The sequence below is a fragment of the Streptomyces sp. NBC_00028 genome (assembly GCF_045041065.1).
Lineage (GTDB): Bacteria > Actinomycetota > Actinomycetes > Streptomycetales > Streptomycetaceae > Streptomyces.
Genome location: NZ_CP108293.1, coordinates 2,639,398 through 2,695,645 on the forward strand (window position 1 = coordinate 2,639,398; position 56,248 = coordinate 2,695,645).

A 56,248-nucleotide genomic window follows, 5' to 3' on the forward strand; every position below is an offset into this window, starting at 1 on the left:
CTGCACGAGGCGGCGCAGATGGACGGCGCCGGCGCGGTCCGCCGCTTCTGGCACATCACGATCCCCGGGGTGCGCCAGGCCATGATGCTCGTCGGCACCCTCACCGGCATCGGCTCGCTCCGGGTCTTCACCGAGATCTACATGCTCGGCAGCTCCACCGGCGGCCCCGGCGGCGCGGACCGCACCCTGCCGTTCTACATCCGGGACGTCGGCCTGGACCCCATCACCGGCAACGCCGGTTACGGCTCGGCCGTCAGCGTGGCCCTGTTCGCGCTCACGCTGGGACTGACCCTGCTGGCGCAGCGCCTGACGAAGGAGGACGAGTCGTGACGACGGCCGTGGAGAAGCGCCGCCGGCTGCTGCCCCGCTGGGGCGACTACGGCAGACCGCGCGAACTCGTCGTCCGCTACCTGCTGTTGTTCCTCGTCCTCGGCCTCACGGTCGGCCCGCTGCTCTGGCAGCTCCTCGCCTCCCTGAAGAGCACGAGCGAGGACGTCTTCGGCGCGGACGCCACCCTGCTCCCGCACCATCCGACCCTGCGCGCCTACCGCACGGTCTTCGACCAGGTGCCGGTGTGGTCGTACATCAGGAACAGCCTGATCGTGGTCGCCCTGTCGATCACCAGCCAGCTCGTCTTCTCCACCACCGCCGGATACATGCTCTCCAAGCCCGGCTGGAAGGGCCGCAAGGCGGTCTGGGTGGTCCTCATCGCCTCGATGATGTTCCCCTTCGAGTCGATCATGGTGTCGCTGTTCATCAGCATCCGCGACCTGGGCCTGGTCGACAGCCTGGCGGGCGTGTGGCTGCCCGGTTTCGTCGGCGCCATCAACGTCCTCCTCATGCGCGGCGCGTTCCTCGCGGTCCCCCGCGAGATCGAGGACTCGGCGATGCTGGACGGTGCCAACGAATGGCAGCGCTTCCGCTACCTCTATCTGCCCTCGGCCTGGGGCGCGATCATGGTGGTGGTCATCAACACCTTCATCAGCGCCTGGGACGACTTCCTGTGGCCCCTGATCGTGCTGCGCTCGGAGAGCAACATGACGCTGACGCTGGGCCTTTCCCGCCTCCAGTCGTCGTCGTTCGGCTACGACCAGCGGATGGTGATGGCCGGCTCGGTGATCTCCGTGATCCCGGTGCTGATCCTGTTCGTGATCACGCAGCGGTGGTTCTACAAGGGCGTCTCGTCAGGAGCCGTCAAGATCTGATTCCGAGGGCTTCCGAGGTCGAGTCGGACGGGCACGGCGGTGAGCGCCGCCCGCGCCGACTCGGCGACCCGGACCTCCACCAGCCCGGTCACCTCGTCGTCGAGTGTCAGCGTGACCGTACGGCACTCGCCCGCCGCGAGACCGACACCCTCGAACGCACACAGTTCGAGGGTGCGCGGCCAGGTGGTGGCGATCAGCCGCCGCAGATAGACCTGAACGACCGAACGGCCGTACCGCTCCCCGGTGTTGGTGACATCGAGGGTGACGGTACGGCCGGACGCGCGTGGCGGTCCGTACGTGAAGGTCGTGTACGACAGCCCGTGTCCGAAGGCGTACTGCGGCTCGGCGTCGGCGTCCACGTAGCCGCCGTACTCGGTGTCCTTGTGGTTGTAGTAGACGGGGAGTTGGGCCGCCGAGCGCGGAACGGAGACGGGGAGCCGACCGCCCGGTTCGGCGAGTCCGAGGAGCACCTCGGCGATCGCCTCGCCGCCCCAGGGGCCCGGATACCAGGCGGCGAGGAGCGCGCCCGCCGTGTCGGGTACGACGTGCGGGCGGCCCTGGATCAGCACGACCGCCGTGGGTGTGCCGGTCGCTGCGACGGCGTCCAGGAGCGTGTACTGGGCCGCCCCCAGCCGCAGCCCCGCGAGGTCGACGCCCTCGCCGCAGGTCATCTCCGAAACGGCGTTCAGGGCGGCCCCGTTGGCGGCGAAGTCGGTGTCCGGCGTACGGGCGCTGCTGCCGCCCAGCACGAGCACGGCGAGGTCGGAGGCGGCGGCCGCGGCGACCGCCTCGGGGATGCCGGAGCGGTCGTCGCCGGTGAGCGCGCAGCCACGGGCGTGGCGGATGTCGACGCCGGGCGGGGCGAGGCGACGCAGGGCGTCGAGGACGCTGCTGCCGGTGCCGGGGCGTTGCGGTGCGGTGTAGTCGCCCGACTGGTGGGCCGCAGTGGCCGATTGGGGGCCGAGGACGGCGATACGGGAGACGTGGGCGCCGACGGGGAGGGTGCCGTCGTTGGCCAGGAGGGTGACGGCGGCGCGGGCGAGATCGACGCTGAGGGTCCTGCCGCCGGTGGGCGCAGGGGGCGTCGCCGCGAGCTGCCGGTCGAACAGGCCCAGGCGGAACTTGAGGCGCAGGACGCGGGCCACGGCGGCGTCGAGGGCCGCTTCCTCGACCAGCCCCCGTTCCACCGCCTCCTCCAGATGCGTGAACCCCTCGTCCCAAAGGCTCAGGTCCACACCGGAGTTGAGGGCCAGGGCGCCTGCGGAGACCTTGTCGCCGGTGATGCGAGCGAGCCTGTCGACGGCGAACCCGTCCGCCATGACGAGCCCTTCAAATCCCCACTCGTCCCTGAGGAGTTCGGTGAGCAGGGCGCGGTTGCCGGAGCAGGGCATGCCGTCGACCTCGTTGTAGGCGGCCATGACGGCGGCGGCACCGGCACGGACGCCTGCGCGGGCGGCGGGCAGGTGGATCTCGTGCAGTTCCCGGAGCCCGAGTTCGGACTCGGCGGAGTTGCGGCCGCCGACGGTGGCACCCTGTCCGGCGAAGTGCTTGAGGACGACGGGGGCCTTGTCGGGGGCGAACAGCTCGCCCGAGCCCTGCATCCCGCGCACCAGCGCCTCGGTCAGACGGGCGGCCAGGTACGGGTCCTCGCCGAAGCACTCCTCGGTACGGCCCCACCGCGGGTCCCGGGCGATGTCCAGGGCGGACACGAGGGCGACATGGCCGCCACGGGCGCGCAGTTCGGCGGCGGCGTGGGCGGCGGCGCGCTCGTACAGCGCCGGGTCCCAGGTGGCTCCGACGCCCAGGTTGACGGGGAGAACCGTGCCGTCGAGAGCCATGAGCCCGTGCGGTACCTCCTCGACGAACAGCGCGGGAATGCCGAGGCGGCTGCTCTCGACGACGTGGCGCTGGACGAGGTCGGCGAGGGCGGCGGCGTCCTCGGCGCCGGGTCCGCTGCCGTGGTCGACGCCGGACCAGGCGTCGGCGCGCTGAAGGCCGTACAGGGCGCCGAGGCCCGCGAAGCGGTCGGTCTCGGCGCGGAGGGCGTCGGTGAGTTCGAAACGGCCGTCGGGGGTGCGACGGTAGGCGTTCCAGCCGTACATGCGCTGGTTGAGCTGGCCGACCTTCTCGCGGGGGGTCATGCGGGCGAGGAGGTCGCGGACGCGGGCGTCGAGGGGGGCGGCGGGGTCGCGGTACGTGGCGGTCACAGGTGATGTCCGTGGTCGAGCCGGGCGAGGGCTACGGCTCCCTGGCAGCCGTCGGGGACCCAGTCGAGGGCCGGCACAAGGGTGTCGAGGCGGGAGGTGAGGGGGCCGTCGGGGCCGAGGAGGCCGCCGGTGGCGACGATCCGTTCGTCCGGTCGCGGCCGCAACGCCCGTACGGCGTCGGCGAGATGGGCCGCCGCCTCGTCGAGGAGCACCAGCGCGACGACGTCCTTCTCCCGCGCCGCCTCGGCCACCAGCGGGGCGAACCGGGCGAGCCGGATGGGGGGTTCGGCCATGACGGCGGGGAGCAGGTGCATACGGTAGGTCTCGCGCCGGGCCTGGCTCCAGGCGTCATCCGGCAGGCACTCCCCCGGCAGCCCCAGCGCCAGCCCGACCCTGTGCGCGAGCAGCGTCGCCGGGCCCCGGCCGTCCGCCATGCGCAACGCGGCCCGTACCGCGCGGCGTCCGATCCAGAAGCCGCTGCCCTCGTCGCCGAGGAGCCAGCCGTCGCCGTCGACGGTGGTGGTGGCACGGCGGCCGGTGACGCGCATCGCGACCGCGCCGGTGCCGGCGACCAGGGCGAGACCCTCGGCCGGGGTGCCGGGGGCGGAGGCGAAGGCGGCCTCGATGTCACTCCAGACGCCGAGGTGCCCGGCCGGGATGCCGAGGCGGTCCAGTGCGGCGGTGAGCGCTGTGCGGGCACGGACGGAGCCGGGGTCGTCGGGCGAGGCGGAGGTGGCGCCCGCGAAGCCGCCGGCGACCGCGACGACCCTGTCGCGGGCGGACGCGGGCACAGCGGCGGACAGCGCCTCGACGAAATGCTCGACGAGCTGCGCCGACGGCACGGTCAGGGCGTTGCCCGGACCACCGGCGCCCTCGCCCAGCACCCGCGGCCCCTGCTCCGCGGAGGCAGGCGCGAGCAGCGCGCGGGTGCGGGTGCCGCCGGCGTCGAGGCCGACGACCAGTCCCTGGCCCCGTACGTCCGATGCCATGTCTTGGTTCAAATCATTACCCATCGCCGACTATGGTGATTGATACATTCGCGCAGGACAAGGCCCCGGCCCGAGGAGGATCCCATCCGTACGCTCCGCTTCGGCGTCAACTACACGCCCCGCCACGGCTGGTTCCACTCGTGGTACGACTTCGATCCGGGCCGCGCCCGCGAGGACCTGGCGCAGATAGCCGGCCTAGGGCTCGACCATGTGCGGGTCTTCCATCTGTGGCCGCTGCTCCAGCCCAACCGCACCCATATCCGCACCTCCGCCGTCGACCAGCTCGTCCAGCTCGTCGACCTGGCCGGTGAGGCCGGGCTCGACGTCCTGGTGGACGGCGTGCAGGGCCATCTGTCGAGCTTCGACTTCTACCCGGAGTGGACCCGCAGCTGGCACCACCGCAACGTCTTCACCGACCCGGACGCCCTCACGGCCCAGGCGGACCTGCTGCGCACCCTCGGCCGCGCCCTCACCGGCCGCCCCCACCTCATCGGCCTCCAGCTCGGCAACGAGCTCAACAACCTGGTCGAGCACAACCCGGTGACACCCGCCGAGGTCGACCACTACCTGGACACGCTCCTCGCCGCCGCCCGCGACGGACTCGGCGCGCACGGACTGGTCACCCACTCCGCCTACGACGCCGCCTGGTACGGCGACGACCACCCCTTCACCCCCGAGGCCTCGGCCCGCAAGGGCGATCTGACCACCGTCCACCCCTGGGTGTTCTCCGGCGACTGCGCCCGCCGCTACGGCCCGCGCTCCCCGCAGGTGCGTCATCTCGCCGAGTACGGCACGGAGTTGGCGAAGGCCTACGCCACCGATCCGGCCCGCCCGGTGTGGGTCCAAGAGACGGGCGCGCCCGAACCGCACATCCCGGCGGCCGACGCCCCGGAGTTCGCGCGGGCGACCGTGCGCAACGCGGCCGAGTGCGCGGGGCTGTGGGGCGTGACCTGGTGGTGCTCCCACGACGTGGACCGCGCGCTCGCGGACTTCCCCGAACTCGAGTACACGCTGGGCCTGTTCGACGCGGCCGGCCGCCCGAAGCCGATCGCCGAGGCGCTGGCGGAGGCGATCGCCGAGCCGCGCACCGTCCAACCCCGTGACACGGCCCTGGTGTTGGACTGCACGCCGGGGACCCGGTCGGTGTCCGGGCCGGGCGGGGAGTACTTCGAGGCATGGATGCGGATGCGGGCGGAGGACGGGGTACGTCCGGCGGTCGTCCTGGCCGAACGGGCCGAGGACGAGGGGTACTTGGCCGCGCGGGGCATCAAGGAGGTCGTACGGCTGTCCTGATCGGTCAGGAGCCGGTGAGCGCCTCCGCGACCGCCCTCAGGTTCACCCGGCCCCGCCCGTACGAGCAGAGGTCGCCACCCTCCGGCAGCCCGGTGTCGATGCGGATCGCGTCGGGGCGCCGGGCCAGAAGGGCGTCGCGGAGCCGGGCCTGCCAGGGGTGCAGGCCCGCGTCGCAGGTGGCGAGGACGAGGGGCCGGTCGCCGCCCAGGATGCCGTCGGCCAGGGCGGCGGGGTCGGCCGGTTCGCCGGTGACGGCCGTACCGGCGGCCGTGGGGTCGAGGTCGAGGACCGGCGTCAACAGGTCCTCGCCGCCCCAGTTCAGGGCGGGGTGCGGCGGCGGGAACAGGTCGACGACATGGGCGCCGCGGACGGCGGACGGCACACCCCGGGCGCCCGCGGACCGCCGTACGGCACGGCGTGCGGCGTCCAGTCCGGCCTCCGCGTCCCAGGGAGCGACCGCACCGGCCGGGGTGGCGTACCGCTCGGCGAGCCGCCGCACCCGCTCCGCCGCCTCCCGCACCCGGTCCTCGGGCAGCACCCCGGAGCGCAGCGCGTCGAGGACCGCGTCCCGGCAGGCCAGGGTCACCTCCAGATCCGGTACGGCGACGATGACCTGGTCCGCTCCGGCGGCGAGCGCGATCCGCGCCCCGGCCGCCTCGCCGTACTGGTCGGCGATCGCCTTCATCTCCAACGCGTCGCTGACCAGGACGCCGTCGAAGCCGAGGTCGTGCCGGAGCAGGTCGCCGAGGATGCGACGGCTGAGGGTGGCGGGGCGGTTGGCGTCCAGGGCGGGGTAGACGACATGCGCGCTCATCAGCATGGGCACGCCCGCGGCGACGGCGGCGCGGAACGGTTCGAGGTCGACGAGGAGTTCGTCGTACGGCCGCGGGTCGACGGCCATGCCGTGGTGGCTGTCGGTCTCGGTGCCGCCGTGGCCGGGGAAGTGCTTGGCGCAGGAGGCGATGCCGCGCCCTTCGGTGGCGGTGATCCAGGCGCGCAGATGCCGGGCGGCGAGCTCGGGGGCGGCGCCGAAGGAGCGGGTGCGCACGATCGGGTTGTCCGGCCGGTGCTGGAGGTCGGCGACCGGGGCGTACGAGGCGGTGATGCCGAGGGTCGCCAGGTGGCCGGCGAGGGCGTCGGCGCAGCGGGCGGTGAGGTTGGGGTCGTCGGCGACGCCGAGGGCGTAGGAGCCGGGGGCCTCGGGCGCGCCCGCCGCCACCAGGTGTCCGATGCCGCCGCCCTCGTTGTCGATGGCGACCAGCAGATCGGGCCGGATCGCCCGCAGCGCGTCGGTGAGCTCACGGACCTGTTCCGCGTCGCGCACGTTGCGGGTGAACAGGATGACCCCGCCGAGACCCCGGTCTATCAGCCGTTTGAGGGTGTCGGGGAAGGTCGTGGTGCCGTCGAACCCGGCGACGAGACAGCGGTGGGCCGCCTCGTCCAGGTCGGACGGGAGGAGGGGGCCTTCGGGCGTGTGCGCTGCGTGGGTCACCCTCGCGATTCTTCTGGTTGGTTCAGCCGGAAGTCAACATGGGTATGGATTGTTTGATTCACCCCCGGTGATTCGGCTCTCGGACACCCGGGGGTCACACGGCCGGGGCACCTTTCGCTCGTCCCCGTACCGCGCCTCTGTACCTCCGCACCTCCGCACCTCCGCTCCACCCCGCTCCCTTCCCCCGCCTCCTCCCTGCCCGTTCCCCCGCGGGCGCGACGCGGAAGGACGACGTGTGCCGTGACCCTGCTCCCGCTCGAAGAGCTGCCCCGCCCCCTGCCCACCGCCGCCCCCGGGCCCGTTCCCGCCCGCCTCCTGCGCACCGCGCTCAGCCTGCTGCCGCTGCTGCTGATCGGCGCCTGGGCCGTGATCGACTGGCGTTCCCTGTCCGACGGCACCACCAGGCTGGCCTCGGCCGACCCCTGGTGGCTGCTGGCCGGGGTCGCCTTCACCCTCCTCACCTGGGTGTCCGCCGCCTGTGTACGGCAGGGCGCCCTGCCGGAACGGCTGCCGCCCGGGCTGCTGCTGGCGTCACAGTTCGCCGCCGGCGCCGCCAACCACGTCCTCCCGGCGAGCATCGGCGCCCACGCGGTCACCCTGCGCTTCCTGCAACGCCAGGGCGTCCCGCTGGCCCGCGCGACGGCTTCGCTCGCCCTGTACTCACTGGTCAGACCGGTGGCGAAGACCCTGGTGCTCATCACCTTCGTCGTCGTCTCCCCGGGCCTGCTGCGGCTGGGCGACCTGGTCCCCGACCGACGGACGCTGCTGGTGCCGGTGACGGCGGTAGGTCTCGTGGCGCTCACGGCGGCCCTGTCACTGGTCTTCGCCCGTCCGGTGCGCGGTCTCGTCCGCACCGCCCTGACCGACGTACGCCTGCTGCACACCCGTCCGTCCCGGGTCCTCGCCCTGTGGGGCGGGGCGGCCGCGGCCCCGCTGCTCCAGGCCGGGGTGATCTTCTCGGTCGGCGCGGCACTGGGCCTGCCCCTGACCTGGCCGCAGGTCGCCTTCGCGTTCCTCGCGGCGAGCACGGCGGTCGGGGCGGTACCGGCGCCGGGCGGCATCGGGCCGGTGGACGCGGCGCTGGTGTTCGCGCTGGTCGGGTACGGCACGCCGACGGGGCTGGCGACGGCGACGGTCGTGGGCTACCGGGTACTGACGGTGTGGGTGCCGTTGCTGCCGGGGGCGTTGGTGTTGTCGGCGCTGGTGCAGCGGAAGGTGTTGTAGGCGATGCCTTCGCCCGGGAGATCTTGAGGACCCCGCCCGCGGGCAGGTGATGGACAGCGGCATCCGCCCGCTGTGGGACGCGCCGGGTCGCGGGGCCCGCGTACACGGTGCGGTGCGTGCCCGGGAACACCCTGATGCCGCACGCCGCGATCCACCGCGCCGAGCCCGGGGCGGTGATCGTCGTGGAGTCCGACGACGTGGACCAAGCGCTGGCGGGCGGCGACGTGTGCGCCATGGCCCGGCGGCGGGGTGTGGCTGCCTTCGTGCTGGACGGTCTCATCCGCGACCTCGACGAGGTCCGCGAGGCCGGCTTCGCGGTTCTCGCACGCGGTGTCATCCCCGTCCCGGGCACCAAGAGCTGATCGACTACCGTCGCCTCACGCCGCCCGCTCCTTCTCCCGCCCCGCCTCCCGCATCCGCCCGTACGCGTACACGCACCCGGCGAGCGCCAGGTCGGACAGCAGCATGAAGCCGATCGAGTAGGAGTTCTTGGCGCTGTACACGGCGCCCATGACGAGCGGCGGTACGAATCCGCCGAGGCCGCCGACCGCGCCGACGATGCCGGTCACGCTGCCGACCTGCGGTTGCGGGGTGACCCGGGCGACCAGGGCGAACACCGCGCCGCTGGTCGCACCGAGGGCGGCGGCCATCACCAGCAGGCAGATCGTGGCGGCGGGCACGAGCGTCGGGTCGAAGGCCTGGACGACGGCGAGGAGGGCCACGACGCCCAGGGAGACCGAGGTGACGACGGCCGGGTGGATCCGGTCCGACAGCCAGCCGCCGATGGGCCGGAACACCACCGCGACCAGGGCGAAGCCGGCGGCCCTGGTGCCGGCGTCGGTGGCGTCGAGCTCGTACCAGGTCTTGAGGTAGGTCGGCAGATAGACGCCGAACGCGACGATGCCGCCGAACCCGATGGCGTACAGGGCGGACAGTTCCCAGGTCACCCGGAGCCGGCCGGCCTCACGGAGGCGGGTGGTGAGGGGCGTGCTGGGGACGGGCCGTCCGGGCCGGTCGTTGATGAACAGATAGGCGAGGACGGCGTACACGGCGAGGGCGATGGCCAGCACGAGGAAGGGCAGGTTCTCGCTGTGCTTGTACATCCGGGGCGTGAAGTACCCGGACAGCGCGACACCGCCCATGCCCATGCCGAAGATGCCGAGGGCCGCGCCCCGCTGCTTGGGCGGGAACCATGAGTTGACCAGCGGAACACCGATGGCGAAGGTCGTGCCGCCGAGACCGAGGACGAAGCCCACCAGCACCAGCGCCACATAGGACGTGTGGGCGGGGATGAGCAGTAGCACCGGAATGATCGTCAAGGCGCTGACCAGTGGAAACATCAGCCGGGCGCCGTAGCGGTCGGTGAGCGCGCCGACCGGGACCCGGCCGAGTGAGCCGACCAGCACGGGGACGGCGACCAGCTCCGACTGGGCGAAGGACGACATGTGCAGGTCGTCGTCGAACTGGCTGGCCAGCGGTGCGATCAGGTTCCACGCCCAGAAGGTGAGCGTGAACCCGATCGTGGCCACGACCAGGTTCCGCCAGGCCGCGGCGGAGGGCCGCTCACCGTCGCCCGGGCCGGAGGCCACCTTGCCCTTGCCGGCCGTCGACACACTGACCATGAACTCGCTCCCGGACTCCGCACACGGATCTTCACGGACATGCACCGAGGGCTCCGGCCACTCGGGTCAGCGGAGCCGACGCCTCTCCATGAGGTCACGGGGGCGACGGACCGGCAACTCAGGGGTCCGGTCGTGGTGGTGGTGGTCCTCGCGCGCGGGGGTATTCCTCGCCAGGGCGCCATGTGACATATTACTGCCGTGAGCATGCGACTGACCTGCGATGTCGTGGTCGTCGGGGCAGGGATGGTGGGCGCGGCCTGTGCCCTGTACGCGTCCCGGGCAGGCCTGGACGTCACGGTGGTCGACCGTGGCCCGGTGGCCGGCGGGACGACGGGGGCCGGGGAGGGCAATCTGCTCGTCTCCGACAAGGAGCCGGGGCCCGAGCTCGAACTCGCCTTGCTGTCGGGCCGGTTGTGGGCCGAGCTGGCGGCCGAGCCGGGCCTTGGAACGGCGTTCGAGTACGAGCCCAAGGGTGGCCTCGTCGTCGCCGCCGCCCCCGAAGGGCTCGCCGCGCTGGAGAAGTTCGCGGCCGGACAGCGGGCCGCCGGGGTGACTGCGGTGAGCGTGGCCACCGATCAACTCCGTTCCTACGAGCCACATTTGGCGCCTGCGATGGAAGGCGGCGTCTACTACCCCCAGGACGCCCAGGTCATGCCCACTCTGGCCGCCGCTCATCTCGTACGGGCCTCGGGCGCCCGCCTGTTGACCGGCCGCACGGTGACCGAGGTACTGCGCGGCGCCGACGGTGCCGTACGCGGTGTCCGTACCGACCGCGGCGACCTCCACGCCCCCGCCGTCGTCAACGCGGCCGGCACCTGGGGCGGTGAAGTGGCCGGGCTCGCGGGCGTCCCTCTCCCCGTCCTCCCCCGACGCGGCTTCGTCCTGGTCACCGAGCCGCTTCCGCGCAGGGTGCGGCACAAGGTGTACGCCGCCGACTATGTGGCCGACGTGGCCAGCGACTCGGCCGCGCTCCAGACGTCGCCGGTGGTGGAGGGGACGGCCGCGGGGCCGGTCCTGATCGGCGCGAGCCGGGAGCGGGTCGGCTTCGACCGCTCCTTCTCGCTGCCCGCCGTACGGGAGTTGGCGGCGGGCGCGACACGCCTGTTCCCGTTCCTGGCGGACGTCCGGGCGATGCGTACCTACCTGGGCTTCCGCCCGTACATGCCCGACCATCTGCCCGCGATCGGCCCCGACCCCCGGGTTCCCGGGCTCTTCCACGCCTGCGGACACGAGGGCGCGGGCATCGGACTGGCCACCGGTACCGGGCAGTTGATCGCGCAGACGCTCACCGCGAAGACGCCCGACCTGGATCTGACGCCGTTCCGACCCGACCGTTTCCGCCGCGCCGAGGAGGCGTCGTGAATGCACTGGAGCCGTCATGAATCTGCTGGAACTGTCGTGACTTCACTGGAGCCGTCGTGAATCCGCTGGAGCTGACGCGGGCCCGCCCCGGCCCCGCGTTCACCGTCACCCTCGACGGCCGCGCGATCGAGGCGCTGCCCGGCCAGACGGTCGCCGCCGCGCTGTGGGCGGCCGGGATCACCTCCTGGCGTACCACCCGCGGAGAGGGGCGGCCGCGAGGCGTCTTCTGCGGGATCGGCGTCTGCTTCGACTGCCTCGTCACCGTCAACGACCGCCCCGGTCAACGGGCTTGTCTGGTTCCCCTGCGGCCGGGCGACACGATCCGCACACAGGAGGGGACGGGCCACGATGACTGACGCGGGCCGAGAGACCTCACCGCTGCCGCATCTCGCCGTCATCGGCGCCGGCCCCGCCGGTCTCACCGCCGCGCTGACCGCCGCCCGGCACGGCGTGCGGGTCACCCTCGTCGACGCGGCGCCCGAGGCGGGCGGCCAGTTCTACCGGCAGCCCGCACGCGAACTCGGGGCCCGGCGCCCAGAGGCTCTGCACCACCAATGGCGCACCTGGGAGCGGCTGCGCGAGGGGCTGCGCAGACAGGAACAGGCGGGCTGGCTAAGGCACTTGACGGATCATCACGTATGGCTCGTGGAGCGGCGCCCCGACGGCTTCACCGTGCACGCCCTGCTGGGACCGGAGCAGGAGCAGCCCGTCGAGGTACGGGCGGACGCCGTCCTCCTCGCCACCGGCGGCTACGAGAAGGTGCTGCCCTTTCCCGGCTGGACCCTCCCCGGAGTGGTCACGGCGGGCGGCGCGCAGGCCATGCTCAAGGGCACCCTCGCCGTCAGCGGGCGCACCGCTGTGGTCGCCGGGACGGGGCCGCTGCTCCTGCCGGTCGCGACCGGGCTCGCGGCGGCGGGCGTCCGGGTGGCGGCACTGGTGGAGTCCGCCGATCCCAGGGGCTTCGTACGGCGGTCGCGCGCACTGTCCGCCCAGCCCGCCAAGCTGGCCGAGGCCGCAGAGTACGCGGCCCGGTTGCTGCGGCACCGGGTGCGCACCCTGGTCCATCACACCGTGGTCGAGGCGCACGGCACCGACCGGCTGGAGGCGGTCACGGTCGCCGCCCTCGACGGGGCCGGGCGGGTCAGGTCCGGCACCGAGCGTCGTATCGCCTGCGACACCCTCGCCGTCGGCCACGGCATGGTGCCGCACACCGATCTCGCCCAGGGCCTGGGCTGCCGGATCGACGGGGTCGCGGTGCATGTGGACGACGAGCAGCGCACGGACGTCCCGGGCGTGTGGGCGGCGGGCGAGGCCACCGGGGTCGGGGGCGCGACCCTGTCCCTCACCGAGGGACATATCGCGGGGCGGTCGGCCGCCGCCCGCCTGACCGGGGCGGTACCGGACCCGCGCGACTGGGCGGGGGCCGCCCGGGCCCGTGCGGCGCTGCGGAGGTTCTTCGCCGCGCTGGACGACGTGTACGCACCGCCCGTGCACTGGGCCGAGCAGGTCAGCGACGACACGGTGGTGTGCCGCTGCGAGGAGGTCACCGGCGGGGCGATCCGTGAGGCCGTCGCGGGGCTGGGCGCCGGGGATCTACGGACCGTGAAACTGCTGACGCGGGCGGGCATGGGCTGGTGCCAGGGGCGGATGTGCGAGTCCGGGGTCGCGGGTGTCGCCGGCTGCCCGGACACGCCCGCCCGTCGGCTGCTCGCCCGGCCGGTACCGCTCGGCGTGCTCGCGCGGGCCGGGGACACCGACGCCCCTCAGGGCACCTAGAGACCCTCGCCCCTCACCCTTCAGTGCTATGTCACACACCATCCCCATCCACACGGAGGAACCCACGATGACCACCACCCCCCACCCGCCCCGCCCCTGGCGCGGTGTCCTCGTCGCCACCGCTCTCCCCCTCCGCGACGACCTGTCCGTCGACTACGACGCCTACGCCGCCCACTGCGCCTGGCTGGTCGAGAACGGCTGTGACGGCGTCGTACCGAACGGCTCGCTCGGCGAGTACCAGGTGCTCACCCCCGAGGAGCGGGCCAGGGTCGTCGAGACGGCCGTGGCCGCCATCGGGGGCGAGCGGGTGATGCCCGGTGTCGCCGCCTACGGCTCGGCGGAGGCCCGCCGCTGGGCCGAGCAGGCACGCGACGCCGGATGTGCCTCGGTGATGCTGCTGCCGCCCAACGCCTACCGCGCCGACGGGCGTTCGGTGCTCGCGCACTACGCCGAGGTCGCGAAGGCGGGCGTACCGGTGGTGGCGTACAACAACCCCATCGACACCAAGGTCGATTTGGTGCCCGAACTCCTCGCCGAACTCCACGCCGAGGGGTACATCCACGCGGTGAAGGAGTTCTCCGGCGATGTCCGCCGCGCGTACCGGATCGCCGAACTCGCCCCGGACCTGGACCTGTTGATCGGTGCCGACGACGTCCTGCTGGAGCTGGCGATCGCGGGCGCCAAGGGCTGGGTGGCCGGCTACCCTAACGCGCTGCCGCGCGCGACCGTCGAGCTGTACCGGACGGCCGTCGCCGGTGACCTCGGCACCGCGAAGAAGCTGTACGAGCAGTTGCACCCGCTGCTGCGCTGGGACTCGAAGGTCGAGTTCGTGCAGGCCATCAAGTTGTCCATGGACATCGTCGGCCGGCCCGGCGGCGCCTGCCGTCCGCCGCGGCAGCCCCTGCTGCCGGAGCAGGAGGCCGCGGTCCGCTCCGCCACCGAGAAGGCCGTCGCCGCCGGACTCGCGTAACCCCCGCGTCTCACCGAGGAGTTCGGACCATGCGCAGCAAACTCGTCCTGCACGCCGTCGACTCGCACACCGAGGGCATGCCGACCCGGGTGATCACCGGCGGCATCGGCACCATCCCCGGCGCGACGATGAACGAGCGTCGGCTGTACTTCCGTGAACACCGCGACGACATCAAGCAGTTGCTGATGAACGAGCCGCGCGGGCACTCCGCGATGAGCGGCGCGATCCTCCAGCCGCCGACCCGCCCCGACTGTGACTGGGGTGTGGTCTACATCGAGGTGTCCGGATACCTCCCCATGTGCGGGCACGGCACGATCGGTGTGGCGACGGTGCTCGTGGAGACCGGCATGGTCGAGGTCGTCGAGCCGGTCACCACCATCCGGCTCGACACCCCGGCGGGTCTCGTCGTCGCCGAGGTCGAGGTGGCGGACGGGGCGGCGAAGTCGGTCACCCTGCGGAACGTGCCGTCCTTCTCCGTCGCCCTCGACCGCAAGGCCACGCTCGCCGACGGGCGGACGGTGACCTACGACCTGGCGTACGGCGGAAACTTCTACGCCATCCTGCCGCTGGACCAGTTCGGCCTGCCCTTCGACCGCGCCCGCAAGGACGACATCCTCGCCGCCGGGCTGTCCCTCATGGACGCGATCAACGCCGAGGAGGAGCCCGTGCACCCCGAGGACCCGTCCATCCGCGGCTGCCATCACGTCCACCTGGTCGCACCGGGCGCCACCGCCCGCCACTCCCGGCACGCGATGGCCATCCACCCCGGCTGGTTCGACCGCTCCCCCTGCGGTACCGGCACCAGCGCCCGCATGGCCCAGCTGCACGCGCGCGGTGAACTCCCGCTGCACACCGAGTTCGTGAACGAGTCCTTCATCGGGACGAGCTTCACCGGCCGTCTCCTCGGCACCACCGAGGTCGCCGGCCGCCCGGCCGTCCTGCCCAGCTTCACCGGCCGTGCGTGGATCACGGGCACGGCCCAGTACCTGCTCGACCCCAGCGATCCGTTCCCGGCCGGGTTCGTGCTCTAGAGCACTGGAGCTCCTTGTCCCCGGCCCCATAGATACTGGTGGTGCGTGACATTGCATACGCCGTACACCGGCTGCACCGCCGTACACGTCACGCACCCCGCCGTACGAGGAGACCCCGACCATGCCCACCGCCCGGCCCAGCAGCTCCCCCGCCTCCGCTCCCGCCCTGCCCTCCCTCGGCGGCAAGCGGAGCAGCTACCGCGAGCGGGTCGCCGACGCCCTGCGGGCCGCGCTGATCGCCGGTGAGCTGCTGCCCGGTGCGGTGTACTCCGCGCCGGCCCTCGCCGCCCGCTTCGGCGTCTCGGCGACCCCGGTGCGCGAGGCCATGCTGGACCTGGCCAAGGAGGGCCTGGTCGACACCGTCCCCAACAAGGGGTTCCGGGTCACCGAGGTGTCCGAGCGGCAGCTCGACGAGTACACCCACATCCGTGCCCTCATCGAGATCCCCACGGTGGTGGAGCTGGCCGCCACCGCCGCGCCGGTCTCCCTGGAGGCGCTGCGCCCGGCCGCCCGGGAGATCGTCCAGGCCGCCGCGGCCGGCGACCTCGTCGCGTACGTCGAGGCGGACACCCGCTTCCATCTCGGCCTGCTCGCCCTGGCGGGCAACGCCCACCTGGTCGAGGTCGTCGGCGACCTGCGTAAACGGTCCCGCCTCTACGGCCTGACCGCCCTCGTCGAGGCGGGCCGCCTGCTCGCCTCCGCCGAGGAGCACCTGGAACTCCTCGACGCGCTGATCGCCCGCGACGACAAGGCCGTACACGAGGTCATGACCCGCCACATCGGCCACGTCCGCGGCCTGTGGGCGGCCCGCAGGCCGGGCGAACCGCACGACACGGTCTGACCCACGCCCCGTAGGCCCCGACCCCTACCGCGTCTCCGGCGCCTCCGGCATCTCCGGGGCCTCGGTCGGCGACGGGGCCGGCGGCTGGAAGAGGACGGCGCGGGCCACGGGCGGGGCGAACAGGGCGGTGACGGGTGCGGCGAGGTGGAGAACGGCGCGGAACGCGTCCCCCACGACCGGGTCGCCCGGCGACCTCTCCTGGACCCGGCGCAGATACCAGTCGGTGACACCGTCCGTGGGTCGGCCGCCGAGCGCGTTCCCGACCGCGCCCGGCATCTTGCGGTCGGCCCCGGCGGAGATGTCCCAGGCCAGCCGGGACGCCCCGAGCAGCGCCCGCTGCACGCGCCGTGTCGTGGGCGTCCGGCGCCGGTCGGCCAGCGCGTCGCGCAGGGCTACGGCGCTCATCGCGGCGACGGCCATGCCCTGACCGTAGATCGGGTTGAAGGCACACAGGGCGTCGCCGGTGGCGAGGAACCCGGCGGGGTGGCCGGGCAGGTCGTAGCGGCGCCGGACGTTGGCGGTGCGCCGGTAGCCGAAGGGCGGGGAGAGCGGCTCGGCGTCCTCCAGCCAGCGGTCCAGGAGCGGATGCGCCAGCCGCTTGGTGTACGCCGTGAACTCCTCGTCGTCCGTGGGCGGTTCGTCGCCGCGCAGACCGGAGACGATCACCAGATGGGTGCCGTCCTCCAGCGGCAGCGCACCTCCGCCGTGGACCTGTTCGGTCCCGGGGTAGACGTAGTAGCCGACGGTGTCGCCGTCGAGGACGCCCGCCTTGCCGCGGTAGACGCGGGAGGCGTAGGCGAGTCCGGTGTCGATGGTCTCCTCGTACGGGCTCGTGGCACCGATCCCGGTGAGCCACTGGGCGGCCTTGGTGCCGCCGCCGGAGGCGTCGACGACCAGGTCGGCCGGCACGGCTCGGGGCTCGACGCGGGCCTCACCGGTTCGCTCGCGCACCAGCACCCCGCGCACGCGGGAGGCGTCACCGAGCAGTCCGACGACCTCGGACCCCTCCACCACGCTGATCGCGGGATTGGCGAGAACCCGCCGTCGGACCAGCGCTTCGAGCTGTGCGCGCGAGCCGGTGTAGATGTGCACGGACGCGGCCAGCCGCCGGAACCAACGGCCGCTCTGCCACAGCACCATGTCCGACGGCATGCCCACCAGCGGCGCCCCCGCCGCCCGCAACTCCGCGAGGAAGCCCGGCAGCAGCGACTCCATGGCGGTCTGTCCGCCCTGGAGCAGCACATGCGGATGCCGCCCCTGCGGTACCCCGGGACGCGCCGCTCCGTCGTCCGTGAACCGGTCCCGCTCGACGACGGTCACCCGGTCGGCATGCCCGGCGAGAACATGCGCCGCGAGCAGCCCCGCGAGACTCCCACCCACGACGACCGCATGCCGCCCGCCCAGGCCCTGACGCCCCATCGCTCCGACAGAGTTCACCGCTGCGCTCCCCTGGTCGCCCATGTCTGGAAAGACACAAGTATCCCGTCCCGCGCGGCGGGCCGACCGGGTTCCGGTCAGAGCGAGGATCAGTCCTCGTCCGCCGTCAGCCGCAGCGAAATGCTGTTGATGCAGTACCGCTGATCCGTCGGCGTCGCATACCCCTCGCCCTCGAACACATGCCCAAGATGCGATCCGCACCGCGCACAACGCACCTCCGTACGCAGCATCCCGTGCGACCGGTCCTCGATCAGTTCGACCGCGTCGGTGTCCTTCGGGTCGTAGAAGGAGGGCCAGCCGCAGTGGGACTCGAACTTCGTGGTGGAGGTGAAGAGTTCGGCGCCGCAGGCGCGGCAGGAGTAGACGCCCTGGGTCTTGGTGTTGGTGTACTCACCGGTGAAGGCGGGCTCCGTGCCGGCCTGGCGCAGCACGGCGTACTCGGCCGGGGTCAGCTCCGTGCGCCACTGCTCTTCCGGCTTTTCGACGTCGTACGACATGAAGCTCAGCCCCTCACTTCGACAGGCGGTCCAGGATCTGCGGGCCCAGGTCCGTCACGTCACCCGCGCCCATGGTGAGAACGAGATCACCCGGCTTCGCCATTCCCGCGACGAGTGCGGGAACGTCCGCCTTGTCGTGGACGGGCGTCACGTCCGCGTCCGCGGCACGGGCGGCGTCGATGATCAGGTCGCTGGTGATGCCGGGGATCGGGTCCTCGCGGGCCGGGTAGATGTCCAGGACCAGCGAGGCGTCCGCGAGGGACAGGGACTGGCCCATCTCCTTGCCCAGCTCCTGGGTGCGGGAGAAGAGGTGGGGCTGGAACACGACCAGGATGCGCGCGTCGCCGGCCGCCGCCCGCATCGCCTCCAGGTCCGCCGTCATCTCGGTCGGGTGGTGGGCGTAGGAGTCGATGACCTGGACGCCGGCGACCTCGCCCTTGAGCTGGAGGCGCCGCTTCACGCCCGTGTACGCCGCCAACGCCGGCGCCAGCCCGTCCGCCGGGATGCCGAGCGCCACGCCCGCCGCGAGGGCGGCGACCGCGTTGTGCGCGTAGTGGCGACCGGGGACGGAGACCGTGAAGACCAGTTCCGTCCCGTCCAGCAGGACCTTGACCTCGCTCTTCAGGCCCTGCGCCACGACCGACAGGACCCGTACGTCGGCGTCCTCGGCCTCGCCGTACGTCACCGTCCGCACCGAGCCCGCCAGGCGCCGGGTCAGCTCCCGCGCGCCCTCGTGGTCGGCGTTGATCACCAGCGTGCCGCCGGGGACGATCTTTCCGGCGAAGGTCTCGAAGGACTCGTAGATCTCCTCCATCGACGCGTAGTTCGCGTGGTGGTCGAGCTCCACGTTGAGGACGATCGCGACCTCGGGGGCGTACTTGTGGAAGCTGCGGTCCGATTCATCCGCCTCGGCGACGAAGATCTCGCCCTCGCCGTGCAGCGCGTTCGAGCCGGGGGCGTCGAGGTCGCCGCCGATGGCGTACGACGGGTTCAGGCCCAGCTCGCCCAGGGAGACCGCCAGCATCGACGTCGTGGTCGTCTTGCCGTGCGTGCCCGCGACCGCGATCGGACGCAGGCCCTCCATCAGGGCCGCGAGGGCGTCCGAACGGTGCACCACCGGGATGCCCAGCTCTGCCGCGCGGGCCAGCTCGGGGTTGTCCTGGCGGATCGCCGACGACACGACCACACAGCTCGCGTCGTCGGCGAGGTGCTCCGCCGCGTGCCCGATGTGCACGGTCGCGCCCAGCGCCCGCAGCGCCTCGGCGGTCGCGGACTCCTTGGCGTCGCTGCCCGCCACCTTCGCCCCGCGCTGCGCGAGGATCTTCGCGATCCCCGACATCCCGGCGCCGCCGATGCCGATGAAGTGCGGTCGGTCCATGGCGGTGGGAAGGGTGCCGGGTGCCACGTTGATGTCTCCCTGTGCGTACAGATACGGCGGACGTTCAGGCGCCCCAGCCTATCCATTGCGTCGCAATGCCCTACGCAGCACAGTGGGCGGCTCTCACGCCTTGCTGTGCGAGAACAGCTTCAACACCGGCACCCCCACCTTGTGCCGCGCCCGCGACGCCCAGTCCCGGTGGAAGAACTCCTCCACATAGTGCGGATCGGTCAGCACGATCACCTCGTCGGCCTTGATCTCGTCCACCACCGCCTTCAGCGCGTCCAGCGGGTGGTCCTCGATCAGCCGCCCCTCCGCCGCGTTCCCGGAGCCCCGCAGCGCCTGGAGGGACACCTCCAGCGCCCGCTCCCCGAAGTCCTTCGCCGCGGCGCCTTCGGGAACCTCCCGTTCCCGCGCCGCCTCGTCCAGTTCGCCCAGCGCCACGTCGTCGATGGCCCTCAGCAGCCGGTCTGCCTGGTCGCCACGCGGTTGGAGGAGCACATGGAACGCGACCTGCTCGTCCCCGTGCAAGGTCGTGACGAACTCCACGTCGGCGGAGGTCAGGGCCTTCTCGATCATCAAAACGCTTGTGAACACCGCGCGCGCCCCTTCTGCGGAAACCATCCTGCCCCGCGATCTCACGGGGACTGCGAGATTCAGTGTGCCCGTCGGAAGCTAAACGGAACGGTTGATTCCGCCGTTTTCGGGACCGGCGGTACCAGTGATCGAATTTCAAGTCCGCTGGTAGCGGCCGAAGAGAAACCCCTCCTCCTCCAGTAGGGACACCAGTGCGAACCGTTGCGGAACCGCGACGGAAGGACCGCCCGCGATCCGCTGGGCGTCGCCCACGGTGAGCATCGGGGCAACGGTCAGACAGAGCTCGTCCAGTACCCCGGCGGCCACGAACTGACCCAGGAGGCGTGGACCGCCCTCGGTCAGCAGACGGGTGAAGCCGAGGTCGGCCAGCGCCTGCACGGCCCGGGCGGGCTCCACCCCCATCCCGTCACCGGCGGTGATCACCCGGGCGCCGGCCTTCTCGGCGGCGGCCTTCCGGTCGGGCGCGGCGGCGGCGCCGGTCAGGATCAGGGTGGGGACGAGCGGGGAGGTGAAGAGCGGAAGCGAGAAGTCGAGGTCGAGGCTCGCGCTGACGATCGCGATCGCCGGTGCCGCCGACTGCCCGGCCGCCTCCCTGGCCTCCGCGAACTCCGCACGCACGCGTGCGGGGCGGTACCCCTCCTGGCGTACCGTTTCCGCACCTACGACGATCACGTCCGCCAGCCCCCGCAGCGTGCCGAAGATCCGCATGTCGGCCGCGTTGGAGATGGGCTGCGACTTGCCGTCGTGCTGGGCGGCCCCGTCGAGCGTGGACACCATGTTGGCCCGCAGCCAGGGCACCCTGGGGCCCTCGGCGGGGGCCGCGACCGAGTCGGGGTAGGCGTAGGCGGCGGCCAGCTCGGCGAGACTCCACTCACGGCCGGCGAAACCGCCCTCCCGAGCAGCCTCACCCGCCTCACCGGCACCCCCCGCCCCCACTTCCCCGGCCCCACCGCCGGAGGCCGTCGTCACTGTCTGGTCGGTCACAGGGAACAGGCGTCGCATGTCGTGCAGTCTGGCACGGCCCTTAGCATGGGGAACCGTGTCGTCCTCCACCGCCGCCTCCGGGATCAGCCCGATAGCAGACGCGGCCCCCGTGTCCCTGTGCGCTCGCGAGCCGCACGTCCCCGCCGACCGTCTGGTCGCCGAGATGGTGCCGCCGCCGCGCTTCGACTCGGTCCGCTTCAGCACGTACATACCGGACCCGAACCAGCCCAGCCAGTTCGAGGCCGTCAAGGTCCTCGAGGGCTTCGCGGGCGGGCTCGGCGGCGCGCACGCCGTCGCCGGCGGCAAGCGCGGCTTCTTCGGCTTCGGAAAGGGCAGGAGCAAGGAGAAGGGAGCATCCGCGGGCCCCCGCGGCGTCTACCTCGACGGCGGTTACGGCGTCGGCAAGACCCACCTGCTCGCATCCCTGTGGCACGCCACCCCGGCCGAGCCCTCCCTCAAGGCCTTCGGCACGTTCGTCGAGCTGACCAACCTGGTGGGCGCCCTCGGCTTCCAGCAGACCGTCCAGACGCTCTCGAACCACCGCCTCCTGTGCATCGACGAGTTCGAACTCGACGACCCGGGCGACACCGTCCTCGTCTCCAGCCTGCTCCGCAAGCTCGTGGACGCGGGTGTCGCCCTCGCCGCCACCTCCAACACCCTCCCCGGCAAGCTCGGCGAGGGCCGCTTCGCGGCGGTCGACTTCCTGCGCGAGATCCAGGGCCTGAGCGCCCACTTCCGCACCCTGCGCATCGACGGCGAGGACTACCGCCACCGCGGCCTGCCCGAGGCACCGGCGCCGTACTCCGAGGAACAGGTCACGAAGACGGCGTACGCCACCCCGGGCGCCTCGCTCGACGGCTTCCCGCAGCTCCTCGACCACCTCGCCCGGGTCCACCCCAGCCGTTACGGCGCGTTGACCGATGGCCTGAAGGCGGTGTGTCTGACCGAGGTGCAGCCGGTCCCGGACCAGTCGACCGCGCTGCGGCTCGTCGTCCTCGCGGACCGGCTCTACGACCGTGAGGTCCCGGTGCTGGCCTCCGGACGGCCGTTCGACCAGCTGTTCAGCGAGGAGATGCTCAACGGCGGGTACCGCAAGAAGTACTTCCGGGCGATCTCCCGGCTCACCGCGCTGGCCCGCGACGGCAAGCGGCTCGTCGAGTCCGCCTAGCCTCGCGAAACCCCCCAGGTCAAGGGCCAGTTCGCGCCACGCCACCTACGCTTTTCAGGCTCTCTTCAGCTCGAAACGCTAAGTTAACCCTGCAAACAACTTTGCAGGGTTAACGTGTTTCTTGACCAGCCATTGACCAAGGCTTGGTCTGCGCGTGAGCCATCAACCGTCGGAAGGGGGGCGCATGTTTCGAGGTACGCGAGCACCGACCGTGCTTCCGCCTCGCACCACCGCCCCGGTCACCCCTCCGCCGTTCACTCCCACGGCTCCGTTCGCAACCGCGCACACGATCCGTGAGGCTTCACCCAAAACTCGGTCCCATTCCCGGTCCCCATCTCAGCGGAAACCGAGAGTCTAGGCGGCCCGTTCCCGGCGACCCCGAGGTCTTCCGTCGCCGCGCAACCGGAACCGGCTGCCGTCCCCCCACCTGTCATGTACGTCCGACGCGCCGCCGTGGCGCGCCAGGAGGAGTCACCACATGCAGCCCCTCATCGACAACGCCCGCCTGTTCGGACAGCGCCCTGAGGAGTTCGCCAAGCTCGCCGAAGGCCAATCCCCGCAGGTCCTGTTCATCACCTGCTCCGACTCCAGGGTCGTCCCGGCCCTGATCACGGGCGCCCGTCCCGGCGAGCTCTTCGAGCTGCGCACCGCGGGCAACATCGTCCCCCCGTACGCCTCCGAGCACCCCACCAGCGAGGCGGCCACCATCGAGTACGCCGTCGAGGTCCTCGGCGTCAGCGACATCGTGGTCTGCGGCCACTCGCACTGCGGCGCCGTCGGTGCCCTGGTGCGCGGCGACGACCTCGACGCCGTACCCGCCGTACGCGACTGGCTCACCCGCGCCGAGCCGCGTCCGGCGGGGGCGGCCGAGGACCCCGCCGTCGCCGACGGGGTGCAGAGCCATGTCCTGGCCCAGGTCCTGCGCCTGCGCTCCTACCCGTTCATCGAGGAGAAGTTGGCAACCCGTCAACTCACCCTGCGGGCCTGGTACTACGAGGTCCACACCGGGGCTGTCCGTGAACACCGCGCGGACACCGACGCGTTCGAGGCCCTGTGACCGCCATGATGACCACCTACCCTCATCTGCGGCGGGACTTCGCCGCCTCCCTGGTCGTCTTCCTGGTCGCGCTGCCGCTGTGCGTCGGCGTGGCCGTCGCCTCCGGTGTCCCGGCCGAACTCGGTCTGGTCACCGGCATCGTGGGCGGCATCGTCACCGGTCTCATGCGCGGCAGCAGCCTTCAGGTCTCCGGCCCCGCGGCCGGTATGACCGTGCTGGTCTTCGAGGCGGTGCGGGAGTTCGGGCTGCCCGTCCTCGGCGTCATCGTGCTGGCCACCGGTCTCCTCCAGATCCTCATGGGCACCCTGAAGCTGGGCCGCTGGTTCCGGGCCATCTCGGTCTCCGTCGTCGAGGGCATGCTGGCCGGCATCGGGCTCGTCCTGATCGCCGGACAGCTGTACGCGATGGCGGATGCCAAGGCGCCCGCCTCGGGGCTCGGCAAGATAGCCGGGCTGCCCGGCGCGCTCGTGGACGCCCTCGGGAACACCGCGGCGCTGGCCTCGCTCGGCCTCGGCGCCGGCACGGTCGCGGTGCTGGTGCTGTGGAAGCGGATGCCGGCGGCGGTGCGTACCGTGCCCGGTCCGCTCGCCGCGGTCGGTCTGGCCACGCTGGCGGCGCTGGCGTTCTCGATGCCGGTGGCCACCGTCGAGGTGCAGGGGCTGCTGGGCTCCATCCAGCCGCCGTCGTTCACCGCCTTCGGCGAACTCGCGAACATCGGCGTCCTCGCCACGATCCTCGCGTTCACCCTGATCGCGTCCGCCGAGTCGCTGTTCAGCGCGGCGGCCGTGGACCGGCTGCACGACGGGCCGCGCACCGAGTACGACAAGGAGCTGGTCGCGCAGGGCGCGGGCAACGCGCTGTGCGGTGTGCTCGGCGCGCTGCCGATGACCGCGGTGATCGTGCGCAGCGCGGCCAACGTACAGGCGGGCGCCCGCACCAAGGCGTCCCGCGTGATGCACGGCGTATGGCTGCTGCTCTTCGCGGCGCTGCTGCCGGGCGTCCTCGCCTACATCCCGATCCCGGCGCTGGCGGGCATCCTCGTCTACTCCGGCGCCAAGCTGATCCCCGTACGGGAGATCGTGTCGCTGTGGCGCGAGCACCGCGGCGAGGCGCTGATCCTCATGGTCACGGCCGTGTCGATCGTCGCGGTCAGCATGTTCGAGGGCGTGCTCATCGGTCTCGCGCTGGCGGTGGCCAAGACCGCCTGGGAGGCCTCGCACCTCAAGCTGGAGGTCGTGGACAAGGGCGCGGGTCCGGTGCAGGCGTATCTGTCGGGCAACGCGACCTTCCTGCGGCTGCCGAAGATCCTCGACAGTCTGGAGGCGCTGCCCCAGGACCGCCCGGTGGAGCTGGACCTCTCCGGTCTGCACCACCTCGACCACGCCTGCCGTACGGCCCTGGAGAACTGGGCCGAGCGACACAGCGCGGTCGGCACGGAACCGGTGCGGGTCACCGCGCCGTAGCGCACCCCGTGCATGCCCGGTGCCTGGCCTCACGCCAGGCACCGGGCATATCGTTGCAGGAGCGGATGAAAGCCCTCCGGAAGAGGGGGTGGGTCATGCTCCAGGAACTGCTCACCGCGGCCGTGGCGGCCGGTGCCGCCGGGGCGGTCTACGTCGCCGCCGGGGCCCGGGTCGTCAAGCAGTACGAGCGCGGGGTGGTCTTCCGGCTCGGGCGGCTGGTGAGCGACGTACGGAATCCCGGGTTCGCGATGGTGGTCCCGTTCGTGGACCGGATGCACAAGGTCAACATGCAGATCGTCACGCTGCCGGTCCCCGCCCAGGAGGGCATCACCCGGGACAACGTGACGGTGCGCGTGGACGCGGTCGTCTACTTCCGGGTGATCGACGCGGCGAGCGCGCTGGTGAAGGTCGAGGACTACAAGTTCGCGGTCTCCCAGATGGCCCAGACCTCGCTCCGGTCCATCATCGGCAAGAGCGAGCTGGACGATCTGCTGTCCAACCGCGAGAAGCTGAACGAGGGCCTGGAACTGATGATCGACAGCCCGGCGGTCGGCTGGGGTGTGCAGGTCGACCGGGTCGAGATCAAGGACGTGTCCCTGCCCGAGACCATGAAGCGCTCCATGGCCCGGCAGGCGGAGGCGGACCGCGAGCGCCGCGCCCGCATCATCAACGCCGACGCCGAGCTCCAGGCGTCGAAGAAACTCGCCGAGGCGGCCGCGCAGATGTCCGAGCAGCCCGCCGCGCTCCAGTTGCGGCTGCTCCAGACGGTGGTGGCGGTGGCCGCCGAGAAGAACTCCACCCTTGTCCTGCCCTTCCCGGTGGAGCTGCTGCGCTTCCTGGAGAAGGCCCAGCAGGGGCCGGCCGACAAGTGACACGTGCTACGCGCGTGGTTCCCGCAGCCCGACCCAGGTGATAGACACAGCGGCGTCACATCCTGTCCGCCAGCAGGAAGGTTGCTGCTCCATGTCCGCAACACGACGTCAGATCCTTGCCCGCTCCGGTGCCTTGGGGGCGGGCATCGCCTTCACCGGCGCCCTCTCCGAGCTGTTCGCCGGCACCGCCGCCGCGAGCCAGAACCTCGGCCACACGGGCTACGGTCCGCTCGTCCCCGACCCGGACGGCCTGCTCGATCTGCCGGAAGGTTTCCGCTATCGGGTCCTCTCCCGCGAGGGCGACCAGCTCCGCTCCGGCGAGGGCAAGGTGCCCTCCAACCACGACGGCATGTCGGCCTTCACCGGCAGACACGGCCGCACCCACCTGGTCCGCAACCACGAGAACCGGGTCACCGCGGCCCTCGCGGTCCCGACGATCGACGGCCTCACCTACGACCCGATGGGCAAGGGCGGCTGTACGGCGCTGACCCTGGACTCCCGCAACAACGTCCTGTCGGAGCGGGTCGCCATCGCCGGTACGGCCGTCAACTGCGCGGGCGGACCCACCCCTTGGGGCACCTGGCTGACCTGCGAGGAGACCGAGGACAGGGCCGGTACCAACGGCTACACCAAGGACCACGGCTTCATCTTCGAGGTCGACGGCGCCGACCCGCGCCGCTCCGGCGCGGTACCGCTGACCGCGATGGGCCGCTTCCAGCACGAGGCGATCGCCGTCGACCCCAAACGCGGCATCGTCTACGAGACGGAGGACGCCTTCCTCAAGCCGTTCGGCCTCTTCTACCGCTTCCTGCCCGAGAAGCCGCTGGGCGGCCTGGGTTCCCTGCGCGCGGGCGGCCGGCTCCAGGCGATGCGCGTGCCCGGCGTACCCGACCTGTCCTCCATCCAGGAGACGGGCGCCTGCTTCGAGGGCGTCGAGTGGGTCGACGTACCGGACCCGCTCGCCGCCCAGACGCCCATCCGCCTCCAGGACTTCGGCCCGAAGGGCATCACGCACGCGCAGAAGCTGGAGGGCTGCTACTGGGGTGGCCGGTGCGTGTACTTCGTCTCCTCCTTCGCGCACAGCGCGGAGGGCTCGGCCGCCGACCACTACGGGCAGATCTGGCGGTACGACCCCTCGGCCCGCCGCCTCACCCTGGTGATCGTGTTCGGCCCGGACACCGACGTCCAGCTCCCCGGCGAGTCCCCCGACAACATCTGCCTCGCCCCCAGCGGCGGCCTCATGGTCTGCGAGGACGGCAACGGCGCCCAGCACGTGTTCGGCGTGACGCGCCGCGGCGAGGTGTACGCGATGGCCCGCAACGCCCAGAACATCGGGACGCCGGAAGCGCCCGAGTGGGGCGAGTTCGCGGGGGTCACGTTCTCCCCGGACGGCGAGACCATGTTCGTCAACTGCTATACGCCGGGCACCACGTTCGCCGTGACGGGCCCCTGGCGGAGGTAGGACGACGGCCTGCGGGGCACCCGGGGAGCCGGCCGTCCACGGCCCCCGGGCGCCCCGGATGGCGACAAGGGACCCGACCCCCGAGGAGCTCAGGCACGCGTTCTCCCGGACCTTCTGTGCGGCGGTCCGATAATCGACCGATTCACCCCGTTATGTTCATGCGGTGATCATTCGAGTACGACAAGTCGCCGCCGTCTGCGCACTCGGCGCCGCCCTCACCGCCTGCGCCGGCACCCCCGAGGCGCCCCGCACCAGGGCCGCCCACCCGGCCCCCTCCGCCGCCCCCTCGCGGCCCCCGACCCTCGCCCCCGGCCCCTCCGGTCTCACCCCCGTCTTCAAGCACGGCCCCCGCACCCCGGACAAGACCGTCGCCCTCACCTTCGACGCCGACATGACCGCCGACCAGGGGACGCGGGCGGCGGCGGGCGAGCACTTCGACAACCCGTCGCTGATCGCCGCGCTGCGGACGCTGAAGGTGCCGGCGACCGTGTTCATGACGGGCCGATGGGCCGAGGAGTACCCGGCCGAGGCCCGCTCGATCGGGCGGGACCCGCTCTTCGAGGTCGCGAACCACTCGTACAGCCACTACGCCTTCACCGACGACTGCTACGGGCTGCCGCGCGTGTCCGAGGACCGGATGCGCTCCGACGTCGAGCGCGCCTACACCGCCTTCCGCAAGGCGGGGGTGCCGGACGCCATGCCGTACTTCCGCTTCCCCGGCGGCTGCTACGACCGTACGGCCCTCAAGGCGCTCACCCCCGCCGGGGTCACCGCCGTGCAGTGGGACGTGGTGAGCGGGGACGCCTTCGCGACCGACGCCGACGCCGTGGCCCGGCAGGTCCTGGACGGTGTGCGGCCGGGTTCCGTCGTCGTCATGCACTGCACGCGCAGCGCGGCGCCGGCGACCGAGCGGGCGGTGCGGCACATCGTGCCGGAGCTGCGGGCCCAGGGGTACCGGTTCGTGAAGGTGTCCGAGCTGATCGGGGCGAAGGGCGGACCGACCTAGGCTGGAGGCATGAGCGAGGACTACTGCACGATCCGCGAGGTCCCGAAGCCGCCGCTCGCCGACGGGCCGCCGTACGCCGAGTGCGTGCTGTGCCGGAAGCCGACCGAGTACCCGGAGTCGTACAAGGGGATCACGCTGTGCCCTGTCTGCGAATGGCAGGAGGCACAGCGGACCGCTTGTTCGGGGTGACCGTCCGTTCAGGGTGAGCGGCGGGTGGTCAGCGCGCAGGCGACGGCCAGGGCCACGGCCGTGACCGCGGCCGCCGCCACGCACGGGAACACCGGCAGCGGGACCGTCCCCTTCTGCGAGCCCGTGACCAGACCGCTGACCGCCGCCTGGGCCGGGGAGCCGGTCACCACGACGGACAACAGGGCCGCGAGCAGCATCGTCGGCACCGCCCGGCCGGGCGAGCGCAGCAACGGCCAGGTCGTCAGCGCCCCGACGGCCGTGCCGAGCAGGGCGCAGGCGAGCACCGCGAGCAGCCCGGACCCACCGGCCGGAAGCCTCGGCACCCGGATCTGATGGTCGGAACTGACCGGATCGCTGATCAGCGTCACTAGGACGGTCGCGACCGTACCGACCGCCGCCGCGGCGCCCAACGCCACGAGCAGCGCGGCGAGATGCGCGCGGGCGGGCCCGACCGCGGCGGCGACACACGCCCGGGCGGCGGGCGGCTCACCGGAGACACAGATCCGCACCAGCCAGGCGGCGACCGGCAGCAGCGCGGCGGCGGCGTAGCCCAGCGAGTCGAGGATCGGCTGCCCGCTCTGCACACCGACGCCGAGGAACACGGCGTACAGGATGAACGGCGGCAGCCAGCGCTGCGAGCGCACGAGCAGGGCGGCCTGATAGCGGAGCAGCGCGGTCATCGGCCGCCTTCCTGTGTCGCGCGCCGCACGGTCACCACATGCCACGGCGGGCGGGCCGTGAGCAGGGTGCGCAGCAGCACGTCCGAGTGGGACGCGGGGACGGTGAGCCGGTAGGTGCCGGGGGCGGTCTCCTCGGCGGTGACGGCCGTGCGGTAGGCCCCTTCCGGCAGCCGTCCCCCCGCCGGGCCCTGGACCTCGACGACGGCCTGCGGGCCGGTGGGCGGCGCGGTGGCCGTCGTAGGGGCCGTACGCGCTTCCAGACCGCCTTCCCGTACGACGTACACGGCGTCGGTCGCCTCCGCGAGGCGCCTTGGGTCGTGGTCGACGAACACCACCGCTCCCCCGGCCGCGGTGCGCTCGGCGACGGCCCGTTCCAGCTCGGCGCGGGCGCCGGTGTCGAGGCCGGTCCACGCCTCGTCCAGCACGAGCAGCTCCGGTTCGGCGAGCAGCGCCTGCGCCACGGCGACCTTCTGGCTGCTGCCCTTGGAGAGCTGCGCCATGGGGGTACGGGCGTGCGCGGTGGCGCCGAAGCGGTCCAGCCAGTCGCCCGCGGCGCGCTTGGCGGACGGTTCGGTCAGGCCGTGGATCCTGCCGAGGTGGGTGAGGTAGCCGTGCGGGGTGAAGGGGAGGGCGGCGGGGAAGCGTTCGGGGACGTAGGCGGTGCGGAGGCGGCCCTTGACCTTGCCCTCGGAGGGCGTGTCGAGGCGGGCGAGGATGCGGAGGAGCGTGGACTTGCCGGTGCCGTTCTCTCCTTCCACGCGGGTCAGGGTGCCCGGGGCGAGGGTGAGGTGGATGCCTTGTAAGACCCAGGGGCCGCGCAGGCCGTAGCGGCGGCCCACGTTGTCCAGCTGTAGCGCGCGTTCCATGGGCAAATGATGTCCCCTTAGGGTGGCTGGGTGAACGCCAGTCCTTTCCAGTCAGAAGTCAATGTGCGCGACGAGGCCCCCCAGTTCGTCCTCCCTCTCGTCGTACGCATCGAGCGTGCCGCTCCCCCCGCCCGCACCGATGCCCTGGAGACCGCCGCCCGGGCCGTTCTGCTCATCCTCAGTGATGAGCGGGCCCTCGGGGACGGGGAGTGGGCTCAGGTCATGCGGGACTGGCAGGACGCCCGGATCCGCAAGGTCGTGCGGCGGGCGCGGGGGGCCGAGTGGCGGAAGGCCGGGGCGCTGCCCGGGATCACCGTCACGGGGAAGTCGGCCGAGGTGCGGGTCTTTCCACCGGTGCCGCTCGACGGGTGGCCGAAGGAGTTGGCCAAGCTCCAGGTGTCCGGTACCGATCTCGACGACCCGGAGGCTCCCGTGGACGCCGATCCGGGGGTGCCGGTGCTGTGGATGAATCCCGAGCTCGACATGTCGGCCGGCAAGGCGATGGCACAGGCGGGCCACGGGGCTCAACTCGCCTGGTGGGACCTGTCGGACGAGGAGCGTACGGCCTGGCGCGAGGCCGGTTTCCCCCTCGCCGTGCGAAACGCCGAGCCCGCGCGCTGGCGCGAACTCACCACCAGCGGGCTGCCGTTGGTCCGGGACGCGGGCTTCACGGAGATCGCCCCCGGATCATGCACGGTGGTGGCGGACCACCCTGCGCTGCGCCGACGGCACTGAACCACGCGTACGGGAGCATGACCGCATGACCTCCCCCATACGGCAGACGCCGCGTCGCGACAGCGGGCGGGCCGGGTTCGTCGTCCGGTCGGCCGGTTGTGTCGGCGTGGCCGTGCTGGTCGGCGTGCTGGTGGCCGCGGGCGTGCTCGTCCGGTTCTTCCAGGCCGTGCAGGACAGCGGGCGGGACCGGGAGCAGGACGCCCGGGCCGCCGTCACCGCCGCCGCCGAGCGGCTCAGGGTCCGGCTCCAGGAGGCCGACGTCGACGGCACCCTGACCGATCGGGAGATCACCGACGTACTGCGCCCCCGTAGCCCCCGTTCCGTCGCCCGAACCGCGACCGGTACCACCGTCGTGGTGCAGGTCGCGGTGTCCGGCTGGGCCCGGTGCTACACGTACAGCGCCACCCGCACCGGCGTCGGCACCGTCATCAGCCGGCCGCTGGACAGCTGTCCGTCGGCCTCGCCCGTACGGTAGGACGACACAGTCTTGAGCAGGGGCGGGGCACGGCATCCTGCCGAATGGAGGGCACGGTGACACGGGTCGACGGCAGGGTCGAACGGGGCAACCGCACCCGGCGGTCGGTGCTGGACCGGACCGTCGAGATCGCCTCCGTGGAGGGGCTGGAGGCCCTGTCCGTCGGGCGGTTGGCGACGGAGTTGCGGCTCAGCAAGAGCGGGGTGTTCGCGCTCTTCGGGTCGAAGGAGGAGTTGCAGCTCGCGACCGTGCGCGAGGCGGGCCGTGTGTTCGCCGAGCGGGTGACCCGGCCCGTCGAGGAGGAGCCGGCGGGGGTCGCCAGGGTGTGGCGGTTGTGCGAACTGTGGCTGGAGTACTCGCGCGGCCGGGTCTTCCCTGGCGGCTGCTTCTTCTGCGAGGTGATCGCCGAGTTCGACGCCCGCACCGGGCCCGTGCACGACGCCGTGGTCCGTGCCCAGCGGGACTGGACGGCCTACCTGGAGCGTACGATCGCCGCGGCCGGTGACGCGGGTGAGCTGCGTGCCGGCACGGACGTGCCCCAACTCGCTTTCGAGCTGCTGGCGTTGATGGAGACGGCCAACATGGTCTCCGTCCTGCACGACGAGGAGTCCTCCTACCGCCGGGCCCGGGTGGGGATCGCGACCCGGTTGAAGGCGGTCGCGGTCGATCCGGGCCGGGTGCCTGAAGTCCCTTGACACGGCTGCCTGTTGACGGAGCCCGCACCGAGCGGGCCGTCGCGGGAAAGTGGCGTCGTAAACAAGTAGCACGACCGTTCGCACAGTTTTAGTGTGGGCGCATGACTGTCACTGGAGCGGACATCGTCGAACTGGACCGGGTCGCCGTGCGGGAGGCGGTTCGGGTGGTGGATCTGGCGCGGGGTGCGGACTGGGAGCGGGACACCCCGTGTGCGGGGTGGACCCTGCGGCGGCTCGTGGCGCACATGGCCGCGCAGCATCGCGGATTCGCGGCGGCGGCGCGGGGCGTGGGCGCTGACCCGGCGCACTGGCGGGAGCCGGAGGACATGGGCGCGCCCGCCGAGGTGCATCGGGCAGCCGCGGCGGAACTGCTCGACGCCTTCGCCGAACCAGGCGCCGGAGGGCGGGAGTTCACCCTCCCGGAGCTCGGGCTGACCGTTCCGGGGCGGATGGCGATCGGCTTCCACCTCGTCGACTACGTCGTGCACGCCTGGGACGTGGCCGCCACGCTCGGCGTACGCCTGGAGCTGCCGGACGACGTCCTCGCCGCGGCCCTGGCCGTGGCCCGGCGTGTTCCGGCGGACCCGGGCAGCCGTGGGGAGGGGGCGGCGTTCGCGCCCGCGTTGCGGGTACCGGAGGGGGCCGGGGCCCTGGAGGAGACACTGCGGCTGCTGGGGCGGGAGCCGGAACCTCAAATGTTGCTCTGAAGACGCCCCCGAGGTGATTCGGTTCCGGGTACCGGGGCCATACCCCCGTCACACAGGAACAGCGGGCGTCGAAGGAGACGACACAGCGGGCACCTGAGCAAGCCACTCGACGGGGAAACGGGGACGGGGACATGGAGCGACTGGGCACGGGGATCGGCTGGCGGCCGGAGATCGCGGACGCCGTGGAGCGTATGCCGGGCATCGACTGGGTCGAGGTCGTGGCCGAGAACACCTGCCCCGGCCATCTGCCCGAGTCGCTGCGACGGCTGCGCGAGCGCGGGGTGACCGTGGTCCCGCACGGTGTCTCGCTCGGCCTCGGCGGCGCCGACCGCCCCGACGAGGGGCGCCTGACGGCCCTCGCCGAGCGCGCCGAGGCGCTGGGCTCGCCCCTGGTCACCGAGCACATCGCGTTCGTGCGGGCGGGCGGCCCCCTGACGGCCTCCCCGCGTCTGGAGGCCGGCCATCTGCTGCCGGTGCCGCGCACCCGCGACGCCCTCGACGTGCTGTGCGAGAACATCCGCGTCGCCCAGGCCGCGCTGCCCGTGCCGCTCGCCGTGGAGAACATCGCCGCGCTGATCTCCTGGCCGGGCGAGGAGCTGACCGAGGGGCAGTTCCTGTACGAGCTGGCCGACCGCACCGGCGTACGGCTGCTCATCGACGTCGCCAACCTCCACACCAACCACGTCAACCGTGGCGAGGACCCGGCCGAGGCCCTCGCCGACCTCCCGCTGGAGGCGATCGCCTACGTCCATGTCGCGGGCGGTTTCGAACGGGACGGCGTCTGGCACGACAGCCACGCCCACCCGGTCCCCCGCCCGGTCCTCGACATCCTCACCGACCTGGCCTCCCGGGTGACCCCGCCGGGCGTCCTGCTGGAGCGCGACGAGAACTTCCCGGAACCGGCCGAACTGGAGGGGGAGCTGACGGCGATCCGCGGGGCGCTGGAGAAGGGGCGGGAGCAGGGGCCGGGACAGGGGCAGGGGCAGGCTCCGGTCGTGGACGCCACCCGCGCCGTCACACCCGCTCCCGCCTCCGACCCCGCCCGCCAGCGCCTCGCCCTCGCGCAGACCGCGCTGCTCTCCGCCCTCGTCGCCGGGACCCCCGTGCCCGAGGGGTTCGACCGGGTGCGGCTCGGGGTGCAGGCGCGGGCGCTCGCCGGGAAGCGGGCGGACGTCGTGGCGAAGGTCGCGCCCGAGCTGCCGGGGATCCTGGGCGCGGAGTACCGGACCGCGTTCCTCGGGTACGCCCACGGGCACCCGATGACCGGCGGGTACCGCAGGGACGCGCTGGACTTTGCCGGGTACCTGCTGGCGGCGGAGGCGGTGCGGGACGAGCGGACGCTGGGTGAGCTGCGGGAGTGGTGGCTGGAGCGGTCGGGGTCACGACCGCGCTCGCACCGGCCGGGCGTGCGCCTCGCGCGGGCGACGCGGCGGGTGCTGCTGCGCCGCTGAGCGGACGGTCGCCGGCCGGCCCGGACCGCGCAGTAACATGCCAACTGCGCACCCGAAACGCACTGGCGTGCGGTGCCGCAAGCAGGAGGCACCATGCGACCCCGACCCCCCGTCCGAGGCCGAGGCATCTTCAGTGGCACCGGGCTCATCATCACCGGCCTGGCGGCGACCCTGGCTGCCCTGGTCTTCCCGGTCTGGTCGTACGCCGACCGGTCCGGGACCGGGGTCGACGTACTGAACGCCCAGACCGTGTCGACGCGGTACGGGCCGCTGTCCGCGCTCGACCGGGAGTTCGTCACCAAGGTCCGCCTCGCCGGGCTGTGGGAACTGCCGGCCGGGCAGCAGGCCCTGCAGAAGGGCACCACGCAGGCCGTCCGCACGGCGGGGCAGCATCTGGTCGAGGGGCACACGTTCCTGGACGAGCGGGTGCGCGACGTGGCCTCGCAGCTCGGCCTCGCGCTCCCCAACGAGCCGAGCGACCAGCAGAAGCAGTGGCTGGCCACCCTGAGCTCGGCCCAGGGGACGGAGTACGACCGGCAGTTCGCCAACATCCTGCGCCTCGCGCACGGCCGGGTCTTCTCGGTCGTCGCCCAGGTGCGGGCCACCACCCGCAACTCCCTGGTGCGCGCCCTCGCCGACGACGCGAACACCACCGTCCTCGACCACATCAAGGTCCTGGAGGCCACCGGGTACGTCGACTGGGACGCCCTGGCCCAGGACATGGCCGCCGGTAGTACTCCCCCGATCACCAACACCCCCGGCCCACCCGGTCCGACGACCGATCCGAGCCCGGCCGTCCCGGTCACACCGCCGGCCTCCCCGACGTACTCACTGCCTCCGCCGGCCAGCAGCCCGCCGCCGAACGAGGACTGAGCAAGGCAGAGCGAGAACTGAGCGAGCCAAACGGAACATCACGGCCCGGCATCGCTCCGTCCGGATCGTGAACAAGGCATGGCGCCCTCGCGACCGATTCGCATAGAACAGCGTCATGTTCTGGGTCCTTCTCCTCCTGCTGGCCTGGGCCGCCGCCGGTACCGCGTGTACCCGGCTGTGCCTGGCCGCCGTACGTGCTGCGGCCGTGGACACGGAAGAAGTGGCCGCGGGCCGTGGGCACGATCTGACGCTGTACGAGGCGGCGTTCCTGTCCGGCGGCCCCCGCCGGGTCGCCGACCTCACCATGGTCTCGATGGCGCGCCAGCGCCGACTGCTCCTCGCGCACACCGGCTGGGCGACGGTCGTCGACCCGCGCGGCCGGGACGAGATCGAGCGCTCCGTCATCGGGGCCATAGGTCCGCAGGGCCAGTCCCGCATCACCCCGGCGCGGGACGCCGCGGCCGGCGCGGCCCCGGTGCGCGGCCTCGCCGACCGGCTCGTCCGCGCGGGTCTCGCCGTGCCGGACGGGGCCCGTACGACGGTGGCGGCGGCGGTCCGTCAGGTGCAGCTCGCCTCACTCGTCGTCCTCGCGCTGGGTGCGACCGCGCTGCTCACGCCCGCCCCCTCGGAGATGCCGCGCCAGCTGATCGCCCTCTGGTTCGCGCTGCCCCTCGCCCTCACGCTGAGCTGCCTGGCCATCGCCCGGGTCGAGGTCCACCCGTACTCGCGCTGGGCCTCCCCCGCCGGCCAGCGCCTGCTCGGCGCCCTGGCCCGCCGCACCGGGGGCGGCGACGACCGCACCTACCTGACCACCGTCGCCGTACGGGGGATCCGCGCGGTCGGTGAACCGGATCTGCGCGCGGCCTTCGCCGACCGTGAGCAGCACTGGCGCGACGGGCACACCAGGGGCGCATAGGGGGCATTGGCGCCGACACCGGCCGGACGGTGCTTGCCTTCACCAACAACCGAACGAAACATCCCTTTTGTTGCTGCCGTGCACCGAAGGGATACGCGATGAGAGCCCCCGCCCTCTACTCGGCCGCCGGGACCTTGATCCTGACCACACTCGCGGCCGCCCCGGCCGGCAGCACCTCGCCCGGAGTTCCGGGCGGACTGCCGGGCGCGGTCGAGCTGCGGGGCACCGCGACGGCCGCCGCGCGGGCCCAGGCCGCCGGGATCGCTTTCGGCAAGTGCCCGGACGCTGAGGACCTGCCGGCCGCGATGCGGTGCGGCACGGTCACCGTCCCGCTCGACTACGCCCACCCCGACGGCAAACAGATCAAACTCACCGTCAGCCGGGTCCTGGCCACCCACAAGGACCCCCACAACAGCAAGCACAGGGTCCCCGGCCAGGGCTCCCTGGTCTACAACCCGGGCGGTCCCGGCGCCTCCGGCATGTACTTCCCGCTCATCGGCTACCTGCCCGAGTGGAAGCCGCTCGCGGCGGCGTACGACCTCGTCGGCTACGCCCCGCGCGGCGTCGGCCGCTCCGCCCCGCTGTCCTGCGAGGACCCCAAGCACTTCGTCAAGGCGCCCTCACCGGCGCCGGTGCACCCCTCGGAGTCGTACAAGCAGGAGCGCATCGCCGAGGCGAAGGCGTACGCGCGCGGCTGTGCCAAGCGGGCGGGCAGCGCGCTGCGGCACTACACCTCGCTCAACAACGCCCGTGACCTCGACGTCCTGCGCGCCGCGCTCGGCGAGGACCGTCTGACGTTCATGGGGGCGTCGTACGGCACCTACTTCGGGGCGCTGTACGCGACGCTGTTTCCCTCGCATGTGCGGCGGATGGTGTTCGACGCGGCGGTGAACCCGGACCCGGAGCAGGTCTGGTACCGCAACAACCTCGACCAGTCGGCCGCGTTCGAGGAGCGTTGGGCGGACTTCCGCGAGTGGGTCGCCAAGCACGACAAGGTGTACGGGCTCGGCGACACGGCCGAGAAGGTGCAGCACAGTTACGACAAGGCGGCGGCCCAGCTGGCGGCGGAGCCGGCCGGCGGGAAGGTCGGGCCCGGGCAGTTGCAGGGGGCGTTCCTGTCGGCCGGGTACTACGACGACTACTGGCCGCATCGCGCGGAGGCGCTGTCGTCGTATCTGAAGGGCGACCCGAAGCAGCTGATCGCGCAGGCGGGGCCGCATCCGGAGGCGGCGAAGGAGGCCGAGAACTCCAACGCGGTGTACACGGCTGTCGAGTGCAACGACGCTGCGTGGCCCACCCGGTGGGCGGTGTGGGACCGGGACAACACGCGGCTGGCGCGGGTGGCGCCGTTCGAGACGTGGGACAACGTGTGGATGAACCTGCCGTGCGCCTACTGGCAGGCGCCGCGCCAGGAGCCGCTGGATGTGCGCACGGGGCCCGGTGAGTTGCCGGCGACGTTGATCCTGGCCGCCGAGCGGGACGCGGCCGCGCCCTATGACGGGGCCATCGCGCTGCATCGGCGGCTGTCGGGGTCGGTGCTGGTGACCGAGCGGGACGCGGGGACGCACGGGATCGCGGGCGGACCGAACCAGTGCGTCAACGGGCACCTGAACGCGTACCTCTTGGAGGGCCGGCTCCCGGTGCGGCGCGCGGCCTGCGCACCGCACCCGGAGCCCAGGCCCCGGGGTTGATCAGGCCAGACCGGCGACCAGATCCCCGATGTCCTTGCGGCGGCCCGTGTAGAACGGGACCTCTTCGCGGACGTGCATACGGGCCTCCGACGCGCGCAGGTGGCGCATGAGGTCGACGATGCGGTACAGCTCGTCGGCCTCGAAGGCCAGCAGCCACTCGTAGTCGCCGAGGGAGAAGGAGGCGACCGTGTTGGCGCGGACGTCCGGGTAGCCGCGGGCCATCTTGCCGTGGTCGGCGAGCATACGGCGGCGGTCCTCGTCGGGCAGGAGGTACCAGTCGTAGGACCGCACGAAGGGGTAGACGCTCACGTAGTTGCGCGGCGTCTCGTCGGCGAGGAACGCCGGGATGTGCGAGCGGTTGAACTCGGCGGGGCGGTGCAGCGCCATGTTCGACCAGACCGGCTCCAGCGCGCGGCCCAGCCTGGTGCGGCGGAAGAGGTTGTACGCCTCCTGGAGCTGGTCGGCGGTCTCGGCGTGCCACCAGATCATGAGGTCGGCGTCGGCGCGCAGTCCCGACACGTCGTAGGTGCCGCGGATCGTGACGTCCTTGGCGGCGAGCTGGTCGAACAGCTCCTGGACCTCGTCGGCGTAGCCCGCGCGGTCCTCGGGGAGGACGTCCTTCAGTTTGAAGACGGACCAGAGCGTGTATCGGATGACCTCGTTGAGGTCCTTGGCCAGCTTGCCCTTGTTCGGGATCCGGCCGGCCTCGGGGGTGGTGGCATCGTTGGTCATGGTCCTTATTCTCCTGCTCCTCCGTGCAGACTCTGCACCGGGTGGGCGGTGAGCTCCTGCACACCGCGCTCGTCTCCGTGGATCCGGTCGACCGCCGCGTAGGCGCTCGCGACACAGGCCGGGATGCCCACTCCGTCGTACTGCGCTCCGCAGACGGCGAGGCCCGGGAGCTTCGCGAGGTGCTCGCGGACGCGGGCCACGCGCGCGTGATGGCCGACGGGGTACTGGGGCAGGCCGTCGGTCCAGCGGGTGACGCGGGTGTCGAGGGGGCTCGCGTCGAGGCCGGTGGCCTCGCGAAGGTCGTGGCGCGAGATGTCGACGAGGTCCGCGTCGTCGCGGTCCAGGATCGCCGTTTCGCCGTAGCGGCCGACCGAGGTGCGCAGGACCACGACGTCCGGGTTCTCGTCGGCGATCCAGCCCCACTTCTGGGAGGCGAACGTGGCCGCCTTGATCGTGCGGCCGTCGACGGGCGGGACGAGGAAGCCGCTGCCGGCCGGGAGGTCGGTGTCCGCGCGGCGGTAGGCGAGGGTGACCAGGGCCATGGAGGCGTACTCGACGGCGGCGAGTTCGGCGGCGGCCTCGGGGGCTTCCGCGCGCAGCAGGCGGGAGGCGGCGGGGGCGGGTACGGCGACGACCACGGATTCGGCGTGCAGGACGCGGTCCCCGGCCGTGATCCGCCAGCCCTCGGCGCCCTCGCGGCGCAGTTCGGTCACGGGCGCGCCGGTGACGATCTCGCCGCCCCGCGCGCGAACCGCGTCGGCGACGGCGAGCGGGAGGCTGCCGACGCCGCCCGCGAGGCCCATGAAGACCGGGCCGGTCTGCTGGTTGGCCGCCGCCTTGGCCTGGATCTCACGGACCGCCTCCGTCAGGGAGGTGTGGGTCTTCGCGGCCTGGTAGAGCTGCGGGACCGCGGAGCGCATCGAGAGGCGGTAGGCGTCGCCCGCGTAGACGCCGCCGAGCAGGGGCTCGATCAGGCGGTCGACGACCTCGCGGCCGAGCCGTGCGGCGACGTACTCGCCGACCGCCACGTCGTCGCCGACCTCGGTGCGCGGCAGGTCGGCGTCGCGCTCGATGCGGGCCAGGCCCTCGTCGGACAGGACGCCGGAGAGGGCGGACGCGGTGCCGGGGACGCCCATGACATGGCCCTTGGGCATCGGGCGCAGGGCGCCGCGGGTCCAGATCGAGGCGGTGGCGGTGGCGGGGGGCTGGAGGCGGTCGGTCAGGCCCACCTCGCGGGCCAGGGCGACGGCCTCAGGTCTGCGCGCCAGCATCGACTCCGCGCCGAGGTCCACGCGCGCGCCGGCGATCTCGCCGGGCAGCAGCTTGCCGCCGACGCGGCCGGACGCCTCCAGCACGGTCACCCGCGCCCCGCGCGCCAGCAGCCGGTGGGCCGCGGCCAGTCCCGCGATCCCGGCCCCGATGACGACGACGTGCCCCGTCGTACCTGATCCGCTCATGGCTCCACCTTCTCAGACGCCACCGACAGTGACGCCAGGGACCTTTGTCCCTTCCGAGTCCCGACCGTGACCCCTTCGGTACCGCCCCGCCCCAACGTTGCGGAGCGCCCGCGCGTCGAAGGAGCGTCAGTCGTCACAACCCGGGGGCACGCCCATGCGCACACGACGTTCGGTACGACCCGTCCAGGCCCTGGCGGGCCTCCTGCTGGCCACGGCACTGGCCCTGACCGGCTGTTCCGGCTCCGACTCCTCCGACGGCGGCTCCGGCAGCGACAGCGCCGCGCTGTCGGACGCCAAGGAGGCCGCCCCGGGCGGCGCCGCCGACAGCGGGGGCGGCAAGCAGGCGAGCACCGCCCCCACGCTCCCCACCAGCCACATCATCCGCACCGCCGAACTGACCGTGCAGGTCAAGGACGTACCGAAGGCGCTGGACGCGGCCCGCACCACCACCGAGAACGCGGGCGGGTATGTCGGCAAGGAGTCGACCTCCCGCGACGAGAAGGGCGCGGAGCAGACGCGGGTGACGCTGCGGGTGCCCGTCGACAGGTACGAGGAGGTGCTGGCCGAGCTGGAGGGCTCGGGCAAGCTCATCGACCGCACCGCCAAGGCGCAGGACGTCACCGACCAGGTCGTCGACGTGGAGAGCCGCATCAAGTCGCAGCGCGCGAGCGTGGCCCGCATCCGCGAGCTGATGGACCAGGCCACCAAGCTGAGCGACGTGGTGACCCTAGAGGGCGAACTGAGCAGCCGTCAGGCCGACCTGGAGGCGCTGCTCGCCCGGCAGGCCTCTCTGAAGGACCGCACGAGCCTGGCCACCATCACCCTGTCCCTGACCGAGAAGCCGGTCGCGAAGGCCACCGAGGACGACGACCCGGGGATCGTGGACGCGCTGGCGGGCGGCTGGGGCGCGTTCGTGACGATGCTGCGCTGGATCGTGGTGGCGCTGGCGGCGGTCCTGCCGTTCGCCGCGGTCCTGGCCCTGCTGGTGCTGGCGTGGCTGCGCCTGCTCCGCCCCCGGCGCTCGCGCCGCCCGGTCCCGGAGCACCTCCCGGTGGCCGCCGAGGAGCGGGGCGGTGGGCAGCACTGAAATGCCCGCCCCACGTAGCGTGTTCGCATGAACATGAGCGCTGCGAGGGAACGACTGGTCGTGATCGGCGGCGACGCCGCGGGGATGTCCGCGGCGTCGCAGGCCCGCCGGCTGAAGGGGCCCGACGAACTGGAGATCGTGGCGTTCGAGCGGGGCCGCTTCACCTCCTACTCGGCCTGCGGCATCCCGTACTGGGTGGGCGGCGACGTCGGGGAGCGGGACGAGCTGATCGCCCGCACGCCCGAGGAGCACCGGGCCCGTGACATCGACCTGCGCATGCGCACGGAGGCCACGGAGATCGACGTCGAGCGGCGGCGGGTCCGCGCGCGTGACCTCGATTCCGGGGCCGAGTCCTGGACGTCGTACGACAAACTCGTGATCGCGACCGGCGCCCGCCCGGTCCGCCCGGACCTGCCGGGCGTCGACGCGCCGGGTGTCCACGGGGTGCAGACCCTCGGCGACGGGCAGGCGCTGATCGACACGCTGGCACGCACGCGTGGGCGGCGGGCGGTGGTGGTCGGCGCGGGGTACATCGGCGTCGAGATGGCCGAGGCGCTCATCCACCGCGGCTACGAGGTGACGGTCGTCAATCGCGGCAGCGAGCCCATGTCGACGCTCGACCCGGACATGGGGCGCCTGGTGCACGAGGCGATGGAGGGTCTGGGCATCACCATGGTGAACGACGCCGCGGTCACCAAGATCCTGACCGGTGAGGACGGGCGGGTGCGGGCGGTGGCCACGGAGGACGCCGAGTACCCGGCGGACGTCGTGGTGCTGGGCATCGGGGTGCGCCCGGAGACGGAGCTGGCCAGGGCGGCGGGGCTGCCTGTGGGCCGGCATGGCGGGCTGCTGACCGATCTCGGCATGCGGGTGCGCGGCCACGAGGACATCTGGGCGGGCGGCGACTGTGTGGAGGTCCTGGACCTCGTCTCCGGCCAGGAACGCCACATCGCGCTCGGTACCCACGCCAACAAGCACGGCCAGGTCATCGGCGCCAATGTCGGCGGCGGTTACGCGACCTTCCCGGGTGTGGTCGGTACGGCGGTCAGCAAGGTCTGCGACCTGGAGATCGCGCGGACGGGACTGCGCGAGAAGGACGCGCACCGGGTGGGCCTGCGGTTCGTGTCCGTCACCATCGAGTCGACGTCCCGCGCGGGCTACTACCCCGGCGCCTCCCCCATGACGGTCAAGATGCTCGCCGAGCGCCGCACGGGACGGCTGCTCGGCGTGCAGATCGTCGGCAGGGAGGGCGCCGGGAAGCGCGTGGACATCGCGGCGGTGGCGCTGACGGCCGGGATGACGGTGGAGCAGATGACGGCCCTGGACCTGGGCTACGCACCGCCGTTCAGCCCGGTGTGGGACCCGGTCCTGGTCGCGGCCAGGAAGGCGGCGAAGGCGGTGACGGCCTAGGTCGTGTCCGCAAAGTCCCGTCGTCCGCCCGGAGGGCGGGCCGGGCGGCGTCAGGTGCGTGCTCTCGGCGTGCCGGGCACGAACCCGCGTACTGGTTGTACGTGGGTTTGTGCCCGGTGCGGCGAGAGGGCGTGCATGGCGGCTCCCGGCAGGCGGGACTTTGCGGACACGACCTAGGGCCTGTCCGGCGCATCATGCCGCAGACGCGGGGTCTGGCACGCCGGCCTGCGGCGTTGTCGTCGGTTGACGACTCCCCCACTCTCGGCTTCGCTCGAGCGGGAGGGGCCCCCATCGCGTCGCCGCCCTCCTCCGCCTTGCATTCCGACGCTCCCCCACGCTCGAACAACCTCGCGCGGGGGCACCCCCATCGCCCCCGCTCACCTGCGTCGATGAGGCCCCGCTGTTTTCCTGCGACCTGATCCGCCGGACAGGCCCTAGGCGGTCGTCCCGTTGATCCGTTCTATGGCCTGCCGCGCCTGCTCGGCCGGGGGGCGGGGCAGCGACGACACGGACGCGCTCGGGGGGACGGCGGCCGGCATGGCGGCGGGCTGCTCGCCCGCGGGCTTGGCGTGGGCGGCGGAGGCCCGGGACGACCGCAGCCGGTGGCTCACCGCCTCGTCCAGCGTCACCGGCCGCTGCATCTGGGAGGCCAGCCGCCCCGCCTCCTGGCCCAGTCGGGCGACGTCCTCCCAGGGCAGTCGCAGCACGACGGCGAGCTCGGCCTCACCGTCGGGCAGCGCGTGGATCGGAGGAGTAACTCGGTCGTTCATCGCCTGTTCCTCACGTCGGTTGAGAACACATACGCACGCGCGCGTGCGGGTGTTCACCGATTCACGCCCCGTATTGCGGGCACATTTCCCTTGTGGTCATCCCCGTCCATGACGTGAACCCGGTGCGCCGCACCCCTGTGGTGACGTATGCGCTCATCGCCGCGAACGTGCTGGTCTTCCTGTACACGCCCGGCCTCGCCGGCTCCGTGGCGAGCGACAGCGGCCTGTCCCAGCTGTGTCATCTACAAGCGTTCCTGGACCACTACGCGGCCGTGCCGCAGGAGCTGATCCACCATCAGCTGCCGCGGCTGGTCCCCACCGGTGAGGTGGGGCCGGGCGGCCAGGGCTGTGTGGTCGGCCCGCCGACCTACGACAAGTCCCCCGCACTGTCCGTGTTCTCCGCGATGTTCCTGCACGGCGGCTGGCTGCATCTGCTGGGCAACATGCTGTTCCTGCTGATCTTCGGCAACAACGTCGAGGACCGCATGGGCCATGTGCGCTTCGCGCTGTTCTACGTCGTCTGCGGCTACGCGGCGTCGTACGGCTTCGCGCTTCTCAACGACGACTCCGGCGACCCGCTGATCGGCGCGTCCGGGGCCATCGCGGGGGTGCTGGGCGCCTATCTGGTGCTGTATCCGAAGGCCAGGGTGTGGGTCCTGGTGCCGTTCCTGGTCTTCCTGCCACTCAGACTGCCGGCCTGGCTGGTTCTGGGGTTCTGGTTCGTGCTCCAGGCGTTCTACTCGTCCGGCGAGGGCGTCTCCGACGCGGGCACGGTGGCGTACGCGGCGCACGTCGTGGGCTTCCTCGCCGGCATGCTGCTGGCCTGGCCGCTCAAGGCGGGCACGACCCCGCCGCCGGAACCGCGCGGCCTGCTGTTCGGCAGGAAGGCGCGGCCCCGGCACACCTGGTAGGTCAGCGGGCGGTCCGCGTGTGGACGTACTCCACGAGCCGGGTCAGCGCGTCCGGGTCGGTGGAGGGCATGACGCCGTGGCCGAGGTTGAACACGTGGCCCTCCAGGTCCTTCGCCGCCTCAAGGACCTCGCGGGTCTTGGCCTCGACGGCCTCGGTGCCGGCGAACAGGACGGTCGGGTCGAGGTTGCCCTGGAGCGCCTTGCCGGGGCCGACGCGGCGGGCGGCCTCGTCGAGCGACACCCGGTAGTCGACGCCGACGACATCCGCGCCGGCCTCGCCCATGAGGCCCAGCAGCTCGCCGGTGCCGACGCCGAAGTGGATGCGCGGGACTCCGTACCCGGCGACGGCGTCGAGCACCTTCGCGGAGGCGGCCATCACCGAGCGGCGGTAGTCGACGGGGGCGAGCGCGCCGGCCCAGGAGTCGAAGAGCTGGACGGCGGAGGCACCGGCCTCGATCTGCACCTTCAGGAACGCGGCCGTGATGTCGGCGAGCCGGTCCAGCAGGTCGGCCCAGAGCTCCGGGTCGCCGTACATCATCGCCTTGGCGTTCTCGTACGTGCGCGAGGGACCGCCCTCGACGAGGTAGCTCGCGAGGGTGAAAGGCGCGCCGGCGAAACCGATGAGCGGGGTGGCGCCGAGCTCGGCGGTCAGCAGGCCGATGGCCTCGGTGACGTAGGAGACGTCCTCGGGGGTGAGGTCGCGCAGCTGGGCCAGGTCCGCGCGGGTGCGGATCGGCTTCTCGACGACCGGGCCGACGCCGGGCTTGATGTCGAGGTCGATACCGATGGCCTTGAGCGGGACCACGATGTCGCTGAAGTAGATCGCCGCGTCCACGTCGTGCCGGCGCACCGGCTGGAGGGTGATCTCGGTGACCAGCTCGGGCCGCATGCACGACTCGAGCATCGGGACGCCCTCGCGGACCTTGCGGTACTCCGGCAGTGAGCGCCCGGCCTGCCGCATGAACCACACCGGGGTGTGCGGCACGGGCTCGCGCCGGCAGGCCTTGAGGAAGGCGGATTCGTACGTGGCGGACGGCGGCGTCTGATTAGCACTCACGTCGGCAAGTCTCGCACGGCGTCCCGGGTGCCGAGTGCCCGGCGTCGGTACCGGGTCGCCGGTGACCTGGCGCCCGTTGTCCGGGTGTCTAGGGCGGCACCGGGCCCCGCTTCCCTTTAATCTTCCCGCATGGCTGCGGCTCAAGGACGACTGTCGGACGGCACTGGCGGAATGGACGACGCGAAGGAGGGGGACCGGGATACGAGCAGCGACGCTCCGTTGCCCTTCCGGGCCGCCGTCGACGCGCTGAGGGCCGCGCGGCTCAGGCCGCAGATCGAGGTGGAGCCGACCCGCGCCCCGCAGCGGCTGGCGCCGTTCGCGTACGCGCTGGAGGCGACGGTCGTCGACGGCGACCAGGACCTGGCCGACGGCCGGCTGGTGCTGCTGCACGACCCGGACGGGCACGACGCCTGGCGGGGGGCGTTCCGGCTGGTCACGCTGGTGCGCGCGGAGCTGGAGCCGGAGATGGCGGCCGACCCGCTGCTGCCCGACGTCTGCTGGTCGTGGCTGACCGGGGCGCTCCAGGCCCGTGGTCTGGCGTGCGGGGAGCCGAGCGGCACGGTCACCCGGGCCAGCTCCCACTACTTCGGCGGTCTCGCAGAGCGCCCTTCGGCCTCGCAGATCGAGATCCGCGCCTCCTGGACGCCTCGCGAGGGTCTGGGCGGGGTGCCGGACACGGCGGCTCATCTGGCGGCCTGGTGCGATCTGCTGGCGCAGGTCGCGGGGCTGCCGCCGGCCGGGCCGGGCGATGCGTCGGTGGTGACGCTGCCGCAGCGGCGCGGTCCTCAGTCACGCTGACGTCCTCCCCCGGTGTCACCTTTTCGGGCGCAGGAATTTTGTCGTCACTTTGTCGATACGGCCACTTTCAGTCGAGAGTGATCCGTCGAACGGACTGAATCGTTCACCGAACGATCGACCACACGTCCGAATTGCACCAATTGTTACTCACTAGATCGTGATCATTTCCTAAAGGACTCGTGGTTCGGTGCCGAAGACGACTGTGACCTTCCAAGTCGTCCCCGCACCCCAGGAGGCCTGGTGTCCGTTCTCCTCGAGCAGCCCGCAAGCCTGGTCGCCTACCGCCCGAACAAGCCCACCGCGATGGTGGTCGTGGCCGACCCGCGCGTCCGCTCCACCGTCACCCGCCACCTGTGGGCGCTCGGTGTGCGCGATGTCATCGAGGCCTCGTCCGTCGCGGAGGCTCGTCCCCGCATCGGCAACCCCCGCGACATCTGCGTCGCCGACGTCCACCTGCCCGACGGCTCCGGCCTGACGCTTCTGTCGGAGACCCGCGCGGCAGGCTGGCCCAACGGCCTCGCTCTTTCCGCCGCCGATGACATCGGCGCCGTTCGCAACGCCCTCGCGGGCGGAGTGAAGGGCTACGTGGTCACCGGCACCCGCACCAACATCGGGCTCCCCACCCGACCCGGCGCCGCCCCCATCGGCTCCCGCGCCGCCGGAATGCACCGCCGCCCCCCGGGTGCCCCGAGCCACCCGGGCGGCTACCGCGAACTGTCCGGCCGTGAGGTCGAGGTACTGCGACTGGTGGCGGAGGGCCAGTCGAACAAGGCCATCGGCGTCTCGATGGGCCTGTCCGCACTGACCGTCAAGAGCCACCTCGCCCGTATCGCCCGCAAGCTCGGCACGGGCGACCGTGCCGGAATGGTGGCGGTGGCCCTGCGCACCGGCATCATCCACTGAGGTCCCGCCGAGGGTTCCCCGCCCTCATCGTTCACGGACGTGAACCAGACCTTTCGCGGTACTGACTGGTTTACGACCCTCAGGCGCCCGTCGACGGAACGTTCCGTCGGCGGGCGCTGTCCATACACGGATACCCTTGACAGGTGACCGACGCCCAAGACACCGCAGCAGACAGCTCACTGCGAACCACCGGAGGCGCCCCTCCGGACGACGGCGGATCTTCTGTTACGGGGGCGCCGAACCCTGAACCGGGACCCGAAGCCGGTCCCGAACCCGGCCCTGAGCCGATTCCGCTCCTGGAACCGCGCGAGGGCATCCCGCCCGTCGTCGCGGACGAGACCGCGCTCGCCGAGGTCATCGCCGCGTTCGCCGCCGGGACCGGCCCCGTCGCCGTCGACGCCGAGCGCGCCTCCGGCTACCGCTACGGACAGCGCGCCTACCTCGTCCAGCTGCGCCGTGAAGGCGCCGGGAGCGCGCTGATCGACCCTGTGGCCTGCCCCGACCTGTCGGGACTCGGCGAGGCCCTCTCCGGCGTCGAGTGGGTGCTGCACGCCGCCACCCAGGACCTTCCCTGCCTCCGCGAGATAGGTATGGTGCCGACCTCGCTGTTCGACACCGAGCTGGCCGGGCGCCTCGCCGGGTTCCCCCGCGTCGGGCTCGGCGCGATGGTCGAGGGCGTCCTGGGCTTCGTACTGGAGAAGGGCCACTCCGCCGTCGACTGGTCGACCCGGCCGCTGCCCGAGCCGTGGCTGCGCTACGCCGCGCTGGACGTGGAACTCCTGGTCGATCTGCGGGACGCCCTGGAGAAGGAGCTGGACCGGCAGGGGAAGCTGGAGTGGGCGCGCCAGGAGTTCGACGCGATCGCGGCGGCGCCGCCCGCCGAGCCGCGCAAGGATCCCTGGCGGCGGACGTCCGGGATGCACAAGGTGCGCCGACGCCGGCAGCTGGCCGTCGTACGGGAGCTGTGGCAGACGCGGGACCGGATCGCCCAGCGGCGGGACGTGTCCCCGGGCAAGGTGCTGTCGGACGCGGCGATCGTGGAGGCCGCGCTGTCCCTGCCGACCGGTGTGCAGGTGCTGGCCGGGCTGAACGGGTTCGGGCAGCGGATGGGGCGACGGCAGCTGGAGCAGTGGCAGGCGGCCGTGGACCGGGCCAAGGCGCTGCCCGAGGCGCAGTTGCCTGCGCCTGGGCAGCCGGTGACGGGGCCGCCGCCGCCGCGGGCGTGGGCCGACAAGGATCCTGCGGCCGCTGCTCGGTTGTCTGCGGCTCGGGCCGGGGTTTCCGCCTTGGCCGAGCGGCTCAACATGCCTCAGGAGAACCTGATCACTCCGGATACCGTTCGGCGGGTTTGTTGGGAGCCGCCGAAGGTGGTCGATGCGGGGTCGGTCGGGGACGCGCTGGCTGGGCATGGGGCTCGGGCTTGGCAGGTTGAGCTTGTGGCGCCGGTTCTGGTGAGTGCGTTGTCCGCCTAGACGCCGTAGGCGTTCGGTCGCGGGGCGGCTGCGGGTCCGTTGTGGTTGATCGCGCAGTTCCCCGCGCCCCTAAAAGCCTTTACCTGGTCGCGCCCTTCGTAAAGCCGTTGTAGATGTAGCGCTGTAGCGCCAGGAAGACGATCAGGGTGGGCAGGATGACGACGATCGCTCCTGCCGAGATCGTTTCCCAATGGGCGCCGAAGGGGCCCTTGAAGCGGAACAGGGACGTCGAGATCACGCCAAGATCCTGGGACGGCATGTAGAGGAACGGGATGTAGAAGTCGTTGTAGACGGTGATCCCCTTCACGATCACGACCGTGGCGATGGCCGGTTTCAGGAGGGGGAAGATGATCTTTCGGTAGATCGTGAAGGCGTTGGCGCCGTCCAGGCGGGCCGACTCGTCCAGGGAGACCGGGATCGAGCGCACGAACTGCAGGAAGATGTAGATCGAGACGATGTCGGTGCCCATGTAGAGGGTGATGGGCGCCCAGAGCGTGTCGAACATGCCGAAGCCGTTGACGATCTGGAAGGTCGCGACCTGGGTCGTGACGCCGGGGACCAGGGCCGCCAGCAGGAACAGGGCCACGACCAGTTTCTTGAAGCGGAATGTGAAGCGGTCGATCGCGTACGCCGTCATCGAACCGATCAGGACCGTGCCGGCGATGGCGAACACCAGGATGAAGGCCGTGTGGCCGAAGGCCGAGAGCATCCGGCCGTCCTGGAACGCGGTCACGTAGTTGTGGAAGTTCAACGGGTCGTCGGGGAGGGTCAGGGCCCCGCTGCCGCCCGTCATCTCCTCGTCCGTCTTCAGGGACGTCAGGAAGACCACGCCCAGCGGGAGCAGGACGACGAGCGTCGCGAGGACGAGCGACGCGTAGACGAACGTGCGGGCCACGGCTCGGCGGGTCATACCAGGTCCACCTTGTCGTCGGGGACGAGCCTGCGCTGGAGCCAGGTCACCAGCAGGATGATCAGCAGCAGGACCAGGGCGGCGGCCGAGGCCAGGCCCGTCTTGTTGAACTGGAAGGCCAGCTTCACCGTCTGGATCACAAAGGTCTCCGTGCCGGTCGCGCCGCCCGTCATGATGTACGGGATCTCGAAGGCGGACAGCGAGCCCGAGACCGAGAGGATGACGGTCAGGGTCAGGACCGGCTTGATGCCCGGCGCGATGATGTGGCGGAACTGGTGCCAGCGGTTGGCGCCGTCCAGTTCCGCCGCCTCGTACAACTCCCCCGGGATCGACTGGATCGCGCCGAGGAACAGGACGAAGTTCAGGCCCAGATAGCGCCAGACGGAGACCGCGGCCAGCGAGGAGTTGGCGGAGAACGGCGTGCCCAGCCAGGCGTGGTCGGAGTGGTAGCCGAACAGGGCGAGGACCGAGTCGAGGGTGCCGCCGTCCTGGAAGAAGTAGAGGAAGACGAAGCCGATCGCCACCCCGTTGACCAGGTACGGGAAGAAGAGCACGCCCTTGAAGAAGTTCCGGAAGCGGACGTTGAAGCTCAGGACCGTCGCGAAGTACAGCGCCGCGACGATCTGGATCGCCGAGGCGACCAGGTAGTAGCCGCTGACGAAGAAGACCTCGAACAGCTCGGAGCGGGTGAACAGTTCGGTGTAGTTCTCCAGCCCCGTGTAGTGCAGCTCGGGGCTCACACCGTCCCAGTCGGTGAAGCTGTACGCGACCATGTTGACGATCGGCGCGTAGGTGAAGGTGATCAGGAGGGCGAGGGGGACGACCAGGAAGATCCAGGGCGTCAGCCGGCGCCACACGCGGGCCCGGCGGGGGGCCGGAGCCGGTACCGGGGTGTCCCGTACCGGCTCCTTCGTGACGGACACCCGTGCGGTGGTGTCCGTCATCAGGACCCCAGGTTCTTCTGGGTCTCGGTCCACTTCTGGCCCAGGCTCTTCAGATAGTCGCCGAGCGTGCCCTTCTTCGCGCCACGGGCCAGGTCGACCAACTCCTGCCGGTAGTCAGGGGTGTTGATGCCGACCTCGGACTCGGTGTCGATCGCCTTGACCTCGGCGCCCTTGCTGTCGTCCAGCTCGATGAGCTTGACGCCCTGCTCCTCGTACGGCTTCAGGACGGTCGGCATGGGCGCGTCCTTGAGCGGCGAGATGGCCAGGTTGTCGTCGGCGTAGCCGGACTTGTCGGTGAACCAGTCGAGCCAGGCGCGGGCGGCTTCCTTGTGCTTCGAGTGGACGTTGATGCCCTGGTTGTAGTCCGGGCCCACGGTGGCGCAGAACGTGCCGTCGGTCTGGGCCGGGAAGGGCATGAAGCCGATGTCGTCCGGGTTCACGCCGGCCTTCTTCGCGGCGTCCTGGAACTGGATGATCGCCCAGGTGCCGAGCCACTGCGTGGCGATCTGGCCCTTGGCCAACTGGCCCTTGGACGCTTCCCAGTTGGAGGTGGTCGGGTCCTTCTCGGCGAGACCCTCGTGGACGATGTCGTACAGGAGCGTGTCGCCGACGCGCAGGTCGGCGCCCTCGGCCCAGGGGTTGCCCTCGGCGATCCTGGTGGTGGCCTGGGGGTCGCAGTGGACCGTGCCGTTGACGAAGGTCCAGGAGGTCAGGGTCCAGCCGGCGGCGAAGTTGGTGTAGTACGGGGTCGCGTCGGTCTTGGCCTTGATGGCCTTGAGGGCGGTCACGAACTCGTCCGGGGTGGTGGGCCAGTCGGTGACGCCGGCCTCCTGCCAGATCCGCTTGTTGTAGAGGAAGCCCGGCATCACGCCGTCGGCGGTCTGGCCGTAGACCTTGCCGTCCACCGCGGTGTAGTCGGTGAACCGGTACTTCTTGCTGCGCTCCGCGACCGTGCCCAGCGAGGCGAAGAACTTGGGGTAGTCGCTCTTCTTGATCACCCCGGGGATCATCAGGACGTCGCCGTAGTTCTCCGTGTTCATACGGATCTTGACCTCGGCCTCGTAGTTCGTGAGGGCCTCGAACTTGACCTTGACCTTCGGGTAGATCTTGTTGAACTCGGCGGCGTACTTGTCCATCGTGCCGTCCTGCACCAGGTCGGTGCGCACGGTGAGGACCTTGATGGTGCCGGTGACCTTGGCCGGGTCGTCGGGCGCCTTGGCGTCGGCGCCTTTCGAGGTGCCTCCGGTACCGGTGCAGCCGGCGGCCAGGACGGCGGATCCCACGGCCAGGGCCAGGATGTGACGGCGGTTCATGTGCATCAGCTCCGTTCTCGGGACGTTCACGGGACGGACGAGCACTTGCGGGTTGGCTGGTTCGGTACTCTGACAACGTTTTCTTAACCGGTAAAGTCCGTATCTCGCCAACGATGCCAAAAAGTGTTCCCAGTACTGGACTTGATCGGTTTAGGGAGTGCGTACATGCTTCAGGCCACACCGCTCACCGACGGATGGATCCTGCGAACCTTCGACGGCACGGCGGACGCCCTCCCCGCCTCCGTGCCGGGCTGCGTCCACACCGACCTGCTGGCGGCCGGGGTGATCCCGGACCCCTTTCTCGGGCGGAACGAGACCGCGGTGGCGTGGGTGGGGCGGCGGGACTGGACTTACGAGACCGATCTGCGCGCCGGATCGGGGCACGAGCAGACCGACCTGGTCTTCGAGGGGCTCGACACGGTCGCCGAAGTCGTCCTGGACGGGCGGCTGTTGGGGCGCACCAGGAACATGCACCGTTCTTACCGCTTCGACGTGACCGGCCTGTCGGGGCGGCTGTCGGTGCGGTTCGGGTCGGCGTACGCCGAGGCCGAGGCGGTGCGCGGCGCGCTCGGTGAGCGGCCGGCCGCCTATGCCGAACCCTTCCAGTACGTGCGCAAGATGGCCTGCTCGTTCGGCTGGGACTGGGGGCCGACCCTGGTGACGGCCGGGATGTGGCGGCCGGTGCGCGTCGAGCAGTGGTCGACGGCCCGGATCTCCCGGGTGCGACCGCTGGTGACGGTCGAAGAGGGCGTGGGAGTCGTCGAGTTGGCGGTCGAGGTCGAGCGGACCCGGGTCGAGGCTCCGCTGGCCGTCGAGGCGACGGTCGCCGGGCAGCGGGTGCGCGCCTCGCTCGACGGCGCACAGGGGGTCGTACGGCTCGAAGTGCTCGACCCGCTGCTGTGGTGGCCGCGCGGGTACGGCGAACAGCCGCTGTATGACGTCGAGTTGACGCTGCTGCACGGGGACTCGCCGTTGGACGTGTGGCGGCGGCGCATCGGGTTCCGCAGCATCGAGCTGGACCGGTCCGCGGACGAGCACGGCACCGGGTTCACGTTCGTCGTGAACGGGGAGCGGCTCTTCGCGCGGGGCGTCAACTGGATCCCGGACGACGTCTTCCCGTCCCGGATCACCCGCTCGCGCTACCGGGAACGGCTCACTCAGGCCGCCGACGCGGGCGTGGACCTCGTGCGGATCTGGGGCGGTGGTATCTACGAGAGCGCCGACTTCTACGACGTCTGCGACGAGTTGGGGCTGCTGGTCTGGCAGGACTTCCCGTTCGCGTGCGCCGCCTATCCGGAGGAGCAGCCGCTGCGGGGCGAGGTGGAGGCCGAGGCGCGGGAGAACGTCGTACGGCTGATGCCGCATCCTTCGCTCGTGCTGTGGAACGGCAACAACGAGAACCTGTGGGGGTTCAGGGACTGGCAGTGGGAGGAGCGACTGGCCGGGGAGTCGTGGGGCGAGGGGTACTACCTGGGCGTACTGCCGCGCGTGGTGGCCGAGTTGGATCCCACGCGGCCCTATACGGCGGGCAGTCCGTGGTCCGGTTCGTGGGATTACCATCCGAACGATCCGGCGCACGGGACGCATCACTCCTGGGAGGTGTGGAACCGGGAGGACTACGCGGAGTACCGGCGTGAAGTACCCCGGTTCATGGCCGAGTTCGGCTGGCAGGCGCCGCCCGCCCACGCGACGCTGCGGCGGGCGCTGCCGGGGGAGGAACTCGCGGCGGACTCCCCAGGGATGCTGCACCACCAGAAGGCGGAGGACGGGAACGGGAAGCTGCGGCGGGGCCTTGAGCGCCATTTCACCTGGCCCGAGGGCGACTTCGACCGGTGGCACTACCTCACCCAGGTCAACCAGGCGCGGGCCGTGGCCACCGGGATCGAGCACTGGCGGTCGAACTGGCCGGTGTGTGCGGGCACGGTCGTCTGGCAGCTCAACGACTGCTGGCCGGTGACGAGTTGGGCCGCGATCGACGGGGACGGACGGGAGAAGCCGCTCTATCACGAGCTGCGGCGGCTCTACGCCGATCGGCTGCTGACGGTTCAGGGCCGGGAGCTGGCCGTCGTCAACCAGGCGGCGGAGGCTTGGGCCGGGGCGGTGCGGTTGCGGCGGATGACCGTCGAGGGGGCGGTGATCGGCGAGGCGGAGGTGGAGTTCACCGCCGGGGCGCGGGCGGTGGCGCGGGTCGGCGTGCCGCAGGAGCTGGTGCCCGGCGGGCCCAAGGAGTTCCTCGTCGCGGACGCCGAGGGGTCGCGGGCGTTCCACTTCCCCGCGGCTGATCGGGACATCCCCTATCCGCGGCCCGAGTTCGACGTCTCGGTCGCGCCGGACGGCTCGGTGACGGTCGTGGCGCGTAGCCTCGTACGGGATCTGCTGCTGCAAGCCGACCGGCTCGACCCGGAGGCGCGGGCCGACCGGGGGCTCGTGACCCTGCTGCCCGGCGAACGGGTGACCATCGGGGTCAGTGGCTGGAAGACTCCCGACGCGGACGCCGCCCGCTCCGCCCTGTACTGCATGGAGCCCTCTCGATGACAGCCCAGCCGGCCTCCCGCGTCACCATCAAGGACGTCGCCGCGCGCGCCGGGGTGTCCAAGGGTGCCGTGTCGCTCGCCTTCAACCACAAACCGGGGTTGTCGGAGACGACCCGGGACCGTATCTTCCGGGCCGCGCGGGAGCTGGGCTGGGCGCCGAACCTCACCGCGCGCACGCTCGCCGGGTCGCGGGTGGACGTGGTGGGCCTCGCCATCTGCCGGCCGGCCCGGCTGCTGGGGCTGGAGCCCTTCTACATGGAGTTCATCTCCGGCGTGGAGAGCGTGCTGACCGAGCACTCGTGCTCGCTGCTGCTGCGGCTCGTGCGCAACGTCGAGGAGGAGGTGGGCCTCCAGGAGACGTGGTGGCGGGGGCGGCAGATCGGCGGCGCGATCCTCGTCGACTTCCGGCCCGACGACCCCCGGGTGGCGGCTGCCGAACGGCTCGGGATGCCCGTGGTCGCCGTAGGACATCCCTCGCTCACGGGGGGACTGACGTCCGTGTGGACCGATGACGCGACGGCTGTCACCGAGGCGGTGCGGTATCTGGCGGCGCTGGGGCATCGGCGGATCGCTCGGGTGGGCGGGGCGGCGGCGCTGGGGCACACGGCGGCGCGGGGCACTGCGTTTGCTGAGGCGGCGAGGGTGTTGGGGCTGGCCGGGGCGTGGCAGGTGACGACCGACTACTCGGGGGAGGCGGGGGCGCGGGCGACTCGGTCTCTGCTGACGGCAGCGCCGGCTGATCGGCCTACGGCGATCGTGTACGACAACGACATCATGGCGGTGGCGGGGCTTTCGGTGGCGGCGGAGATGGGGTTGTCGGTGCCGGGGGATGTTTCGTTGCTGGCTTGGGATGACTCGCAGTTGTGCCGGCTGACGCATCCGACGTTGTCCGCGATGAGTCATGACGTGCATGGGTTTGGGGTGGATGCGGCTCGGACGCTGTTTGGGGTGATCATGGGGGATGGAGTGGAGTCGCATCCTGTGCCTACTCCGGTGCTGACTCCTCGGGGGTCCACCGCGCCGCCGTCCCGGTGAGCGCCGTATGTGGCTGCGGGTGCGCTGTGGCTGGTCGCGCAGTTCCCCGCGCCCCTAACGGCCCTCGTCGCCGCCCCCTCCATCAATGTGACCTTCGCCGCTCCCGGCTCCAGGACTGGGCAGCTACGTTACCCATAAGTAGCATGGGGCTGAGCGCGCGCTCAGTGGTTGTGCTTGGGCCGTGCAGCAGTGCCATCCCGCATCTGGAGGAGAGCCATCGTGCCTCGTACCGTCAGGGACGTCGTCTTCGTCGACGGCGTCCGCACCCCGTTCGGCAAGGCGGGCCCGAAGGGCATCTACCACGAGACCCGCGCCGACGACCTGGTCGTGAAGGCGATCCGGGAGCTGCTGCGCCGCAACCCGGGTCTGGACCCGAAGAAGATCGACGAGGTCGCCATCGCCGCGACCACGCAGATCGGTGACCAGGGTCTGACCATCGGCCGTACCGCGGGCATCCTCGCCGGTCTGCCGCAGTCCGTTCCCGGCTACTCCGTCGACCGCATGTGCGCCGGCGCGCTGACCGCCGTCACCTCGGTCGCCGGTTCGGTCGCCTTCGGGGCGTACGACATCGCCATCGCCGGCGGTGTCGAGCACATGGGCCGCCACCCCATGGGTGAGGGCGTGGACCCGAACCCGCGGTTCGTGAGCGAGAAGCTCGTCGACGAGTCGGCGCTGTTCATGGGCATGACCGCCGAGAACCTGCACGACCGCTACCCGACGATCACCAAGCAGCGCGCCGACGAGTACGCCGTGCGCTCGCAGGAGAAGGCCGCCAAGGCGTACGCCAACGGCAAGATCCAGGCCGACCTGGTGCCGATCTCGGTGCGCCGCACCAACCCGGAGGCCGGTGAGACCGGCTGGGGTCTGGTCACCGCCGACGAGCCGATGCGCCCGGGCACGACCCTCGAGAACCTGACCGGTCTGAAGACGCCGTTCCGCGTCCACGGCCGGGTCACCGCCGGTAACGCGGCCGGTCTGAACGACGGCGCCACCGCCTCCCTCATCGCCTCCGAGGACTTCGCCCGCGAGAACAACCTCCCGGTGAAGATGCGTCTGGTCTCCTACTCCTTCGCGGGTGTGGAGCCGGAGGTCATGGGCTACGGCCCGATCCCGGCCACCGAGAAGGCGCTCGCCCAGGCGGGGCTGTCGATCTCCGACATCGGTCTCTTCGAGGTCAACGAGGCCTTCGCCGTCCAGGTCCTGGCCTTCCTGGAGCACTACGGCATCGCCGACGACGACGCGCGCGTCAACCAGTACGGCGGCGCCATCGCCTTCGGTCACCCGCTGGCCTCCTCGGGCGTGCGTCTGATGACGCAGCTCGCCCGTCAGTTCGAGGAGCAGCCGGAGGTCCGCTACGGCCTGACCACCATGTGCGTCGGCTTCGGCATGGGCGCGACGGTCATCTGGGAGAACCCGCACCACAAGGACGCCGGAGGCGACAAGTGAGCACCACCGCTGAGCTTCTGAAGGGCGCGGCCGAGCTGTTCCCCGACGAGGTCGTGACGTCCGCGCACGTACGCCACCTCGACCTGCCGTTCGGTGCCGGGCGCTTCGCGCTCATCACCCTCGACAACGGCTTCGACCACACCAAGCCGACCACCTTCGGCCCGCAGTCGCTGGCGAACCTCGACGCGGCCATCGACCAGGTCGAGGCGGAGGCCGCGGCCGGCGACATCGTCGGCGTCGGCATCACCGGCAAGCCGT

The 56,248-nt window shown here is 71.8% G+C and carries 53 protein-coding genes and 1 pseudogene (2 of these 54 running past the window's edge); 36 read left to right on the plus strand and 18 right to left on the minus strand.

All coding sequences use genetic code 11. The features are described 5' to 3' along the window. Together OG885_RS11610 and OG885_RS11615 are read left to right on the plus strand one after the other, a co-directional pair. A protein-coding gene (locus OG885_RS11610; RefSeq protein WP_405730077.1) for a carbohydrate ABC transporter permease crosses the window boundary here: on the plus strand, positions 1–330 show its end. Its footprint begins 672 nt before the window's first position; only the last 330 of its 1,002 coding nucleotides appear in the window; the start codon falls outside the window, past its left edge; it ends in the stop codon at positions 328–330. Beyond that, positions 327–1,205, plus strand: a complete 879-nt coding sequence (locus OG885_RS11615) for a carbohydrate ABC transporter permease (protein WP_405730079.1) — start codon at positions 327–329, stop codon at positions 1,203–1,205. Before OG885_RS11610 ends, OG885_RS11615 begins: the two co-directional genes overlap by 4 nt. On the opposite strand, the gene OG885_RS11620 is transcribed toward OG885_RS11615, so the two are convergent. Next, on the minus strand, positions 1,169–3,346 hold the full coding sequence (locus OG885_RS11620; RefSeq protein WP_405742696.1) for a glycoside hydrolase family 3 N-terminal domain-containing protein: 2,178 nt from the start codon (positions 3,344–3,346) through the stop codon (positions 1,169–1,171). The two genes, OG885_RS11615 and OG885_RS11620, sit on opposite strands and share 37 nt — an antisense overlap. A gap of 62 nt (positions 3,347–3,408) precedes the next feature. Beyond that, the gene (locus tag OG885_RS11625) at positions 3,409–4,401 is read right to left on the minus strand and encodes an N-acetylglucosamine kinase (protein WP_405730081.1); all 993 of its coding nucleotides are present in this window, start codon (positions 4,399–4,401) and stop codon (positions 3,409–3,411) included. A 39-nt stretch (positions 4,402–4,440) separates the two neighbouring features. Here OG885_RS11625 and OG885_RS11630 point away from each other — a divergent pair, with 39 nt between their 5' ends. Continuing rightward, positions 4,441–5,694 (plus strand): glycosyl hydrolase, encoded by a 1,254-nt coding sequence (locus OG885_RS11630; RefSeq protein ID WP_405730083.1) that lies wholly within the window; start codon positions 4,441–4,443, stop codon positions 5,692–5,694. 4 nt (positions 5,695–5,698) lie between these two features. On the opposite strand, the gene OG885_RS11635 is transcribed toward OG885_RS11630, so the two are convergent. Next, positions 5,699–7,186, minus strand: coding sequence for a glycoside hydrolase family 3 N-terminal domain-containing protein (locus OG885_RS11635; RefSeq protein ID WP_405730085.1), 1,488 nt, complete (start codon positions 7,184–7,186; stop codon positions 5,699–5,701). A gap of 240 nt (positions 7,187–7,426) precedes the next feature. On the opposite strand from OG885_RS11635, the gene OG885_RS11640 reads away from it, so the two are divergent. Both OG885_RS11640 and OG885_RS11645 read left to right on the plus strand, forming a co-directional pair. After that, on the plus strand, positions 7,427–8,410 hold the full coding sequence (locus OG885_RS11640) for a YbhN family protein (protein ID WP_405730087.1): 984 nt from the start codon (positions 7,427–7,429) through the stop codon (positions 8,408–8,410). Between the two features lie 37 nt (positions 8,411–8,447). Beyond that, a pseudogene (locus OG885_RS11645) lies at positions 8,448–8,769 on the plus strand (RraA family protein); the annotation flags it as partial. An 18-nt stretch (positions 8,770–8,787) separates the two neighbouring features. Here the strand turns inward: OG885_RS11645 and OG885_RS11650 are convergent. Continuing rightward, positions 8,788–10,032: a nitrate/nitrite transporter gene (locus tag OG885_RS11650; protein WP_405730089.1), complete on the minus strand. Its 1,245-nt coding sequence runs from the start codon at positions 10,030–10,032 to the stop codon at positions 8,788–8,790. Positions 10,033–10,230: 198 nt separating this feature from the next. On the opposite strand from OG885_RS11650, the gene OG885_RS11655 reads away from it, so the two are divergent. The 6 genes from OG885_RS11655 (at position 10,231) to OG885_RS11680 (ending at position 16,012) form a co-directional block, all read left to right on the plus strand. Next, positions 10,231–11,394 carry an NAD(P)/FAD-dependent oxidoreductase gene (locus OG885_RS11655; protein WP_405730091.1) on the plus strand — a complete coding sequence of 388 codons (1,164 nt, stop codon included), beginning with the start codon at positions 10,231–10,233 and terminating at the stop codon, positions 11,392–11,394. A 56-nt stretch (positions 11,395–11,450) separates the two neighbouring features. Next, entirely contained in the window at positions 11,451–11,750 is a 300-nt protein-coding gene (locus tag OG885_RS11660) for a (2Fe-2S)-binding protein (RefSeq protein WP_405730093.1), read from the plus strand. After that, positions 11,743–13,170: an FAD-dependent oxidoreductase gene (locus OG885_RS11665; protein WP_405730095.1), complete on the plus strand. Its 1,428-nt coding sequence runs from the start codon at positions 11,743–11,745 to the stop codon at positions 13,168–13,170. Before OG885_RS11660 ends, OG885_RS11665 begins: the two co-directional genes overlap by 8 nt. 67 nt (positions 13,171–13,237) lie before the next feature. Then, a complete protein-coding gene (locus OG885_RS11670; RefSeq protein WP_405730097.1) occupies positions 13,238–14,140 on the plus strand; it encodes a dihydrodipicolinate synthase family protein in 903 nt (300 codons plus the stop codon). A 29-nt stretch (positions 14,141–14,169) separates the two neighbouring features. Beyond that, positions 14,170–15,171 carry a proline racemase family protein gene (locus tag OG885_RS11675; protein WP_405730099.1) on the plus strand — a complete coding sequence of 334 codons (1,002 nt, stop codon included), beginning with the start codon at positions 14,170–14,172 and terminating at the stop codon, positions 15,169–15,171. A gap of 121 nt (positions 15,172–15,292) precedes the next feature. After that, positions 15,293–16,012 carry a GntR family transcriptional regulator gene (locus tag OG885_RS11680; RefSeq protein WP_405730101.1) on the plus strand — a complete coding sequence of 240 codons (720 nt, stop codon included), beginning with the start codon at positions 15,293–15,295 and terminating at the stop codon, positions 16,010–16,012. Positions 16,013–16,036: 24 nt separating this feature from the next. Here OG885_RS11680 and OG885_RS11685 read toward each other — a convergent pair whose 3' ends face one another. From OG885_RS11685 to OG885_RS11705, 5 genes are all read right to left on the minus strand, one after another. Beyond that, positions 16,037–17,431, minus strand: a complete 1,395-nt coding sequence (locus OG885_RS11685) for an FAD-dependent oxidoreductase (protein WP_405742698.1) — start codon at positions 17,429–17,431, stop codon at positions 16,037–16,039. A gap of 107 nt (positions 17,432–17,538) precedes the next feature. Next, positions 17,539–17,946, minus strand: a complete 408-nt coding sequence (msrB, locus tag OG885_RS11690; RefSeq protein WP_405730103.1) for a peptide-methionine (R)-S-oxide reductase MsrB — start codon at positions 17,944–17,946, stop codon at positions 17,539–17,541. A 13-nt stretch (positions 17,947–17,959) separates the two neighbouring features. After that, the gene (gene murC, locus OG885_RS11695; protein WP_405730105.1) at positions 17,960–19,351 is read right to left on the minus strand and encodes a UDP-N-acetylmuramate--L-alanine ligase; all 1,392 of its coding nucleotides are present in this window, start codon (positions 19,349–19,351) and stop codon (positions 17,960–17,962) included. Positions 19,352–19,447: 96 nt separating this feature from the next. Continuing rightward, positions 19,448–19,903 carry an indole-3-glycerol phosphate synthase gene (locus OG885_RS11700; RefSeq protein WP_405730107.1) on the minus strand — a complete coding sequence of 152 codons (456 nt, stop codon included), beginning with the start codon at positions 19,901–19,903 and terminating at the stop codon, positions 19,448–19,450. 153 nt (positions 19,904–20,056) lie between these two features. Then, complete coding sequence (locus OG885_RS11705; protein ID WP_405730109.1) at positions 20,057–20,923, minus strand: pyrimidine reductase family protein; 867 nt, start codon at positions 20,921–20,923, stop codon at positions 20,057–20,059. Here OG885_RS11705 and zapE point away from each other — a divergent pair. From zapE to OG885_RS11740, 7 genes are all read left to right on the plus strand, one after another. Then, complete coding sequence (gene zapE, locus OG885_RS11710; protein WP_405730111.1) at positions 20,922–22,073, plus strand: cell division protein ZapE; 1,152 nt, start codon at positions 20,922–20,924, stop codon at positions 22,071–22,073. The genes OG885_RS11705 and zapE overlap by 2 nt on opposite strands. Positions 22,074–22,551: 478 nt before the next feature. Beyond that, entirely contained in the window at positions 22,552–23,130 is a 579-nt protein-coding gene (locus OG885_RS11715; RefSeq protein ID WP_405730113.1) for a carbonic anhydrase, read from the plus strand. A 5-nt stretch (positions 23,131–23,135) separates the two neighbouring features. Next, positions 23,136–24,593, plus strand: a complete 1,458-nt coding sequence (locus tag OG885_RS11720) for a SulP family inorganic anion transporter (protein WP_405730115.1) — start codon at positions 23,136–23,138, stop codon at positions 24,591–24,593. Between the two features lie 95 nt (positions 24,594–24,688). After that, positions 24,689–25,465, plus strand: a complete 777-nt coding sequence (locus tag OG885_RS11725) for a slipin family protein (RefSeq protein ID WP_405730117.1) — start codon at positions 24,689–24,691, stop codon at positions 25,463–25,465. 91 nt (positions 25,466–25,556) lie between these two features. Further along, the gene (locus OG885_RS11730; protein ID WP_405730119.1) at positions 25,557–26,927 is read left to right on the plus strand and encodes a PhoX family protein; all 1,371 of its coding nucleotides are present in this window, start codon (positions 25,557–25,559) and stop codon (positions 26,925–26,927) included. Between the two features lie 163 nt (positions 26,928–27,090). Then, complete coding sequence (locus OG885_RS11735) at positions 27,091–27,933, plus strand: polysaccharide deacetylase family protein (RefSeq protein WP_405730121.1); 843 nt, start codon at positions 27,091–27,093, stop codon at positions 27,931–27,933. A 9-nt stretch (positions 27,934–27,942) separates the two neighbouring features. Continuing rightward, positions 27,943–28,122, plus strand: a complete 180-nt coding sequence (locus OG885_RS11740) for a hypothetical protein (RefSeq protein ID WP_399950722.1) — start codon at positions 27,943–27,945, stop codon at positions 28,120–28,122. Positions 28,123–28,130: 8 nt separating this feature from the next. Here OG885_RS11740 and OG885_RS11745 read toward each other — a convergent pair whose 3' ends face one another. After that, complete coding sequence (locus OG885_RS11745; protein ID WP_405730123.1) at positions 28,131–28,802, minus strand: ABC transporter; 672 nt, start codon at positions 28,800–28,802, stop codon at positions 28,131–28,133. Then, on the minus strand, positions 28,799–29,668 hold the full coding sequence (locus OG885_RS11750) for an ATP-binding cassette domain-containing protein (RefSeq protein ID WP_405730125.1): 870 nt from the start codon (positions 29,666–29,668) through the stop codon (positions 28,799–28,801). Before OG885_RS11750 ends, OG885_RS11745 begins: the two co-directional genes overlap by 4 nt. A 30-nt stretch (positions 29,669–29,698) precedes the next feature. On the opposite strand from OG885_RS11750, the gene OG885_RS11755 reads away from it, so the two are divergent. From OG885_RS11755 to OG885_RS11790, 8 genes are all read left to right on the plus strand, one after another. Further along, entirely contained in the window at positions 29,699–30,403 is a 705-nt protein-coding gene (locus OG885_RS11755; protein WP_405730127.1) for a peptidyl-tRNA hydrolase, read from the plus strand. A 25-nt stretch (positions 30,404–30,428) separates the two neighbouring features. Beyond that, the gene (locus OG885_RS11760) at positions 30,429–30,878 is read left to right on the plus strand and encodes a hypothetical protein (protein ID WP_405730129.1); all 450 of its coding nucleotides are present in this window, start codon (positions 30,429–30,431) and stop codon (positions 30,876–30,878) included. 44 nt (positions 30,879–30,922) lie between these two features. After that, positions 30,923–31,573, plus strand: coding sequence for a TetR/AcrR family transcriptional regulator (locus tag OG885_RS11765; RefSeq protein WP_405730131.1), 651 nt, complete (start codon positions 30,923–30,925; stop codon positions 31,571–31,573). A 101-nt stretch (positions 31,574–31,674) separates the two neighbouring features. Continuing rightward, positions 31,675–32,280, plus strand: coding sequence for a TIGR03086 family metal-binding protein (locus tag OG885_RS11770; RefSeq protein WP_405730133.1), 606 nt, complete (start codon positions 31,675–31,677; stop codon positions 32,278–32,280). A gap of 131 nt (positions 32,281–32,411) precedes the next feature. Next, complete coding sequence (locus OG885_RS11775) at positions 32,412–33,731, plus strand: DUF692 domain-containing protein (RefSeq protein ID WP_405730135.1); 1,320 nt, start codon at positions 32,412–32,414, stop codon at positions 33,729–33,731. A 93-nt stretch (positions 33,732–33,824) separates the two neighbouring features. Next, entirely contained in the window at positions 33,825–34,604 is a 780-nt protein-coding gene (locus OG885_RS11780; protein ID WP_405730137.1) for a DUF4142 domain-containing protein, read from the plus strand. A 115-nt stretch (positions 34,605–34,719) separates the two neighbouring features. Further along, positions 34,720–35,520 carry a TIGR04222 domain-containing membrane protein gene (locus OG885_RS11785; protein WP_405730139.1) on the plus strand — a complete coding sequence of 267 codons (801 nt, stop codon included), beginning with the start codon at positions 34,720–34,722 and terminating at the stop codon, positions 35,518–35,520. Between the two features lie 98 nt (positions 35,521–35,618). Further along, positions 35,619–37,211, plus strand: coding sequence for an alpha/beta hydrolase (locus OG885_RS11790; protein WP_405730141.1), 1,593 nt, complete (start codon positions 35,619–35,621; stop codon positions 37,209–37,211). On the opposite strand, the gene hemQ is transcribed toward OG885_RS11790, so the two are convergent. Then, the gene (hemQ, locus tag OG885_RS11795) at positions 37,212–37,943 is read right to left on the minus strand and encodes a hydrogen peroxide-dependent heme synthase (RefSeq protein ID WP_399950692.1); all 732 of its coding nucleotides are present in this window, start codon (positions 37,941–37,943) and stop codon (positions 37,212–37,214) included. 5 nt (positions 37,944–37,948) lie between these two features. After that, positions 37,949–39,400: a protoporphyrinogen oxidase gene (hemG, locus tag OG885_RS11800; protein WP_405730144.1), complete on the minus strand. Its 1,452-nt coding sequence runs from the start codon at positions 39,398–39,400 to the stop codon at positions 37,949–37,951. Positions 39,401–39,554: 154 nt separating this feature from the next. On the opposite strand from hemG, the gene OG885_RS11805 reads away from it, so the two are divergent. Both OG885_RS11805 and OG885_RS11810 read left to right on the plus strand, forming a co-directional pair. Next, the gene (locus tag OG885_RS11805; protein WP_405730146.1) at positions 39,555–40,487 is read left to right on the plus strand and encodes a DUF4349 domain-containing protein; all 933 of its coding nucleotides are present in this window, start codon (positions 39,555–39,557) and stop codon (positions 40,485–40,487) included. Between the two features lie 27 nt (positions 40,488–40,514). After that, on the plus strand, positions 40,515–41,897 hold the full coding sequence (locus OG885_RS11810) for an FAD-dependent oxidoreductase (RefSeq protein WP_405730148.1): 1,383 nt from the start codon (positions 40,515–40,517) through the stop codon (positions 41,895–41,897). Positions 41,898–42,331: 434 nt separating this feature from the next. Here the strand turns inward: OG885_RS11810 and OG885_RS11815 are convergent, their stop codons facing one another. Then, positions 42,332–42,667: a hypothetical protein gene (locus OG885_RS11815; RefSeq protein WP_405730150.1), complete on the minus strand. Its 336-nt coding sequence runs from the start codon at positions 42,665–42,667 to the stop codon at positions 42,332–42,334. Between the two features lie 92 nt (positions 42,668–42,759). On the opposite strand from OG885_RS11815, the gene OG885_RS11820 reads away from it, so the two are divergent. Then, positions 42,760–43,578 (plus strand): rhomboid family intramembrane serine protease, encoded by an 819-nt coding sequence (locus OG885_RS11820; RefSeq protein ID WP_405730152.1) that lies wholly within the window; start codon positions 42,760–42,762, stop codon positions 43,576–43,578. Between the two features lies 1 nt (position 43,579). Here OG885_RS11820 and hemE read toward each other — a convergent pair whose 3' ends face one another. Next, entirely contained in the window at positions 43,580–44,635 is a 1,056-nt protein-coding gene (gene hemE / locus OG885_RS11825) for a uroporphyrinogen decarboxylase (protein WP_405730154.1), read from the minus strand. A gap of 171 nt (positions 44,636–44,806) precedes the next feature. Here hemE and OG885_RS11830 point away from each other — a divergent pair, with 171 nt between their 5' ends. The 3 genes from OG885_RS11830 (at position 44,807) to OG885_RS11840 (ending at position 47,808) form a co-directional block, all read left to right on the plus strand. After that, the gene (locus tag OG885_RS11830; RefSeq protein ID WP_405742700.1) at positions 44,807–45,433 is read left to right on the plus strand and encodes a DUF3000 domain-containing protein; all 627 of its coding nucleotides are present in this window, start codon (positions 44,807–44,809) and stop codon (positions 45,431–45,433) included. Between the two features lie 240 nt (positions 45,434–45,673). Next, the gene (locus OG885_RS11835) at positions 45,674–46,336 is read left to right on the plus strand and encodes a LuxR C-terminal-related transcriptional regulator (RefSeq protein ID WP_405730156.1); all 663 of its coding nucleotides are present in this window, start codon (positions 45,674–45,676) and stop codon (positions 46,334–46,336) included. A gap of 143 nt (positions 46,337–46,479) precedes the next feature. Beyond that, entirely contained in the window at positions 46,480–47,808 is a 1,329-nt protein-coding gene (locus OG885_RS11840; protein ID WP_405730158.1) for a ribonuclease D, read from the plus strand. A gap of 79 nt (positions 47,809–47,887) precedes the next feature. On the opposite strand, the gene OG885_RS11845 is transcribed toward OG885_RS11840, so the two are convergent. The 3 genes from OG885_RS11845 to OG885_RS11855 are packed head-to-tail and all read right to left on the minus strand — an operon-like array spanning position 47,888 to position 50,975. After that, positions 47,888–48,718 (minus strand): carbohydrate ABC transporter permease, encoded by an 831-nt coding sequence (locus OG885_RS11845; protein WP_405730160.1) that lies wholly within the window; start codon positions 48,716–48,718, stop codon positions 47,888–47,890. Further along, the gene (locus OG885_RS11850) at positions 48,715–49,662 is read right to left on the minus strand and encodes a carbohydrate ABC transporter permease (protein ID WP_405730162.1); all 948 of its coding nucleotides are present in this window, start codon (positions 49,660–49,662) and stop codon (positions 48,715–48,717) included. The genes OG885_RS11845 and OG885_RS11850 overlap by 4 nt, the downstream gene beginning before the upstream one ends. Further along, positions 49,662–50,975: an extracellular solute-binding protein gene (locus OG885_RS11855; RefSeq protein WP_405730164.1), complete on the minus strand. Its 1,314-nt coding sequence runs from the start codon at positions 50,973–50,975 to the stop codon at positions 49,662–49,664. The genes OG885_RS11850 and OG885_RS11855 overlap by 1 nt, the downstream gene beginning before the upstream one ends. Positions 50,976–51,140: 165 nt before the next feature. Here OG885_RS11855 and OG885_RS11860 point away from each other — a divergent pair, with 165 nt between their 5' ends. The 4 genes from OG885_RS11860 to OG885_RS11875 all read left to right on the plus strand — a co-directional run. Continuing rightward, the gene (locus OG885_RS11860) at positions 51,141–53,510 is read left to right on the plus strand and encodes a glycoside hydrolase family 2 protein (protein ID WP_405730166.1); all 2,370 of its coding nucleotides are present in this window, start codon (positions 51,141–51,143) and stop codon (positions 53,508–53,510) included. Continuing rightward, positions 53,507–54,544 (plus strand): LacI family DNA-binding transcriptional regulator, encoded by a 1,038-nt coding sequence (locus OG885_RS11865; protein WP_405730168.1) that lies wholly within the window; start codon positions 53,507–53,509, stop codon positions 54,542–54,544. The genes OG885_RS11860 and OG885_RS11865 overlap by 4 nt, the downstream gene beginning before the upstream one ends. 219 nt (positions 54,545–54,763) lie before the next feature. Next, the gene (locus OG885_RS11870) at positions 54,764–55,990 is read left to right on the plus strand and encodes a thiolase family protein (RefSeq protein WP_405730170.1); all 1,227 of its coding nucleotides are present in this window, start codon (positions 54,764–54,766) and stop codon (positions 55,988–55,990) included. After that, a protein-coding gene (locus OG885_RS11875; RefSeq protein WP_399950647.1) for a 3-hydroxyacyl-CoA dehydrogenase NAD-binding domain-containing protein crosses the window boundary here: on the plus strand, positions 55,987–56,248 show its 5' end (the start). Its footprint extends 1,868 nt past the window's final position; the window shows 262 of its 2,130 coding nt (coding positions 1–262); the start codon lies at positions 55,987–55,989; the stop codon falls past the right edge of the window. The genes OG885_RS11870 and OG885_RS11875 overlap by 4 nt, the downstream gene beginning before the upstream one ends.

Bases quoted from the DNA above. Each gene is read 5' to 3' on its own strand.
- OG885_RS11620 (WP_405742696.1), bottom strand. From the start codon at position 3,346: ATGACCCCCCGCGAGAAGGTCGGCCAGCTCAACCAGCGCATGTACGGC.
- OG885_RS11625 (WP_405730081.1), bottom strand. From the start codon at position 4,401: ATGGCATCGGACGTACGGGGCCAGGGACTGGTCGTCGGCCTCGACGCC.
- OG885_RS11650 (WP_405730089.1), bottom strand. From the start codon at position 10,032: ATGGTCAGTGTGTCGACGGCCGGCAAGGGCAAGGTGGCCTCCGGCCCG.
- OG885_RS11665 (WP_405730095.1), top strand. From the start codon at position 11,743: ATGACTGACGCGGGCCGAGAGACCTCACCGCTGCCGCATCTCGCCGTC.
- OG885_RS11670 (WP_405730097.1), top strand. From the start codon at position 13,238: ATGACCACCACCCCCCACCCGCCCCGCCCCTGGCGCGGTGTCCTCGTC.
- OG885_RS11675 (WP_405730099.1), top strand. From the start codon at position 14,170: ATGCGCAGCAAACTCGTCCTGCACGCCGTCGACTCGCACACCGAGGGC.
- OG885_RS11680 (WP_405730101.1), top strand. From the start codon at position 15,293: ATGCCCACCGCCCGGCCCAGCAGCTCCCCCGCCTCCGCTCCCGCCCTG.
- OG885_RS11685 (WP_405742698.1), bottom strand. From the start codon at position 17,431: ATGGGGCGTCAGGGCCTGGGCGGGCGGCATGCGGTCGTCGTGGGTGGG.
- msrB (WP_405730103.1), bottom strand. From the start codon at position 17,946: ATGTCGTACGACGTCGAAAAGCCGGAAGAGCAGTGGCGCACGGAGCTG.
- OG885_RS11700 (WP_405730107.1), bottom strand. From the start codon at position 19,903: ATGATCGAGAAGGCCCTGACCTCCGCCGACGTGGAGTTCGTCACGACC.
- zapE (WP_405730111.1), top strand. From the start codon at position 20,922: ATGTCGTGCAGTCTGGCACGGCCCTTAGCATGGGGAACCGTGTCGTCC.
- OG885_RS11705 (WP_405730109.1), bottom strand. From the start codon at position 20,923: ATGCGACGCCTGTTCCCTGTGACCGACCAGACAGTGACGACGGCCTCC.
- OG885_RS11715 (WP_405730113.1), top strand. From the start codon at position 22,552: ATGCAGCCCCTCATCGACAACGCCCGCCTGTTCGGACAGCGCCCTGAG.
- OG885_RS11720 (WP_405730115.1), top strand. From the start codon at position 23,136: ATGATGACCACCTACCCTCATCTGCGGCGGGACTTCGCCGCCTCCCTG.
- OG885_RS11725 (WP_405730117.1), top strand. From the start codon at position 24,689: ATGCTCCAGGAACTGCTCACCGCGGCCGTGGCGGCCGGTGCCGCCGGG.
- OG885_RS11730 (WP_405730119.1), top strand. From the start codon at position 25,557: ATGTCCGCAACACGACGTCAGATCCTTGCCCGCTCCGGTGCCTTGGGG.
- OG885_RS11740 (WP_399950722.1), top strand. From the start codon at position 27,943: ATGAGCGAGGACTACTGCACGATCCGCGAGGTCCCGAAGCCGCCGCTC.
- OG885_RS11745 (WP_405730123.1), bottom strand. From the start codon at position 28,802: ATGACCGCGCTGCTCCGCTATCAGGCCGCCCTGCTCGTGCGCTCGCAG.
- OG885_RS11750 (WP_405730125.1), bottom strand. From the start codon at position 29,668: ATGGAACGCGCGCTACAGCTGGACAACGTGGGCCGCCGCTACGGCCTG.
- OG885_RS11760 (WP_405730129.1), top strand. From the start codon at position 30,429: ATGACCTCCCCCATACGGCAGACGCCGCGTCGCGACAGCGGGCGGGCC.
- OG885_RS11765 (WP_405730131.1), top strand. From the start codon at position 30,923: ATGGAGGGCACGGTGACACGGGTCGACGGCAGGGTCGAACGGGGCAAC.
- OG885_RS11770 (WP_405730133.1), top strand. From the start codon at position 31,675: ATGACTGTCACTGGAGCGGACATCGTCGAACTGGACCGGGTCGCCGTG.
- OG885_RS11775 (WP_405730135.1), top strand. From the start codon at position 32,412: ATGGAGCGACTGGGCACGGGGATCGGCTGGCGGCCGGAGATCGCGGAC.
- OG885_RS11780 (WP_405730137.1), top strand. From the start codon at position 33,825: ATGCGACCCCGACCCCCCGTCCGAGGCCGAGGCATCTTCAGTGGCACC.
- OG885_RS11785 (WP_405730139.1), top strand. From the start codon at position 34,720: ATGTTCTGGGTCCTTCTCCTCCTGCTGGCCTGGGCCGCCGCCGGTACC.
- OG885_RS11790 (WP_405730141.1), top strand. From the start codon at position 35,619: ATGAGAGCCCCCGCCCTCTACTCGGCCGCCGGGACCTTGATCCTGACC.
- hemQ (WP_399950692.1), bottom strand. From the start codon at position 37,943: ATGACCAACGATGCCACCACCCCCGAGGCCGGCCGGATCCCGAACAAG.
- hemG (WP_405730144.1), bottom strand. From the start codon at position 39,400: ATGAGCGGATCAGGTACGACGGGGCACGTCGTCGTCATCGGGGCCGGG.
- OG885_RS11805 (WP_405730146.1), top strand. From the start codon at position 39,555: ATGCGCACACGACGTTCGGTACGACCCGTCCAGGCCCTGGCGGGCCTC.
- OG885_RS11810 (WP_405730148.1), top strand. From the start codon at position 40,515: ATGAACATGAGCGCTGCGAGGGAACGACTGGTCGTGATCGGCGGCGAC.
- OG885_RS11815 (WP_405730150.1), bottom strand. From the start codon at position 42,667: ATGAACGACCGAGTTACTCCTCCGATCCACGCGCTGCCCGACGGTGAG.
- OG885_RS11830 (WP_405742700.1), top strand. From the start codon at position 44,807: ATGGACGACGCGAAGGAGGGGGACCGGGATACGAGCAGCGACGCTCCG.
- OG885_RS11845 (WP_405730160.1), bottom strand. From the start codon at position 48,718: ATGACCCGCCGAGCCGTGGCCCGCACGTTCGTCTACGCGTCGCTCGTC.
- OG885_RS11850 (WP_405730162.1), bottom strand. From the start codon at position 49,662: ATGACGGACACCACCGCACGGGTGTCCGTCACGAAGGAGCCGGTACGG.
- OG885_RS11855 (WP_405730164.1), bottom strand. From the start codon at position 50,975: ATGAACCGCCGTCACATCCTGGCCCTGGCCGTGGGATCCGCCGTCCTG.
- OG885_RS11860 (WP_405730166.1), top strand. From the start codon at position 51,141: ATGCTTCAGGCCACACCGCTCACCGACGGATGGATCCTGCGAACCTTC.
- OG885_RS11865 (WP_405730168.1), top strand. From the start codon at position 53,507: ATGACAGCCCAGCCGGCCTCCCGCGTCACCATCAAGGACGTCGCCGCG.